Annotated in this window: 38 protein-coding genes, 4 tRNA genes and 1 pseudogene (1 of these 43 only partly in view); 12 read left to right on the top strand and 31 right to left on the bottom strand. The window is 73.0% G+C overall.

Going from position 1 to position 47,383, the window contains the following annotated elements; translation table 11 throughout:
* The 12 genes and pseudogenes from secD to pgsA form a co-directional block, all read right to left on the bottom strand.
* On the bottom strand, nucleotides 1-577 hold the beginning of the coding sequence (gene secD, locus BL253_RS13870; RefSeq protein ID WP_076817011.1) for a protein translocase subunit SecD. The gene continues 1,301 nt to the left of window position 1, outside the view; only the first 577 of its 1,878 coding nucleotides appear in the window; the start codon lies at nucleotides 575-577; its stop codon lies off the left edge, out of view.
* A 142-nt stretch (nucleotides 578-719) separates the two neighbouring features.
* Nucleotides 720-1,190 carry a preprotein translocase subunit YajC gene (gene yajC / locus BL253_RS13875; protein WP_338013713.1) on the bottom strand — a complete coding sequence of 157 codons (471 nt, stop codon included), beginning with the start codon at nucleotides 1,188-1,190 and terminating at the stop codon, nucleotides 720-722.
* A 125-nt stretch (nucleotides 1,191-1,315) separates the two neighbouring features.
* The gene (gene ruvB / locus BL253_RS13880) at nucleotides 1,316-2,389 is read right to left on the bottom strand and encodes a Holliday junction branch migration DNA helicase RuvB (protein WP_076817015.1); all 1,074 of its coding nucleotides are present in this window, start codon (nucleotides 2,387-2,389) and stop codon (nucleotides 1,316-1,318) included.
* A gap of 106 nt (nucleotides 2,390-2,495) precedes the next feature.
* Nucleotides 2,496-3,116, bottom strand: a complete 621-nt coding sequence (gene ruvA, locus BL253_RS13885) for a Holliday junction branch migration protein RuvA (RefSeq protein WP_076817017.1) — start codon at nucleotides 3,114-3,116, stop codon at nucleotides 2,496-2,498.
* Nucleotides 3,113-3,685, bottom strand: a complete 573-nt coding sequence (ruvC, locus tag BL253_RS13890; protein WP_076817018.1) for a crossover junction endodeoxyribonuclease RuvC — start codon at nucleotides 3,683-3,685, stop codon at nucleotides 3,113-3,115. Before ruvC ends, ruvA begins: the two co-directional genes overlap by 4 nt.
* Nucleotides 3,686-4,073: 388 nt before the next feature.
* A complete protein-coding gene (locus tag BL253_RS13895; protein WP_076817020.1) occupies nucleotides 4,074-4,829 on the bottom strand; it encodes a YebC/PmpR family DNA-binding transcriptional regulator in 756 nt (251 codons plus the stop codon).
* A 383-nt stretch (nucleotides 4,830-5,212) separates the two neighbouring features.
* Nucleotides 5,213-5,824: a pyridoxal 5'-phosphate synthase glutaminase subunit PdxT gene (gene pdxT, locus BL253_RS13900; RefSeq protein ID WP_076817022.1), complete on the bottom strand. Its 612-nt coding sequence runs from the start codon at nucleotides 5,822-5,824 to the stop codon at nucleotides 5,213-5,215.
* Complete coding sequence (pdxS, locus tag BL253_RS13905) at nucleotides 5,818-6,762, bottom strand: pyridoxal 5'-phosphate synthase lyase subunit PdxS (RefSeq protein WP_076817024.1); 945 nt, start codon at nucleotides 6,760-6,762, stop codon at nucleotides 5,818-5,820. The genes pdxT and pdxS overlap by 7 nt, the downstream gene beginning before the upstream one ends.
* Before the next feature lie 385 nt (nucleotides 6,763-7,147).
* A complete protein-coding gene (locus BL253_RS13910; RefSeq protein WP_241834773.1) occupies nucleotides 7,148-7,729 on the bottom strand; it encodes a hypothetical protein in 582 nt (193 codons plus the stop codon).
* A gap of 78 nt (nucleotides 7,730-7,807) precedes the next feature.
* Entirely contained in the window at nucleotides 7,808-8,947 is a 1,140-nt protein-coding gene (locus BL253_RS13915; protein ID WP_076817026.1) for a glycosyltransferase family 4 protein, read from the bottom strand.
* Between the two features lie 191 nt (nucleotides 8,948-9,138).
* Nucleotides 9,139-9,954, bottom strand: a pseudogene (locus BL253_RS13920) (phosphatidylinositol mannoside acyltransferase); the annotation flags it as partial.
* A gap of 58 nt (nucleotides 9,955-10,012) precedes the next feature.
* Entirely contained in the window at nucleotides 10,013-10,846 is an 834-nt protein-coding gene (pgsA, locus tag BL253_RS13925) for a phosphatidylinositol phosphate synthase (RefSeq protein ID WP_420801659.1), read from the bottom strand.
* A 466-nt stretch (nucleotides 10,847-11,312) separates the two neighbouring features.
* Here pgsA and BL253_RS13930 point away from each other — a divergent pair, with 466 nt between their 5' ends.
* On the top strand, nucleotides 11,313-13,430 hold the full coding sequence (locus BL253_RS13930) for an elongation factor G-like protein EF-G2 (protein ID WP_076817028.1): 2,118 nt from the start codon (nucleotides 11,313-11,315) through the stop codon (nucleotides 13,428-13,430).
* A 62-nt stretch (nucleotides 13,431-13,492) separates the two neighbouring features.
* Here the strand turns inward: BL253_RS13930 and BL253_RS13935 are convergent, their stop codons facing one another.
* Both BL253_RS13935 and BL253_RS13940 read right to left on the bottom strand, forming a co-directional pair.
* Nucleotides 13,493-14,062 (bottom strand): HIT family protein, encoded by a 570-nt coding sequence (locus tag BL253_RS13935; RefSeq protein ID WP_076817029.1) that lies wholly within the window; start codon nucleotides 14,060-14,062, stop codon nucleotides 13,493-13,495.
* 898 nt (nucleotides 14,063-14,960) lie between these two features.
* Nucleotides 14,961-15,032: transfer RNA gene (locus BL253_RS13940), tRNA-Val, on the bottom strand.
* A 604-nt stretch (nucleotides 15,033-15,636) separates the two neighbouring features.
* Here BL253_RS13940 and BL253_RS13945 point away from each other — a divergent pair.
* Nucleotides 15,637-16,068 carry an SsgA family sporulation/cell division regulator gene (locus BL253_RS13945; protein ID WP_007520135.1) on the top strand — a complete coding sequence of 144 codons (432 nt, stop codon included), beginning with the start codon at nucleotides 15,637-15,639 and terminating at the stop codon, nucleotides 16,066-16,068.
* Nucleotides 16,069-16,761: 693 nt separating this feature from the next.
* On the opposite strand, the gene BL253_RS13950 is transcribed toward BL253_RS13945, so the two are convergent.
* The 5 genes from BL253_RS13950 to BL253_RS13970 form a co-directional block, all read right to left on the bottom strand.
* Nucleotides 16,762-16,833 (bottom strand) — tRNA-Val (locus BL253_RS13950).
* A gap of 29 nt (nucleotides 16,834-16,862) precedes the next feature.
* Nucleotides 16,863-16,934: transfer RNA gene (locus BL253_RS13955), tRNA-Cys, on the bottom strand.
* A 44-nt stretch (nucleotides 16,935-16,978) separates the two neighbouring features.
* Nucleotides 16,979-17,051, bottom strand: a tRNA-Gly gene (locus tag BL253_RS13960).
* 386 nt (nucleotides 17,052-17,437) lie between these two features.
* On the bottom strand, nucleotides 17,438-18,352 hold the full coding sequence (locus BL253_RS13965) for an N-acetylmuramoyl-L-alanine amidase (RefSeq protein ID WP_241834774.1): 915 nt from the start codon (nucleotides 18,350-18,352) through the stop codon (nucleotides 17,438-17,440).
* A gap of 229 nt (nucleotides 18,353-18,581) precedes the next feature.
* The gene (locus tag BL253_RS13970) at nucleotides 18,582-19,394 is read right to left on the bottom strand and encodes a DUF3097 domain-containing protein (RefSeq protein WP_076817033.1); all 813 of its coding nucleotides are present in this window, start codon (nucleotides 19,392-19,394) and stop codon (nucleotides 18,582-18,584) included.
* A 72-nt stretch (nucleotides 19,395-19,466) separates the two neighbouring features.
* On the opposite strand from BL253_RS13970, the gene BL253_RS13975 reads away from it, so the two are divergent.
* Complete coding sequence (locus BL253_RS13975) at nucleotides 19,467-20,084, top strand: isochorismatase family protein (protein WP_076817035.1); 618 nt, start codon at nucleotides 19,467-19,469, stop codon at nucleotides 20,082-20,084.
* A gap of 132 nt (nucleotides 20,085-20,216) precedes the next feature.
* Here the strand turns inward: BL253_RS13975 and BL253_RS13980 are convergent, their stop codons facing one another.
* On the bottom strand, nucleotides 20,217-20,510 hold the full coding sequence (locus tag BL253_RS13980) for a DUF4193 domain-containing protein (RefSeq protein WP_007519529.1): 294 nt from the start codon (nucleotides 20,508-20,510) through the stop codon (nucleotides 20,217-20,219).
* 379 nt (nucleotides 20,511-20,889) lie between these two features.
* Entirely contained in the window at nucleotides 20,890-21,420 is a 531-nt protein-coding gene (locus BL253_RS13985; RefSeq protein ID WP_076817084.1) for a DUF3145 domain-containing protein, read from the bottom strand.
* A gap of 423 nt (nucleotides 21,421-21,843) precedes the next feature.
* Here BL253_RS13985 and glgX point away from each other — a divergent pair, with 423 nt between their 5' ends.
* Nucleotides 21,844-24,012, top strand: a complete 2,169-nt coding sequence (gene glgX / locus BL253_RS13990; protein WP_076817036.1) for a glycogen debranching protein GlgX — start codon at nucleotides 21,844-21,846, stop codon at nucleotides 24,010-24,012.
* Between the two features lie 200 nt (nucleotides 24,013-24,212).
* Entirely contained in the window at nucleotides 24,213-26,759 is a 2,547-nt protein-coding gene (gene treY, locus BL253_RS13995; protein ID WP_081438294.1) for a malto-oligosyltrehalose synthase, read from the top strand.
* Between the two features lie 69 nt (nucleotides 26,760-26,828).
* On the opposite strand, the gene BL253_RS14000 is transcribed toward treY, so the two are convergent.
* The gene (locus BL253_RS14000; RefSeq protein ID WP_116438855.1) at nucleotides 26,829-27,821 is read right to left on the bottom strand and encodes a helix-turn-helix domain-containing protein; all 993 of its coding nucleotides are present in this window, start codon (nucleotides 27,819-27,821) and stop codon (nucleotides 26,829-26,831) included.
* Nucleotides 27,822-28,192: 371 nt separating this feature from the next.
* Between BL253_RS14000 and treZ the strand changes: the two genes are divergently transcribed.
* A complete protein-coding gene (treZ, locus tag BL253_RS14005) occupies nucleotides 28,193-30,106 on the top strand; it encodes a malto-oligosyltrehalose trehalohydrolase (RefSeq protein ID WP_076817086.1) in 1,914 nt (637 codons plus the stop codon).
* A gap of 405 nt (nucleotides 30,107-30,511) precedes the next feature.
* Here the strand turns inward: treZ and BL253_RS14010 are convergent, their stop codons facing one another.
* The 3 genes from BL253_RS14010 to BL253_RS14020 form a co-directional block, all read right to left on the bottom strand.
* A complete protein-coding gene (locus BL253_RS14010) occupies nucleotides 30,512-31,024 on the bottom strand; it encodes a DUF2231 domain-containing protein (RefSeq protein WP_076817042.1) in 513 nt (170 codons plus the stop codon).
* 226 nt (nucleotides 31,025-31,250) lie between these two features.
* Nucleotides 31,251-32,309, bottom strand: coding sequence for an SPFH domain-containing protein (locus BL253_RS14015; protein WP_076817044.1), 1,059 nt, complete (start codon nucleotides 32,307-32,309; stop codon nucleotides 31,251-31,253).
* Complete coding sequence (locus tag BL253_RS14020; protein ID WP_076817088.1) at nucleotides 32,306-32,773, bottom strand: NfeD family protein; 468 nt, start codon at nucleotides 32,771-32,773, stop codon at nucleotides 32,306-32,308. The genes BL253_RS14015 and BL253_RS14020 overlap by 4 nt, the downstream gene beginning before the upstream one ends.
* Before the next feature lie 317 nt (nucleotides 32,774-33,090).
* Between BL253_RS14020 and BL253_RS14025 the strand changes: the two genes are divergently transcribed.
* The 4 genes from BL253_RS14025 to BL253_RS14040 all read left to right on the top strand — a co-directional run bounded on the left by BL253_RS14025 (nucleotide 33,091) and on the right by BL253_RS14040 (nucleotide 37,745).
* Entirely contained in the window at nucleotides 33,091-33,975 is an 885-nt protein-coding gene (locus tag BL253_RS14025; RefSeq protein ID WP_076817090.1) for a prephenate dehydratase, read from the top strand.
* A gap of 77 nt (nucleotides 33,976-34,052) precedes the next feature.
* Nucleotides 34,053-34,850 carry a pyrimidine reductase family protein gene (locus tag BL253_RS14030; RefSeq protein ID WP_076817045.1) on the top strand — a complete coding sequence of 266 codons (798 nt, stop codon included), beginning with the start codon at nucleotides 34,053-34,055 and terminating at the stop codon, nucleotides 34,848-34,850.
* A gap of 156 nt (nucleotides 34,851-35,006) precedes the next feature.
* Nucleotides 35,007-35,414, top strand: a complete 408-nt coding sequence (locus tag BL253_RS14035; protein WP_131831492.1) for a hypothetical protein — start codon at nucleotides 35,007-35,009, stop codon at nucleotides 35,412-35,414.
* 6 nt (nucleotides 35,415-35,420) lie between these two features.
* Entirely contained in the window at nucleotides 35,421-37,745 is a 2,325-nt protein-coding gene (locus BL253_RS14040; RefSeq protein ID WP_076817049.1) for a hypothetical protein, read from the top strand.
* A gap of 109 nt (nucleotides 37,746-37,854) precedes the next feature.
* On the opposite strand, the gene BL253_RS14045 is transcribed toward BL253_RS14040, so the two are convergent.
* Nucleotides 37,855-38,916 (bottom strand): ATP-dependent DNA ligase, encoded by a 1,062-nt coding sequence (locus tag BL253_RS14045; RefSeq protein ID WP_241834776.1) that lies wholly within the window; start codon nucleotides 38,914-38,916, stop codon nucleotides 37,855-37,857.
* Nucleotides 38,917-39,027: 111 nt separating this feature from the next.
* Nucleotides 39,028-40,668: an MFS transporter gene (locus BL253_RS14050; RefSeq protein ID WP_241834777.1), complete on the bottom strand. Its 1,641-nt coding sequence runs from the start codon at nucleotides 40,666-40,668 to the stop codon at nucleotides 39,028-39,030.
* A gap of 78 nt (nucleotides 40,669-40,746) precedes the next feature.
* Here BL253_RS14050 and BL253_RS14055 point away from each other — a divergent pair, with 78 nt between their 5' ends.
* Nucleotides 40,747-41,379 carry a TetR/AcrR family transcriptional regulator gene (locus BL253_RS14055; protein WP_241834778.1) on the top strand — a complete coding sequence of 211 codons (633 nt, stop codon included), beginning with the start codon at nucleotides 40,747-40,749 and terminating at the stop codon, nucleotides 41,377-41,379.
* An 84-nt stretch (nucleotides 41,380-41,463) separates the two neighbouring features.
* Here the strand turns inward: BL253_RS14055 and BL253_RS14060 are convergent, their stop codons facing one another.
* Nucleotides 41,464-42,234 carry a 3'(2'),5'-bisphosphate nucleotidase CysQ gene (locus BL253_RS14060; protein ID WP_198946261.1) on the bottom strand — a complete coding sequence of 257 codons (771 nt, stop codon included), beginning with the start codon at nucleotides 42,232-42,234 and terminating at the stop codon, nucleotides 41,464-41,466.
* Between the two features lie 297 nt (nucleotides 42,235-42,531).
* Between BL253_RS14060 and cysC the strand changes: the two genes are divergently transcribed.
* Complete coding sequence (cysC, locus tag BL253_RS14065; protein WP_420801662.1) at nucleotides 42,532-44,238, top strand: adenylyl-sulfate kinase; 1,707 nt, start codon at nucleotides 42,532-42,534, stop codon at nucleotides 44,236-44,238.
* A 72-nt stretch (nucleotides 44,239-44,310) separates the two neighbouring features.
* Here cysC and katG read toward each other — a convergent pair whose 3' ends face one another.
* From katG to BL253_RS14080, 3 genes are all read right to left on the bottom strand, one after another.
* On the bottom strand, nucleotides 44,311-46,533 hold the full coding sequence (katG, locus tag BL253_RS14070) for a catalase/peroxidase HPI (protein ID WP_076817056.1): 2,223 nt from the start codon (nucleotides 46,531-46,533) through the stop codon (nucleotides 44,311-44,313).
* Between the two features lie 25 nt (nucleotides 46,534-46,558).
* On the bottom strand, nucleotides 46,559-46,999 hold the full coding sequence (locus BL253_RS14075) for a Fur family transcriptional regulator (RefSeq protein ID WP_096335997.1): 441 nt from the start codon (nucleotides 46,997-46,999) through the stop codon (nucleotides 46,559-46,561).
* A gap of 84 nt (nucleotides 47,000-47,083) precedes the next feature.
* Nucleotides 47,084-47,383: sugar transferase (locus tag BL253_RS14080; RefSeq protein ID WP_131831493.1), on the bottom strand; the 300-nt coding region annotated here is incomplete at its 5' end.

Genomic DNA, 47,383 nt, shown 5'->3' on the forward strand with positions numbered 1-47,383 from the left:
TGGGCGATGGCGGCGCCGTCGCGGTCGGTGACGACGCGGCGGCGGGGCTCACCGATGACGTCGGCGACGCGGTGGTGCCGGCGGTCGGCTGCCCGCTCGCCGGCGCCAGCGTGGAACCGGCCGACGGCGACGCCGAGGCGGTCGCGCCGGCGCTCGGGGTGGCCGTCGGGCTGGGCGCGGGCGCCGCGGCACCGGAGGTGGACACCTCGCGGAACCGGAGCTCGGCGGTCTGGCCTACGAGGTTGACCACGTCGGACCGGCCGCGGCCGGGCACCGAGATCTCGATCTGGTTGCCACTGCGCTTGACCTCGGACTCGGCGACGCCGAGGCCGTCGACTCGCTGACGGATGATGTCGACCGCCTTGTCGACGGCGCCGCTGTTGACCTTCTGGCCCGCCTGCGTCGACTTCGGCGTGAGAATGACGCTCGTCCCGCCCTGCAGGTCCAGGCCGAGGCGGGGCGTGAGCGTCCCGGTCAGGGCCATGATCCCGTACAGCACCGCGAGCACGCCGCCGAGAAGACCCAGCCGGACCCAGAACGGCCGCGTCTCGCGCGATCGCGTCGACCGACGTGCCAACGGATTTCCCTTCTGCCCGCCGGGTCAACGATGATCCCGGCCGGAGCCAAACGTATCCGACGGGCGGCGGGATGAGGACGTTAGCCACCCAGCCTGCGTCGAATGCGTCGGATGCGTCTTTCTTCTTACGACGCGCGGACGCCTACAGTTCCTTCTTCGGCGCCTTGCTCGCGTCGTCGGCCGCGGGACGCTCCTCGCTCGTCGTCTCGCCCGTCTCGTCCGTGGACGTTCCGGTCGGCACGGAGTCGGCGGTCGACGCCTCGTCATCCGGCGTCTCCGTCGTGTCCTCGTCGACACCGGTCGCCGGCGTGCTCACGATCCGGCCGATCGCGCCCCGGCTGAACCGGCACACGACATCCGGCGCGACCTCCAGGAGAACGTCCTGGCCGTCGACCTCGACGACCGTCCCGTACAGCCCGCCGCGGGTGATGATGAGACTGCCTGGGCCGAGCTTCGACTGTTCCTGCTGGTTGGCCCGCGATCGGCGGCGTTGGATGGTGAAGAAGTACACCCCAACGAGAATGATCAGAATCGGCAGCAGCCAGCTGCCGGCGCCGCCACCGCCCTTGTCGTCGGCTGCGATGTCGCCGGCCGCGATCGCGGCGGTTGCCATTACGTGCACGTCCTGCTCCTCCTAGGTGTCGCGGCCGATGTTACGTACCGTCGGCGGTGACACGACGGGAGGCCCCTGCGTCGGGCGGCACCCACAGGGCCAACCGAGTGTGGCATTCCGGGTCTTCAGGCGGTACCGGCCTCGAAGCCCGGCTCGAAGAGGGGCGTGGGGAGGGTCTGGGAGCGGCCCAGTGGGTCGGCCGGAGGGTCGTAGCCGAGGTGCGTGAAGGCGGCCGGGGTGGCGACGCGGCCGCGGGCTGTCCTGGCGAGCAGACCGGCACGCAGCAGGAACGGCTCGGCCACGTCCTCCACGGTGTCCGGCTCCTCGCCCACGGCGACCGCGAGCGTGGTGAGCCCGACGGGGCCGCCGCCGAACCGCTTGACCAGCGCGGTGAGCACCGCCCGGTCGAGCCGGTCAAGCCCGAGCGGATCGACGTCGTACACCCGCAGAGCCGCCCTCGCGACCTCCAGAGTGATGATCCCGTCGGCGCGCACCTCGGCGTAGTCGCGGACCCGGCGCAGCAGCCGGTTGGCGATCCGGGGGGTGCCGCGGGAACGCCCCGCCACCTCGACCGCCCCCTCCGGCCGGAGCTCCAACCCGAGCAGCCGGGCGGAGCGGGTGAGCACGGCCGTCAACTCGTCGGTGTCGTAGAAGTCGAGATGGGCGGTGAAGCCGAAACGGTCGCGCAGCGGCCCGGTCAGCAGGCCCGCCCTCGTGGTGGCCCCGACCAGGGTGAACGGGGCGACGTCGAGCGGGATCGCGGTCGCGCCCGGGCCCTTGCCGAGCACCACGTCGACGCGGAAGTCCTCCATCGCGGAGTAGAGGAGTTCCTCGGCCGGGCGGGCGATCCGGTGGATCTCATCGATGAAGAGCACCTCGCCCGGGGCGAGCGCGGTGAGGACGGCGACCAGGTCACCGGCCCGCTCGATCGCCGGGCCGCTGGTGAGCCGCAGCGGCACCGCCATCTCCTGCGCGATGATCATCGCGAGGCTGGTCTTGCCGAGGCCGGGCGGCCCGGAGAACAGCACGTGGTCCGGCGGGTGCCCCCGGCCGCGGGCGCCGGCCATCATGATCGACAGCTGTTCCCGCGCCTTGCGCTGCCCGACGAACTCCGCCAGCGTCCTCGGCCGCAGCCCCGCCTCGAACGCGCGTTCCTCGGCGTCGGCGGCGGCCGTGACAAGCCCTTCCTCGCCTCCCATGCCCCCCACTGTCCCGTTCACTCCCTACCGCCCGGCCACCGGGCCCGCGTGACGCGGGCCCGGTACCCAGCCTCGACGAGCGCGGCCATGGTCCACAAGGAGCCGCCTACCGCGGCCGCAGGACGGCGAGCGCGGCGCGCAGCAGGGCGGAGACGTCGCCCTCCGCGCCGTCGCCCGTCGCCTCCACGGCCTCCGCCGCCTCGCGGTTCGAGTACCCAAGGCCGACCAGCGCGTCCGTCACCTGCTCGGCGGCGGTCCGCGGCGTGGGCATGATCCGTCCCGAGGCGCCGGCGCCGAGGCCGGCACGCGGCGCCGCACCGCCCGCCGGCGGGCCGAGCTTGCCCTTGAGGTCCAGCACGATCCGCTGGGCGCCCTTGCGACCGATGCCAGGCACCTTCGTGAGCACCGCCAGGTCCTCCTCGGCGACGGCGCGGCGCACGTCGTCCGGCGACAGCACACCGAGGACGGCCTGCGCGAGCTTCGGGCCGACGCCGCCGGCGGCCTGGAGGATCTCGAAGACCTCCCGCTCGTCCGCGTCCGCGAACCCGTACAGCGTCAGCTCGGTCTCGCGGACCACCAGCGCGGTCGCGAGCCGCGCCGGCTCGCCGGCCGCCAGCCCGGCCAGCGTCGCCGGGGTGCACTGCACCAGGAGCCCCACCCCGCCGACCTCGACCACGGCCGCCGTCGGCGACACCGACAGCACCGTGCCGGCGACCGACGCGATCACGCCGGTCCCCCGGCCGGCCGCGGCGCGGCGCCGCCGACGCGGGCGGCGCGGGCGGCGTTCGCGCCGGCCGCCGCGGCGCGCACCCGGGCGAGCGCGGGCCCGCGCCAGACATGGCACAGCGCGAGCGCGAGCGCGTCGGCGGCGTCCGCCGGCCTGGGCGGCGCCGCGAGGTCGAGCAGCTTCGTGATCATGAATGTGACCTGGCTCTTGTCCGCCCGGCCGCTGCCGGTGACGGCGGCCTTGACCTCGCTCGGGGTGTACAGGGCGACCGGCAGGCCGCGCCGCGCCGCGAGCACGATCGCGACCGCGCCGACCTGCGCGGTGCCCATCACGGTGCGCACGTTCGCCTGGGCGAACACCCGCTCCACCGCGACCGCGTCCGGACGGTGCCGGTCCAGCCAGGAGTCGATCTCCAGCGAGATGTCCCGCAGCCGGATCGCCACGTCCTCATCCGCCGGCGTCCGCGCGACCCCCACCTCGACCAGCGTCGCCCGCTGCCCCGCACCCCTACCGTCCACAACCCCAAGCCCACACCGCGTCAGCCCGGGATCGACACCGAGCACCCGCACCCGTCGAACCTCCACCCAGGACGACGGCATTCACCGAGATGGCGAACGCCTGTTCGGATCCTAGTACGGGACGGGTCGGACATCGTCAGACACGCTGTGTCTTTGGTTCGCTCCGTCCGGGCGGCGCGCTCCAGCCCCTTACTCGCTTCGCTCCCCAGAGACCTCCGCGCGCCGTCCTCCTACACTCACGGGCGCTACGGCGACCTCGCTGCGGCCCGACCCCGTTCGCTTCGCTCCGGGGCCGGGCCTCCGCGAGGCGCGCCTCCGCGCCCAGCACGGTCACCCGCCGCTGAACGTCACCAGACCGAGGGCGCAGCACCCGCGGGGCCACCACGTCGCTTCGCTCGTGGCCCGTCCTACGCGGGTCCGCGCGTCGACAGGCGGTCGGTCAACCGGCTACCAGCTCCATGACCTCGTCGGAGATGTCGGCGTTGAACCAGACGTACTGGACGTCGTCCAGGTCCTCGAGGGCATCGACGATCTTGAGCACCTTGCGGGCGGGCTCGGCCTCGAGCGGCACGCTGACGCTCGGGAGCCAGGAGATCTCGGCGGATTCCACCGTCAGGCCCGCGTCCGTCGCCGCGACCCGCACCGTGTGCAGGTCGGTGGCCTCGGCGACCACCTCGAAGGCCTCGCCGAGGTCGTTGACCTCGTCGGCGCCGGCGTCGAGAACCGCCATCAGCACGTCGTCCTCGGTCAGCCCCGCGGTCTTGGTGACCAGCACGACGCCCTTGCGGTTGAACAGGTAGGAGACCGAGCCCGGGTCGGCGATCGTGCCGCCGTTGCGGGTGACGGCCACCCGGACGTCGGAGGCGGCGCGGTTGCGGTTGTCGGTGAGGCACTCGACCATCACCGMGACCCCGCTCGGGCCGTAGGCCTCGTAGGTGATCGACTCGTAGGTCACGCCGCCGGCCAGCTCGCCGGAGCCACGCTTGACCGCCCGCTCGATGTTGTCGTTCGGCACCGACTGTGACTTCGCCTTCGCGATCGCGTCGGCGAGGGTGGGGTTACCGGCCGGGTCCCCACCGCCGGTCTTCGCGGCCACCTCGACCGTCTTGATCAGCTTGGCGAACAGCTTGCCACGACGGGCGTCGATGACCGCCTTCTTGTGCTTCGTGGTCGCCCACTTGGAGTGACCGCTCATGCCTGCCCCTCTGTTGACCCAACGCCTCCGGCGACGCGACGACGCAGCACGGTCGCGCCTCCTTCGGCCAGTCCGTCGGCCCGGCCGTTCCCGGCACGGGAAACTTCATGATCCCACAAGGCCGGTGAGTGCGCGAGAATGGCGGAGCCTCGCGCATCGAAGGCCAAGTTCTGGCTGTCACGCCGGGCGGGCGCCGTAGCCGGCCGACCGGGTGAACGTAGTGTTTCCTCCTACCATCTTCGCAACGACCTCGGGGCGCCCAGCCCCTCGGGTCGAGCGAGGCTCGACGACCGGGACGGCCCGCGGAGCGCCGTCGCCGGCGTCCGAGGAGCCGGCCGGAGCGCCGCATCCACGGCTAGCTGGTGAACCCGCGCCGGTCGCCGTCAGCCCCGCGCGAGCCGGCGGGCCACCAGGTCGACGAACAGCTCGTGCATCCGGATGTCCCCCGTCAGCTCCGGGTGGAACGACGTCGCCAGCAGGTGGCCCTGCCGGACCGCCACCGGGTGTTCCCCGACCCTGGCGAGGACCGTCACCCCATCTCCGGCCTTCTCCACCCATGGCGCGCGGATGAACACGGCATGCAGCGGCGGACCGGTCAGGCCCTCCACCTCCAGGTCGGCCTCGAACGAGTCGACCTGCCGGCCGAAGGCGTTGCGCCGCACGACGACGTCGAGCCCACCGATCAGCGGCTGGTCCGGGCGGCCGTCCAGCACGTCCTGAGCGAGCAGGATCATCCCGGCGCACGAGCCGTACACCGGCAGGCCGTCGCCGACCGCGGCACGCAGCGGATCGAGCAGCCCGAAGATCCGCAACAGTCGCCCGATCGTCGTCGACTCCCCGCCCGGCAGGACGAGCCCGTCGACGGCGGCGAGCTCCTCGGGCCGCCGCACCTCGACGGCCTCAGCCCCGGCCGCCGCCAGCGCCCGGGCATGCTCCCGCACGTCCCCCTGCAGCGCCAGCACCCCGATGCGAGCGGTCTCCTCCGAGCTCACCACCCGCGGTCGGCGTAGCGGGCCGCCGCGGGCAGCTCACCCACGTTGATGCCGACCATGGCCTCGCCGAGGCCGCGAGAGACCTTGGCGATCACGCCCGGGTCGTTGTACATCGTCGTCGCCTCGACGATCGCCCGCGCGCGCTTGGCCGGGTCGCCGGACTTGAAGATGCCGGAACCGACGAACACGCCTTCGGCGCCGAGCTGCATCATCAGAGCCGCGTCCGCCGGGGTGGCGATACCGCCGGCGGTGAACAGCACGACCGGCAGCTTGCCGAGCCGGGCCACCTCCGCGACCAGGTCATACGGCGCGCGCAGCTCCTTGGCGGCGGAGTAGAGCTCCTCGGCGGGCAGCGCCGAGAGCCGGGCGATCTCCGCGCGGATGGTGCGCATGTGCACGACGGCGTTGGACACCTCGCCGGTGCCCGCCTCGCCCTTCGAGCGGATCATCGCGGCGCCCTCGGAGATCCGCCGCAGCGCCTCGCCCAGGTTCGTCGCCCCGCAGACGAACGGGACCGTGAACGCCCACTTGTCGATGTGGTGGTGCGGGTCGGCCGGGGTGAGCACCTCGGACTCGTCGACGTAGTCGACACCCAGCGCCTGCAGCACCTGCGCCTCGACGAAGTGCCCGATCCGGGCCTTCGCCATGACCGGGATGGAGACGGCCTCGACGATGCCCTGGATCATGTCGGGATCGCTCATCCGGGCGACGCCGCCCTGGGCGCGGATGTYGGCCGGGACCCGCTCGAGCGCCATCACGGCGACGGCACCGGCGTCCTCGGCGATCTTGGCCTGCTCAGGTGTGACCACGTCCATGATCACACCCCCCTTGAGCATCTCGGCCATACCGCGCTTGACGGGCACGGTGCCGGCCTGCCTCGCCGGCCCGGCGGGCGCGGGGACTCCGGCGGGGTTTCCAGCTGGCGTGGCTCCGGCAGGCATGGCGATCCATCTCTCTCGGGTGTCCTCGACACGGTCAGGTACTCCGGTCATGTCCGGCGCCGGTGGCCCTCGGCCGTGCGGCCGCGCGGCTCCCGCCGTCCCGATGGACCACAGAACCCGCGCGTCGGGGCCGGACAGGGCAGGTCTTGGAAGGCGGTTCGGGGCTGTGCCCAGCCCTCGGCCGGCCTACCCGACCGGCCTCAGGTGATCCCCGGCCGGCCGTCACGGCCAGCCCTCACCGCGCCCCGGGCGGACATACCACCACCATGGTACGGCCGGACGCCGCGCCCATCCCTCACCACGACACGTCCCGCTGATCACCCTCGGCTGCTGGCGCTCCCGGCGGCCGGCACCTCCGGCCACTCCGCGGTCCCCGCCACCAGCGCTATATGGCTCCGCCTGGAACCACCCGGGCCGGGCGCCCCATGCCCGGCGAGGAGGCGCCCAGCGGCCCGCCTCGCGCCGGCAGGGCGTCGTCGATCTCGAAGTAGGCCGGCAGCGGGCGCCGGCTGCCCAGGCGCGTCATCCGCACCAGGCGCCGGCCGCGCAGCGCCCGCAGGTCGCGCACCGCGTCGTTGTGCAGCTGGCGCGCGAGTGCCACCCGGGCCGCGGCCGAGTCGACGGCGTGCAGCAGCTCCGGGGCGCCCTGGCCGGCGCTGCCCACCTCGGGCGCGCGCAGCGCACGGCTGAGCTCGTTCTCCGTGTCCTCGACGCCGTTGTCCAGCGACGCGCCGGCCCGCAGCGCCGCATGCCCGGCCAGCGCCTGCTCGGCCGCCGCGGCCAGCGAGACGAGCCCGCGGCTCTCGGCCAGCGCGACCGCCGCCTGGGCGCGGGCGGCGAGCTGGGCGACCAGCCCGGCCCGGGCCGCGTCCACCCGTACGCCGAGTCGGTCAAGCCGACGGGCGATCCAGGTGAGGTAGGTCGCGATCGCCACCACGACGGCGACCACGGCCACGACGACTGTCATTCCGGGCAGCGTAGACGACCAGGTGACCGCCAGGTCCGAGACGTCCCAAGCATCACAGAACCTTCCGCCCAGGACGGTTCAGGCGTCCACGGCGGAGGCCAGGGAGACGGGGTCCGCACCGGCGGTGACCATCCGGTAGATGTCGACGATCGACTCGACGATCACCGGCCAGTCGTAGCCGGCGACGAGGTCCCGGCCGCGCCGGGCGAGCGCGGCGCGCGCCCCGTCGTCGCCGAGCAGGTCGGCGAGCCCCGCGGCGAGCTGGGCCGGCTCGCCGACGTCGAACAGCCGCCCCGCGTGGCCGTCGTCCAGCACCCGGCGGAACGCGTCGAGGTTGCTGGCCATGACGGGGGTTCCCGCGGCCATCGCCTCCAGCAGCACGATGCCGAAGCTTTCCTGGCCGGTGTTCGGCGCGCAGTACACGTCGGCGGAGGCGAACACCCGGGCCTTGTCCTCCCCCGACACGAGGCCGACGAGGTCCACCCGGTCACGCAGCGGCGGGTCGAGCCGGGATCGCACCGCGGCCACGTCACCCGGCCCGGCGACGAGCAGACGCACGCCCGGCACCCTGCGGGCGAGCTCCGGGAGCGCGGCGAGCAGCACGTCCAGCCCCTTGCGCGGCTCGTCGATGCGCCCGAGGAAGCACACGGTGTGCCGCGGCGGCTCGTAGCCGGGCAGCGGGCGGGCGCCCGCGAACGCGGCGACGCGCACCCCGTTCGGGATCAGCACCGCGCTGGTGCCGAGATGCTCGACGATCGTGCGCCTGGCCGCCTCGGAGACGGCGATCCGGGCGCGCAGCTTCTCCAGCGACGGCTGGAGGGCGCCCTGGGCGGCGGTGAGGATCTTCGAACGCGGGTTGGCCGTGTGGAAGGTGCCGACGATCGGGCCGTCGGCGAGCATGCAGGCGAGCAGGCCGACACTCGGAGCGGTCGGCTCGTGGACGTGCAGCACGTCGAAGTCGTACTCACGCAGCCAGCGGCGCACCCGCGTCGCCGAGACCGGGCCCATCAGCACCCGGGACACCGAGCCGTTGTACGGCACCGGCAGCGCGCGGCCGGCGTCGACGGCATAGGGCGGCAGCGCGTCCGCGTCGTCGACCGGAGTGATCACCGAGACCTCGTGCCCGGCCGCGATCAGCGTCTCGGCCAGGTCCCGGACGTGGACCTGCACCCCGCCCGGGACGTCCCAGGTGTAAGGACAGGCCAGCCCGACCCTCACCGCGCTCCCGGCCCCGCCGGGCCGCCGGTCCCGCCGGTCCCGGCGTCACCGTTACCCCCGGCCTCGGTATCGCCGTCAGCGCCGGCCTCGGCGTCGCCGTCACCGCCGGGCGCGATGTCGCGGTTCCCCCCGACCGCGCCACCAGGCGCCGCCTGGCCGGCGGCCCGCTCCGGCACCGCCCCGGCCGGCTCGTCCTCCAGCCAGACACGCTGCAGCATGTGCCAGTCGGCCGGGTGCTCGGCGATCACCGCCGCGAACGCGTCGGCCATCGCCTGGGTCATCGTCGCCACGTCGGTGTGCTCGACGGGCGGGAAGATCCGGCCGCTCCACCCGTTTCCGTCGAACCAGAGCGTGGTCGGCAGCAACACGGCGCCGGTGCGCAGCGCGAGCGCCGCCGGCCCCGCCGCCATCCGCGCCCGCGCGCCGAAGAAGTCGACGGGCACGCCGCGCGCGGACAGGTCCCGGTCGGCCAGCAGACAGAGGCAGCCGCCGGCCAGGAGCCGCTCGGTGAGCAGCGCCGACGGCGGCTCGGCGCCGCCGGTGAGCGGGATGACCTCCATCCCGAGCGACTCGCGGAACGCGACGAACCGGTCGAACAGCGACTCGGGCCTCAACCGCTCGGCGACGGTGGTGAAGGGCACGCCGGTGCCCGCGAGCCAGGCGCCGGCCTGCTCCCAGTTCCCCATGTGCGGCAGGGCAAGGATCATGCCCTTGCCGGCGGCGTAGGCATCGCGCAGATAGTGCTCGTCGTGGATGAACATGTCCCCGATGCAGCGCTCGGGCGGCATGTCCTGGAGCCGGAAGACCTCCAGCCAGTAACGCGCGTACGACCGCATCGCGGCCTTCGTCAGCGCGTCCAGATCGGTCCCTTCGGGCGCGACCCTGGCGAGGTTCGACCGCAGCCGCCGCACTCCCTTGCCACCGCGACGGCTGGCCCAGTCGGCCCCGGCGTCGAAGCCGCGCGCGGCGATCCGCTCGGGCAGCGCGCGCACGACGCGCCAGCCCATGGCATAGGAGAGGTCGGTGAACCGTCCGGAGGAGGGCACGGGACGCGCGGCCCCCGGGTCAGCCGGCCGAGGTGACCGGACCGGCCGCCTCGACGCCGACGACCGCGCCGACCACGGCCCTCGAGCCCACCGGGCCGGCGGTCCGATCGGCCGGAGCCCCGTGGGCGGGCGCCCCGTCGGCCGCCGCCCCGTTGGCCGAGGGCGGGGCAGCCGAAGGCTCGCCAGCCGGCGGGGCGGCGGCGCCCGCTGCCGCCGGGACCGCCGCGGCGGCGCCCGCGCCGCCGGAACGCTGGAACTGCCGGTACACGTGCCAGATCCGCTGGATGACCGTGACGACGGTCGCCGCGGCGAGCACCCACAGCGCGATCGGCAGCAGGTACGGCACGCCCAGGCCGTAGAGACCAGAGGCGACGAGCAGGACGAGCAGCCGCTCGCCACGCTCGGCGAGGCCGACGTCGCAGGTGAAACCGAGGCTTTCCGCCCGCGCCTTGACATAGGACGTCACGGCGGCCGCGACCAGGCTGATCAGCGCCGCCCCGGCCAGCGGCAGCGAGTCGCCGTCGCCCGCGTACCAGAGCACCAGGGAGCCGAAGACCGCGCCGTCGCCCAGCCGGTCGGAGGTGGAGTCGAGGAAGGCGCCCCACTTCGACGAGATCCCGCGGGCCCGCGCGATCGTGCCGTCGATGAGATCCGAGAACACGAACAGCGTGATCACGATGGTGCCGAGGAAGAACACGCCCCGGGTAAAGAAGCCGAGCGCGCCGCCGACCACTCCGACCGTGCCGATGATCGTCACCAGGTCCGGGGAGAGAGACGTCCTGGCCGCCCATCGGCTGAACGGCTCCAGCAGCCGGTTGATCTGCGGCCGCGCCTTGCTAGCGAGCATGTCCATCCCGTCGTGTCCGGCGCCGTGTCATTCGCGCGAGTTCACCCTACGGCGGTCGCCGGTCTGGGCAAGGAGTGCCCGGACTGGTACGGCTTGGCCGGGTCCGGGCCGACGGGCGGCACCTGAGGTGACCATGGTCCCGCGTACGGGACGCCAGCACTTGGTGCCACACGGGGTGTTGCGGGGAACTAACTTGGAGTTCACCTGGTCTTGTGCTTTAGGTCACATGAGCGCAGGCTGGGCGACGACGTCAGCACCCGTCCGAGCGCAGGAGGCCAAAGGAGGCGCGAACGAACATGCTCTTTCCTTCCGCGCGCGGCGGCCCCCGCCCCCTGGAACCCAGACCCCCGGAACATCGGCTCTTGGCGCGATAAGAAGGCCAAAGGGCGCGCGATCATGGCGTAGCCGCGCGCGTGGAGGCCCCGGCCGTCAGAAAACCAGGGGCGTTCGGCTGGACCGAACGGAGGCCGAGATGCCGTCTGCCGCGGCTAATGTCCGCAACGTCGTCCTCGTAGGACACACTGGCGCGGGAAAGACCGCGCTGGTCGAGGACCTGCTCACCGTGACCGGCGCCCCGAGCGCCGGGCAGAGCCGCGAGCAGGCCCGCCACGGGGACGGCGAGCACCGTTCGACCCGCGGGATCAGCCTCACGCTGTCCGCGTTGCGCCACCGGAACATGACGATCAACCTGCTGGACACCCCCGGCTATCCCGACTTCGTCGGCGAGCTGCGCGCCGGGCTGCGCGCCGCCGACGCCGCGCTGTTCATCGTCAGCGCGGTCGACGGCATCGACGGCGCCACCAGGGCGCTGTGGGCCGAGTGCTCGGACGTGAACATGCCGCGCGCCGTCGTCGTCACCCGCCTCGACCACCCGAGGGCCGACTTCACCGCCGCCGTCGCCGCCTGCCAGGACGCCTTCGGCACCGGCGTCCTGCCCGTCTTCCTGCCCGACGGCGCCCCCCAGGCCGGTGCGGAGGCCCGCCTGGTCGGGCTGCTCACCGGCCGCGTCGTCGAGTACGGCCGCGGTGGCCGGCACGAGATCGACGAACCCAGCGGGCTCAACGGCGCCTTCGAGGCGGCCCGGGGCGCGCTGATCGAGGGCATCATCGCCGAGAGCGAGGACGAGGGCCTGCTCGACCGCTACCTCGGCGGTGAGGAGCTCGACCCCAAGATGCTGCTCGACGACGCCGAGACCGCGATCGCGCACGGCGCCTTCCACCCGGTGCTTCCGTTCGCGCGCGCCACGAACGGCGCCGGCCCGCCCGTCGGCTCGGTCGAGCTGCTCGACATGATGGTCGACGCGTTCCCCTCCCCCGCCGAACACCCGATGCCGCCGCTCACCCGCTGCGACGGATCGGACTGCCCGGGGATCTCCGCCGACCCGGACGGGCCGCTGCTCGCCGAGGTCGTGCGCACCACCACCGACCCCTACGTCGGGCGGATGTCGGTCGTGCGGGTCTTCTCCGGCACGCTGCGCCCCGACGCCACGGTGCACGTCTCGGGCCACGGCCGCGCCGCCGCCGGCCACCCCGACCACGACGTCGACGAGAAGATCGGCGGGCTGTCGCTGCCCGAGGGCACCGCGCTGCACCCGGTCGACGCCTGCCCGGCCGGCGGCATCTGCGTGGTCACGAAGCTGGGCACCGCCGAGACCGGTGACACCCTCTCCGACCGGGACGACCCTCGCCTGCTGGCGCCGTGGTCGATGCCGGAGCCGCTGCTGCCGATCGCGATCGAGGCGCGTACCAAGTCCGACGAGGACAAGCTGCCGGGGGCGCTCGCGCGCCTGGCGGCCGAGGACCCGACGGTGACCGTTCGGACCGACACCGAGACCGGGCAGTTGCTGCTGTGGTGCATGGGCGAGGCGCACGTCGACGTGCTGCTCGACCGGCTCGCGAGCCGGTACGGCGTCGACGTCGACCGCGGCGAGCCGAAGATCGCGCTGCGCGAGTCCCTGCGTGGCGCGGCGCACGGCCTCGGCCGGCACGTCAAGCAGTCCGGCGGGCACGGCCAGTACGCGATCTGCCAGATCGAGGCGGAGCCCCTCCCCGCCGGCTCGGGCCTCCAGTTCGTAGACGAGATCGTCGGCGGCGCGGTCCCTCGCTCGTTCATCCCGTCCGTGGAGAAGGGCATCGTCGCCCAGATGGCCAGGGGTGTCGCCACCGGCTGCCCGATGGTCGACATCCGGGTCCGCCTCGTCGACGGCAAGGCGCACAGCGTCGACTCGTCCGACATGGCGTTCCAGATCGCCGGCGGCCTCGCCCTTCGCGACGCCGCCGCGAAGGCCGGGGTGGCGCTGCTCGAGCCGATCCTGGAGGTCTCCGTCCTCGTGCCCGACGAGCATGTGGGTGCGGTCATGGGTGACCTCTCCGGCCGCCGCGGCCGCGTGATCGGCATGGAGCCCCTGGGCGCGGGCGACGTCGGTCGCACCGTCATCAGGGCGGAGGTCCCCGAGCTGGAGATGATCCGCTACGCCATCGAGCTGCGTTCCCTCACCCAGGGCACCGGCACCTTCACCCGCTGCGCGGCTCGCTACGAGCCCATGCCCGACCACGTGGCGTCCACGATGATCCGCGACCGCGCCACCTAACCGTTCCGCTCCGGTCGAGGCACCCCGCCTCGACCGGAGCGGACGACGGACTCATGCCGTCGTCAGCCCTCGTCGGTGGTCTTCTCCCAGGCATCGGCGATCAGCGTCCTGGTCTCGCCCAGCAGCGCGGGCAGCACCCTGGTGCCCCCGATCACCGGCATGAAGTTCGTGTCCCCACCCCAGCGCGGCACCACGTGCTGGTGCACATGCGCCGCGATCCCCGCGCCGGCGACCGACCCGAGGTTCATCCCCGTGTTGAACCCGTGCGCCCCACTGGCCAGCCGTAGCGCGCGCAGCGCCCGCTGCATGAAGAACGCCATCTCGGTCGTCTCGTCCGGCGTGAGGTCGGCGTAGTCGGCCACGTGCCGGTACGGGACCACCATCAGATGCCCAGCGTTGTACGGGTAGAGGTTGAGCACCGCGTAGACCACCGCGCCGCGGGCCACCACGAGCCCGTCCTGGTCGGTCATCGCCGGAATCAGGCAGAACGGGCAGCCGTCGCTGTCCRACCGTCCCTCGCCCTTGATGTAGGCCATCCGGTGCGGCGTGTACAGCCGCCGGAACGCGTCCGGCATCCCGACGCCCGCCTGCTCATCCAGCCAGATCCCGCTCGGCGTCGAGCCGTCCGCCATCCCGCTCAACCGCCTACCTCACATCCCCTGCCATCCCGCACCGCGCTCCCGACCGTACCAGCCCCACTGGCCCCACCAGCCCGGCCCGAATCCCGTCCACCTGCCCGCCGGGCAGCCGGTCGCGCACCGCGACGACGTCCCGACGACGTACCGGCACCACTCCCGGATCCGCCCCGGCCGTCCCACCGCCCATCCAGGCCGAGCTGCCCACCCGCCGGCAGCCGCCCCCATCAGGGTGACGCCCGGCCTGCCGCCGTCCCGCCCAGGGTGACCCGCCCCCCGCTCCGCCCAGACCGGGGCATAGCGCCAGTCGATCAGTGGCCACCAACTCGGCCACCGTCCAGACTCGGACCGACACCCGACCCGAGGAGACTCATGACCCCCGGCCGCCCAAGCGCGACCAAGTCCCCGAGCAAACGGGAAGCAAAGGAAATCTCACCCCTGATTCCCTCCAAAGCCCCGCCTCACAACGCACTCACCCACCGCCGCGCAAGCCCAGAGCTCCCTCGCGACGCCCCCAAACAACGCCATACAGGTCCGGCACCCCAAGGCGACGCCCCCAAACATCGCCGTACAACGCCGGAAGCCGAAGGCGACGCACCCCACGATGACCGCGCAAGCACGAAAGCCAAGGCCTCATCCCCGGCCAGTGCCTTGAGAGACTGCGGCCAAGGCGACGCATCCCACCAGCACCACACAGGCCCGGCAGCCCACCGCGACGCGCCAACCCATGGCCCCGTAAGAAACGAGAAAGGCCGCAACGCGCGAAGCGCGAGCGGCCCGGGGGTGTCGGGGGCGGAGCCCCTGACACGGGGGTTCCAGGGGGTCGTCCCCCTGGGCAGACATTGCGGCCGGAGGCGAAGCCGCCAAAAGCGGCAAGCAGCCGAATCCCGGCTCGTGGGCGTACGTGGTTTCGAACCACGGACCTCTGCCGTGTGAAGGCAGCGCTCTACCCCTGAGCTATACGCCCGCTAGGCGCAGCCGGACTCGATCTCTGGGTGGATGGTCGGGCGATTCCGACCGGTCATCCGTCGATCAAGCACTCCGCCGATCAGTCTCTCGATCGACTGGCTGCGGGCCTCAGCTTACACAACCCGATGGGAGGGACGAAACGGCGTGCCGCATGGGCTCCGCACGGGTCGAGCTCCGCGTCCGGGGCATGTCCGTCCCATGTCTGGCTGATGTTCGGCCACTGGGGGTCCTGTGGGCGTTGGTCGGCACTCGCCGTGGTTGAGGACCGCCCCGCGGGGAACGATGTCGGGGCACGGCCACGGCAGTGGGGTCCGTGTCCGGGAGGTTCCCGGTGGGGGTTCGCAACGAGGACCGACGCCGCCTCCCGGTGGCTCGGACCGACGCCGGGCCCCCCGCGACGGGGACCTGACGGATGTGGGCGCCTCCCTCGAGATCCGCGAAGYGGATCCCTGGGATCCAGGGCTCCCCGGACGGGCAACTCGCCCGAACCGTCGTAACAGATGTTGTCTTGGCATAACCTTGTTTCCTACGAGACGCAGAGTGGGAACTATCTCGTTACACGGGTGCTCGCCCGCACCACCGCACCGCTGAGAGGCCGCCCGATGACTATTCGTCACGATTCGATCACCGCAGAACTCGCCCTCCGGCTCGTCGTGCCAGGGGGTGCCCCGGTCCCAGTCGCCGCGACAGTCCGGTATGAGCCTGACGACCCATATGCGGTCAGCATCGGGTTCCGCACCGGAGCGGACGAGGTTGTCGAGTGGACCTTCGCCCGGCAGCTCCTGAGCGACGGTGTCCGTCGCCCGGCCGGCGACGGGGACGTCCAAGTCTGGCCCGCGGCGCAGTCGGGCGGCAGGATCGTCTGCCTGTCGCTGTCGAGCCCATCAGGGCACGCCCTGTTCGAGATGCCCCGCTCAGAGGTGTTGGCGTTCCTACGCCGCACCTACGCGGCCGTCCCTCTCGGCAGTGAGAGCGACGTGATCGACCTCGACGCCGAGCTGGCTCTCCTTATCTGGGGTGGCCCCGACCGGTGATGCACCCGGGTCGGGCGCCATCAGGGCCCGACCCGCGAATTCCGGTGCGGGCACCGTCCGGCGAACGACATATCGCCAGGCCCGTCCGGTGGGACCCTCCACCGGACGGGTTTTTTCGCCCCACAGTCCGGTTGGTCACCACCCCGCGCGGACACGGCGCCGCGCCCAGGCCGCGGCCAGCGCCGCCGACCGCTCCCCCACGACCACCCGGCCAGTCGCCCCACCTCCGGCGGCATCCGGCCCGACCCACCACTTTCAGGCGCCCCACCGCCCACACATCCAGGCTCATCGAGACGCCGGGCCCCGGGCCGACAGCCCTCCCTCACCAAGCCAAACCCCGCAAGCCCCACCGACCCACCGCACCACGCCCGGCAAGCCCGGCAAGCCCGGCAGCCCACAACAGAGCGACCAAAACGCCCACCAAAGGGCCGGAACCCACCAAGGGCCGAAGCATCGTCCACAAGCCCGACAGTCCGGCACCGTACATCCCGAACAACGCAACGCAAGAAAAAGAAAGGCCGCAACGCGCGAAGCGCGAGCGGCCGGGGGTGTCGGGGGGTGAAGCCCCCTGACACGGGGGTTCCAGGGGGTCGCCCCCCTGGGCAGACGTTCCAGGGGGGCGCCCCCCTGGGCAGACATCGCGGCCGGCGGCGAAGCCAACCAAAGGTTGGCAAGCAGCCGAATTCCGGCTCGTGGGCGATACTGGGATTGAACCAGTGGCCTCTACCGTGTCAAGGTAGCGCTCTCCCACTGAGCTAATCGCCCGAAAGGGTTTTTACACCCGTGTAAGTGCGAGGCGGAGGCGGGAATCGAACCCGCGTACAGGGCTTTGCAGGCCCTTGCCTAAGCCACTCGGCCACTCCGCCGGAGGAGGCCTTATGGGCGTGACCTCGTGACCTCGCTACTTCCGAGCGGACGACGGGATTCGAACCCGCGACCCTCACCTTGGCAAGGTGATGCTCTACCAACTGAGCCACGTCCGCGTGCTTGCCTACCTTACAGGATCCAGATCCTGTCGCCGTGACCGCGTCTCACGATCTCGATCGGCGGCCGGTAGGTTCGCCGCCCTCCGGAGTCTAGCAGAAGGCCCGGGTTGCCCCGGTTTGCCTGCCTTTGCCGCCCCCGTCGGGTGCAAGAGGAACTCTAGCGGACGCTGGGCCCGATCGTCGAACAGCGCGCAACCGTCGTCCAGATGTTGCGCGATACCCCGCGTCATCGGTCTGTCGTGGGTACCCGGGTGAGGCATCTTCCCCGCTCGGAGCGGCGCGCCCGCCCGTCTCCACCCGCCCTCAGGCCTCAGGCACCCAGCAAACGCGCCCCAGCCATCGGTGGTGGTGGCGCATCAGCGCTGTCCGGTCGCGGGACAGCGCTAACTCGCCGGCGCGGTGAGGTAGCGGGCGATGCCGGAGGCGATGCCGTCGGCGGCTCGCTGGCGCCAGGCGGGGTCGCTGACGCGCGCCGCGTCGGCCGGGTTGCGCATGTTGGCGCACTCGACGAACACCTTGGGGACCGTCGAGAGGTTCAGCCCGCCCAGATCGGACCGGTCGACGATGCCCTGGTGGGTGGGCAGGTAGTTGGCTGGCGCCTGGCCGGTCGAGGAGGCGAAGGCGTCGCGCAACTGGGTCGCCAGCCGCCCGGAGGCGACCAGGATGCCGGCGTTCACACTGTCGGGCGCGCGGTCCGGGGCGATGACGTGGAATCCGAAGCCGTCCGCCGGGCCGCCGTCGGCGTGGATGGAGACAGCGGCGTCGGCGTGCGCGTCGGCGCTGGCCCGGGCACGCGCGTCGACGCACGGGCCGACGCCGGTGTCGTTGTTCCTCGTCAGCACGACGGTGGCGCCGCGGCCGCGCAGCAGCTGGGCCGCCCGGTTCGCCACGTCCCACGTGAAGGCGTGCTCCGGGTAGCCCGCGTCGGTGCTCGCGCCGACGGTGTCGCACTCCTTCAGGAAGCCGCCGGCGTCGACCTTGCGGTCGATCTGCGCCGAGGCCGCGCCGTTGCCGCCGTCGTGCCCCGGGTCGAGCACGATCGCGCGCCCGCGCAGGTCGTCGCCCGGCGGCACCGCGCCTGGGGCCTCCGAGCTGGGAACCGCCGGGCTGGGGACCGCCGTCGCCGACGGGACCCCATCCGGCAGCGCCGGGGCCGGCACATCGCCGGCCCCGCTCGCGCCCGCCGCCCCGTTGACGGCGGCGTGCCCCGCCGAGGGGCCCCCGCCAGCGGCGCCGCCCACCAGCACGGCCACCAGTGCCGCCAGGAGCAGCACCACGGCCGCCGTCAGCGCCAGCACGGGCCGCGGCACTCCCCTACCCGCGAGCGGCGACCGTCCCGCGAGCGCATGACTGCGCTGGTTCCGTTGGGACAGCCCTCTCCGGCGCCCCCCGACCGCCTGCCGCGGCCGCGACCACCGCGCGGGCGCCGCGCGGGCGCCGGTCGGGCGGCGGCCGCCCGCCTGGCGGCCGCCGCCCGCGGGCGGCGGCCGGCTCGCGGACGGCGGCCGGCTCGCGGACGGGGAGGAATCAGCCGGTGGTGACAAAGTCAATGAGCTCCTCGACGGCGCGTAGCAGACCCACCTCGAGGTCGCTGTAGCTGTCCACGGACGCCAGCACGCGCCGCCACATCTCGGCGGGTTCGCGCACGCCGAGCGCGCGACACACGCCTTCCTTCCAAGGCTGCCCGCGCGGCACCTCGGGCCAGGCCTGGATGCCGACGGAGGCGGGCTTCACCGCCTGCCAGATGTCAACGTAGGGATGGCCCGTCACCAGGATGTGCTCGCCTGTGACAGATGCCGCGATCCGGCTTTCCTTTGAGCCGGCGACCAGGTGGTCGACGAGCACCCCCAGCCGGCGCCCGGCACCCGGCCGGAACGCGGCCACGATCGCCGGCAGCTCGTCCACTCCGTCGAGGGGTTCCACGACGACGCCCTCGACCCTCAGGTCGTCGCCCCAGACCCGCTCGACGAGCGCCGCGTCGTGCAGGCCCTCGACGTAGATCCGGCCGGCCCTGGCGACCCGCGCCGGCGCGTTCGGCACCGCGATCGAGCCGGACGCGGTCCGCCCGGGACCCGCGGGCACGGCCCTTCGCGGCCGGGCCAGCGTGACCCGCCGGCCCTCCAGCAGAAACGCCCCGTCCTCGAGCGGGAAGAGCCGGCGGACGCCGAACCGGTCCTCCAGCGTCACCCCGGTGGCGTCCAGGCCGACGACGGCGCCGCAGAAACCGCTCGCCGCGTCCTCGACGACGAGGTCCGGCTCGGCCTCGACAACGGGTATGGCTGCCGGCGCCTTCTTCGCGGACGGAGCCAGGACGTCCCGGCCATAGTCGCGGCTACGCATACCCGACACCCTAGGATCACAGCACGAGTGGCCCCACGCGGGCACACCGGGCGGCACGGGAGGAACACGCCGATGACGACGTATGGCCCCGGGGTGGCATTGATCGTCGTCGATCTGCAGAACGACTTCGCGACGAGGGAAGGCAGCCTCTACGTCCACGGCGGCGAGGAGATCGTCGACGCGGTGAACGCGCAGGCCGAGAGCGCGACCGCGGCCGGCTCGCCGGTCTTCTGGACGCAGGACTGGCACCCTGAGGTCACGCCGCATTTCGTGACGTCCGGAGGCGTCTGGCCGCCGCACTGCGTGGCCGGGACGGCCGGCGCCGAGTTCCACGCCGATGCGCGGGTCACCGGTGAGGTGATCCGCAAGGGTGTCGACGGTACCGACGGCTACTCGGGGTTCTCGGTGCGCGATCCCAGGTCGGGCGTGCGGACGTCGACCGTGCTTGGTGACCGGCTCATGGCGGCCGGCTGCGGCCAGGTGGTGGTCGTCGGTCTCGCCGGCGACCACTGCGTCAAGGAGACAGCCCTGGACGCCAGGCGTCTCGGGCTGGACGTCGTCGTCCCGCTCGAGCTCACCCGGTTCGTCAACCTCCAGCCAGGCGACGACGAACGCGCCGTCGCCGAGCTGCGCGCCGCGGGCGTCCGGGTGGACAGTGCCCCGCCAGCGAGGTCAGACGTCATCTCTTAGCCGGGCGCGGGTCCCGGGCCGGGGGCGTGGACCTCCCGATCGGCTTCACCGATCGGGATGGACCTCGGAGCCCCGGCGACCGGGCCTGCGCGGTATGGACGTGCGGTTTCCGTGCCTTACGGGCGGATCGTCTTACGCGGCGCAGTCCCGGCAGATCATGCGACGAGCGTCTACCAGCTGGCTGCGATGGTGAACCAGGTAGCAGCTGGTGCAGGTGAACTCGTCAGCCTGGCGAGGCAGTACCCGCAGGTTCAGCTCCTCGCCGGACAGGTCAGCTCCGGGCAGGTCGAGCTCGGTCTCGAACGGGTCGACTTCATCACCGAGGTCGGCCGCCGCGTCCGCCCGCCGCGCCTTAAGGGCCTCCAGGCTCTGCTCGGGGGCATCCTCGAGATCCGCGGTACGGGGGGTGTCGTAGTCGGTGGCCACTTGATTTCTCCCAGATGGTCAGGGTCCCTGCGAAATCGGCGAAGCCGATTCCGTAGGTTGCGCTCCTCGTGCCCAACCCACAACGCACGACTGTCTGGCAATGTGCCCAGGCTGAGCCCAGGACTTTCCTGTGGCCTTCGCCACACGATACGACCGGGTCACCGCGCAGCGTGGTCGTGCGGCCCACGGCCGCGACGCCGCCAAGCGCTCGATGGCCCCCGGTGTCAGCTGAACCTACGCCAGCACTAAGCCCGACCAGGGCAAGCTGACGTCGTTCTGGCGAGCAATGTACGCACCTCACCCACCGACCCCGACGCCGCACCGGCCCAGTCGGACGCCATGTGGCCCCGCTGTCATCCCGCCGACAACGGGGAACGCCTTAGCCGGTGCGGCGCAGCCAGGTCACGGGGGCTCCGTGGCCGCCGCGGCGCAGCGGCTCGAGCACGTCGTCCCAGTCGGTGCCGAGCAGCCGGTGCAGCCCGCGGGCGAGGGTGTCGCGGCCCTCGCCCCGCTCCAGCAGGGCGCGCAGCGCGGCCTCGCCGATGACGACGTCGCCGTTGGCGGCGATGCCGGCCCGGTGCAGGCCGAGTTCGGGGGTGTAGGAGTAGCGCTCCGCGTCACAGCCGGGTGACGGGCCCTCGACGACCTCGAAGGAGACGTGACCGAGGCGGCGCAGCCGGGTCGCGAGCCGGCCGGCGGTCGCCGGGGCACCCCGCCATTCCAGCCCGGCGTAGAGGTGGCCCGGCCGGGCAGGCTGCGGCGACCAGGTGAGTGACACCGTCGCCGACAGAGCAGCGGACACGGCGAACTCCAGGTGCGGGCACAGCGCCGGCGGGCAGGCAAGCACCGACAACATGCCCGGCACCACGTTCGATGTCGAGCTGGATGACAGCCCATGAGCTGACGACATGACCACGGAGTACCTCCGTCGACGAGGAACGCCTTCCCCTTGCGTCTCGTCAGTGGTGGCCTGTTCCGTGTACCGGACGATCGTGCCATGTCGCGGGGGTCGCGGACCACCGGTTTCGCCACCCAAACGAGTTATCTCACCCGCGATCCGGGTGACAGTCCAGGCGAGGTGTCGTCCAGGTCTCCGGCGCGTGTCCGGGCGGTGTCGCAGCGCATCAGTCCGTGGCGGGCCGGCTTCGACCCGCTTCCGCCCGGACGGCCCCGTGCGCCACGACACGCTGGTCGCCGTTGGTACCGGTCGGGTTCCCCGCCTGGGCGATCCCGCTCGCCCAGGCGGCCTCGCAGGCTTCTCCGTCCACGGAACACCAGGCGCGCGGACGGGCACCGGACCCATGAGGGGGTAGATTCCGTAGGCTTCGCGGGTATGTCGCAGGTCTGGCCTGGCCACCCTTATCCCCTGGGCGCCACATATGACGGATCCGGCACCAACTTCGCGATCTTCTCCGAAGTGGCCGAGAGGGTCGAGTTGTGCCTGTTCGACGAGGCGGGCTCCGAACGGCGGGTTGAGCTCCGCGAGAAGGACGCCTTCGTCTGGCATGGCTACCTGCCAGGAGTCGGCCCGGGACAGCGCTATGGCTACCGGGTCCACGGCCCGCACGATCCGRCCCACGGTGTGCGCTGCAACCCGAACAAGCTGCTGCTCGACCCGTACGCCAAGGCCGTCGACGGTGAGATCGACTGGGACCAGGCGTGCTTCGGCTACACCTTCGGTGAACCGGACAGCCTCAACTCCACGGACTCGGCGCCGCACGTGATGAAGTCGGTGGTGATCAGCCCGTTCTTCGACTGGAACGGCGACCGGCCGCCGCGCACCCCGTACGAGAAGACGGTCATCTACGAGGCGCACGTCCGTGGCCTGACCATGCGCCACCCCGATCTGCCCGACGGCTATCGCGGCACCTACGCCGGTGTCGCCCACCCGCTCATGATCGAGCACTACCAGAAGCTCGGCGTCACCGCCGTCGAGCTCATGCCGGTACACCAGTTCGTGYACGACGAGCACCTGGTACGCCAGGRGCTGCGCAACTACTGGGGCTACAACTCGATCGCCTTCCTCGCCCCGCACAACGCCTACTCCGCGTCCGGTGGCCTCGGCCAGCAGGTGCAGGAGTTCAAGGGCATGGTCAGGGACCTGCACAACGCCGGGATCGAGGTGATCCTCGACGTCGTCTACAACCACACCGCCGAGGGCAACCACCTCGGGCCGATGCTCTGCTTCCGCGGCATCGACAACGGGGCCTACTACCGGCTCATGGAGGACGACCCGCGGTACTACAGGGACTACACGGGCACCGGCAACACGATGYACGTCCGCCACCCGCACGTGCTCCAGCTGATCATGGACTCGCTGCGCTACTGGGCGACGGATATGCACGTCGACGGTTTCCGGTTCGACCTCGCCGCGACGCTCGCCCGCGAGTTCTACGACGTGGACCGCCTGTCGAGCTTCTTCGACCTGGTGCAGCAGGACCCGGTCGTCTCCCAGGTGAAGCTGATCGCCGAGCCGTGGGACGTCGGTGAGGGTGGCTACCAGGTCGGCAACTTCCCCCCGCTGTGGACCGAGTGGAACGGCAAGTACCGGGACACCGTCCGCGACTTCTGGCGCGGCRCCGACCACGGCATCGCCGAGTTCGCCTCCCGGCTGACCGGCTCCAGCGACCTCTACCAGTTCAACGGCCGCCGCCCGATCGCCTCGATCAACTTCGTCACCGCGCACGACGGTTTCACGCTTGCCGACCTGGTCTCCTACAACGGCAAGCACAACGACGCGAACGGCGAGGAGAACCGGGACGGCTCCGACGACAACCGGTCGTGGAACTGCGGGGTGGAAGGGCCGACGGACGACGCGGCGGTGCTCGCACTGCGCGGGTCGCAGGCCCGTAACCTGCTCACAACGCTGTTCCTGTCCCAGGGGGTGCCCATGCTCGTCGCCGGCGACGAGATGGGCCGCACCCAGGACGGCAACAACAACGGCTACTGCCAGGACAACGAGACGAGCTGGCTGGACTGGTCGCCGGCGGCCCGGGACACCGACCTGGAGCGGTTCACCGCCGAGGTGTCGCGGCTGCGCCGTGAACACCCCGTGTTCCGCCGCCGCCGGTTCTTCCACGGCGCCCCGATCCGGGGCACGGGCGAGGGCGAGTACGAGGACGGCACTGCCTCGAAGGACAGCACGGCCCAGAAGGACGACGGCGTCCCCCTGAAGGACATMGTGTGGCTGCGCCCGGACGGCGGCGAGATGTYCGACCACGACTGGGAGTCCGGCACGGCACGGTCGCTGGCCGTGTTCCTCAACGGCCACGGCATTCCCGACCCGGACGAACGCGGCGAGCCGGTCGTCGACACCTCGTTCCTGATGTTCTTCAACGCCCATCACGAGACGGTCAGTTTCCAGGCGCCACCGGCGGAGCTCGGATCCAGCTGGGAGATCGTCGTCGACACCCGCGCCGCCTCCGAGCCCCACCTGATCAAGGCCGGCGACGCGATCCCCCTCGACGCCCGCTCGACCCTCGTCCTGCGCCGTGCCGACTGAAGCCCCCCGCCGATTCGCCCGAGCCACGCGGTCGGTCATGCGCTGCCCTCTCGGGGTCGGTGTGGCGAATCGGCGGGGACCCCGGCCAACTCGGCCCCATGCCGACCGGCGCCCGGYCAGGCGCCTCGGCGGCTCACCCCACCTGACGCGGGCCCATGCCACCAGACTGGCCGCCGCGGGCGGATGGGCGGGAGGTCTCGATGAATGACGGCGCGATGGGCGACGAGCGCACCCGGGTCGTGCCGACGTCGACCTACCGGCTCCAGCTGCACCTGGAGTTCAACTTCACCGACGCCGCGGTGATCGTGCCGTACCTGGCGGCGCTCGGCGCCTCGCACCTGTACCTGTCGCCGGTCCTGGAGGCGGCGCCCGGCTCGATGCACGGCTACGACGTCGTCGAGCACGGCCGGATCAGCCCGGAGCTCGGCGGCGTCGGCGGGCTGCGCCGGCTCACCGCCGCCTGCCGGCGGGCGGGGCTGGGCCTCGTCGTCGACGTGGTGCCCAACCACATGGCCATCCCGACCCCGCAGACCGCGAACCCCGTCTGGTGGTCGGTGCTGCGCGAGGGGCCCGACTCCCCGTACGCCGGCTGGTTCGACATCGACTGGGCGTCGACGGACAACCCGGGCAAGGTGCTGATGCCGCTGCTCGGCCAGCCGCTGCACGACTGCCTCGAGGCCGGCGAGATCGCCCTGGTCAGGACCGCCGACGCCGCGGAGACCGGTGCCGGGGACCTCACCGGGTTCGGCGACGGGCGCGCCGACGACGACACCGACGGCGACGACTGGGTGATCACCTACTACGACCACGTCCTCCCGGTCGCTCCCGGCACCGCCGACCCGGACGACCTGGCCGGCACGCTCGACGCCCAGTACTACCGGCTGTGCTGGTGGCGCACCGCCGGCACGGAGCTCAACTACCGGCGGTTCTTCGACATCACGACGCTCCCGGCGCTGCGCCAGGAGGACCCCGACGTCTTCGCCGCCACCCACCGCCTCCTCATCGACCTGGTCCGCGGCGGCACCGTCGAGGGGCTGCGCATCGACCATCCCGACGGCCTCGCCGACCCGGAGGAGTACCTGCGCCGGCTCTCGGACGCGACCGGCGGGGTGTGGACGGTCGTCGAGAAGATCCTCGAGGGCGACGAGTCGCTGTCCGAGGCGTGGGCCTGTGACGGCACCACCGGCTACGAGGCGCTGAACAGGATCACCCGGCTCTTCCTCGACCCGCACGCCGCCCGCCCGCTGGCGGCGCTCTACGCCGAGGTCTCCGGCGAGGCGCCCGACTGGGCGCACACCGCGCACCAGGCCAAGCTGGACGTGCTCGACAACGTGCTGCGCCCCGAGCTGGACCGGCTGACGGCGCTCGCGCTCACCGAGGCCCGCCGGGACCGCGCCGACCTGACTCGCACCGGCCTGCGCGAGGCGCTGCGCGAGGTGCTCGCCGGCTTCGGCGTCTACCGCGCCTACGCCCGCCCCGACGGCACCCCGTCGCTGGAGGCCCGCTCACACGTCGTCCGGGCCTGCGAGGAGGCACGCCGCCGGCTCCCGCGCCGCGCCACCGAGATCGACCTGATCGAGGACCTGGCGCTCGGCGGCCCGGCGGAGTTCGTGGTCCGCTTCCAGCAGACCTGCGGCCCGGTGATGGCCAAGGGCGTCGAGGACACCGCGTTCTACCGGTTCGGCCAGCTGGTCGCGCTCAACGAGGTCGGCGGCGACCCGGGCGCCTACCCGGCCTTCCCGCCCGGCCACCCGCGCAGCGCCGTCCACGAGTTCCACGAGGCCAACGTCACGACGGCGCGGACCTGGCCGCTGACGATGACGACGCTGTCCACCCACGACACCAAGCGCTCGGAGGACGTGCGGGCGCGCCTGGCGGTGCTCTCGGAGGACCCGCGCGGCTGGGCGGACGTGGTCCGCCAGCTCGGCCGGCTCGGCTACCGGCACACCGACGCCGAGCGCGGCTGGCCGGACCYGGTCACCGTCTACCACCTGATCCAGACGCTGGTCGGCGCCTGGCCGATCTCCGCCGAGCGGGTCCGCGAGTACATGCTCAAGGCGGTCCGCGAGGCCAAGACGCACACCTCGTGGACCGACCAGGATTCGGCGTACGAGAACGCGCTCACCACCTACGTCGACGCCGCCCTCGAGGACCCGGACTTCGTCGCCGCGCTGGAGAACTACGTCTCCACGATCGTCGAGCTCGGCCGGCAGAACTCGCTGGCCGCCCGGCTGCTGCAGCTCACCGCGCCAGGCATTCCGGATGTCTACCAGGGCCAGGAGCTGTGGGACCACTCGTTGACCGATCCGGACAACCGCCGGCCGGTGAACTTCGGGGAGCGCACCAAGCTGCTCGGCGAGCTCGGCACCGACCCGCTGGTCCAGCGCCGCCCACCGGCGCTGGACGACACCGGCGCCGCCAAGCTGCTGGTGGTCTCCCGGGCGCTGCGGGTGCGCCGTGAGCACCCCGAGTGGTTCGGGCCGGGGTCGTCCTACCGGCCCCTGTGGGCGTCAGGCTCCGCGGCCGAGCACCTGGTGGCGTTCACCAGGGCCGAGTCGGTGGTGACCGTGGTGCCCCGACTGGTGCTGGGCCTGCGCCGCGGCGGTGGCTGGCGCGACACCACCCTCACCCTGCCCGACGGCCGCTGGCTCGACGTCCTCACCGGCCGCCGCCACGACGGCGGCACCGCCTACGTCCTGCGCCTCCTGCGCGACTTCCCCGTCACCATGCTCATCCGCGTCCCCTGAGCCGATCCCGGCCCCACCAGCCCCAGTCGCGGCGGTGAGCGTGCGGCGATGACCGCCGCCCGCGGATGGTCATCCGCCAGCGGTGGGCAGCGCGGGCCGCGGCTGCCTGTTCGGGGCGCCGCAGTCCGGCACCTCCTGGGTGTTGCGCGTCCGGACTCCCGGCAGCCAGCCACGGACCTCGCTGCCGGGAACCCTTACGCGGTACCAGCGATGGGACGACATCCCGACCTCGTCGGTGATCAACCGGCCGTCGGAGACCACACAGTCCGCGTCCAGCCGGTCGCCGTGCCAGACCCGGCCAGCGACATTCTGCGGACTCGACCGCTGCCAGGGATCACGGGACAGCCCGAGCGAGCACTCGAGAACGCGCTGCGAACGGCAGGCCTCCTCGATGTTGAACACCGTGATCGTGATGGTGGACCCGGATGTCGGCTCCGTGGAGGCGTTGGTCGTCGCCGGCCGCCGGTCCGTCCTGCCGCCGCGGCTGTAGAGGACAAGGAAACCGGCCACCAGCCCGGCCACGACGAGAAAGACGACCGGGACAAGCAGGACGGACCGGCGATATGGACGCCGGGGCGGGAGCACGACCGGGGCGACCGATGGCGCGGAGGATGACGGCGTCAAAGATGACGGCGTCAAGGATGGCGACGGCGTGAAGGATTCGGCCTGCTGCCCATCTTCACGGACGGGGGGCGGTGGGCCGGGCGGCGCTCCCTCACCGTCGGCCAGGTCGTCCTGCCCGTCATCGGCGGGGAAATGCTCGGCGAGCAGCAGCGACGTCCACGCCCGGAGCCATTCGGCGGACTGCTCCTCGTCACGCGCATAGAGACGTACGAGCCGTTCGACCACCTCGGGGCGTGGCTTCCGCCGCCCGCTGAGAGTGTCATACAGGGTACTGCTCGGGATGTTGGTTCGGACCTCGAGGCTCTTGTAACTGTCCCCTTCGGCGACCCGGAAGCGGGCCAGGACGGCGATGRACTCGGCCGTGCTCAGGGCGAGGCTGGGGTCGCCTCGCGAGCTACTGTTCGTGACAGCTTCGCTCGGTTGCGTGTCCACGGGCACGGACGATACCTACCGATATGTGCGCCTGCGACAGAATCGCCCTCTTTGGCATACAYCTCGGCCGCGGCTGACTTCACCGTGCGTTAAACGCCCAGGCTGAGGCGAAGTTGTCGGCTGGCAACGTGGGCGCATGATCGCGTCAGGTGGTCGTCCGGGGCGACGGGTGTGGTGGCGTAGCGTCTGGACGAGTTGGTGGGAGATCACTCATCCACTACCCGCACGGCGATGGCGAGGCCGTGTTCCGCGGCCAGGTTCCGCGACCAGYGACCCCAGTTGGTCGTCAGCTGGTCGTCGCCCACCGAGGCGGCACGCGACGTAGTTGTGACGTCTGGCGTTTAGCGGGTGGGGGTTCGGGCGGTATGACAGAGGCGATGAGCACTTTCCGGGTGTGGGCACCCCTCGCGAAGTCCGTCGTCGTCGTCACCGCCGAGCCTGGCGATCCGCCCGAGGCCGGCACCGCAGGCGTCAGCGCCACCGTCAGCGGCCCCAGCGGGGACGTGAGTGGTGATGGCGGCGGTGAGCCGACGGCGGACCTGGTGACCGACCTGGCGGCGGCTCCGGGGGGCTGGTGGGCTGCCGAGGTGCCGGGCACCGGGCATGGCACCGACTACGCGTTCCGGCTGGACGGCACCGCCGACGAGCTGCCCGACCCGCGCTCGGCATGGCAGCCGTACGGGGTGCACGGACGTTCCCGGGTCGTCGACCACGGGCGGTTCGCCTGGAYGGACCACAACTGGCGGGGCGTGCCGCTCGCCGGAAGCGTGCTCTACGAGCTACACGTCGGTACGTTCACTCCGGAAGGCACGTTCGACGCGGCCATCGGCCGGCTCGACCATCTCGTGGACCTCGGCGTGGACGCCGTCGAACTGCTGCCGGTGAACGCCTTTCCCGGCCAGCACGGCTGGGGCTACGACGGCGTCGGCCTCTTCGCCGTCCACGACCCGTACGGCGGGCCAGACGGCCTGCGGCGGTTCGTCGACGCCGCCCACGCCCGCGGCCTCGGCGTGGTCATGGACGTCGTCTACAACCACCTCGGACCGGATGGGAACTACCTCGGCCGGTTCGGCCCCTACTTCACCGATCGGTACGCCACCCCGTGGGGCACGGCGGTCAACCTCGACGACGCCGGCTCCGACGAGGTACGGGCCTTCATCCTCGACAACGCGCTCGGCTGGCTGCGGGACTACCACTGCGACGGGCTGCGGGTGGACGCGGTGCACGCGCTGCGCGACAGCCGGGCGATGCACATCCTTGAGGAACTCTCGACCGCGGTCCGCCGCCTCGGCGCGCACCAGCGACGGCCGCTGTTCCTCGTCGCCGAGTCCGATCTCAACGACCCGCGAATGATCGCCTCGGTCGAGACCGGCGGCCACGGGATGGACGGGCAGTGGGCCGACGACATCCACCACGCCCTGTGGACGGCGCTGTCCGGCGAGCGGCAGGGCTACTACGGCGACTTCGGCTCGCTGGCGACGCTCGCGAAGGCCTTCGAGGGCGGTTTCGTGCACGACGGGACGTACTCGACGTTCCGGGGCCGCGCCCATGGGAGGAAGATCCCGTCGTCGGTGCCGGCGTCCCGGCTGGTCACCTTCCTGCAGGACCACGACCAGGTCGGCAACCGTGCCATCGGCGACCGGGCGGCGGCKACGCTGTCCGACGGTCTGCTGCGGGTCGGCGCCGCGCTGCTGCTGGCCGGGCCGTTCACGCCGATGCTGTTCATGGGCGAGGAGTGGGGCGCGACCACCCCATGGGCCTACTTCACCGACCACGAGGCGGACTGGCTCGCCCAGGCGGTCCGCGACGGCCGGCGGGCCGAGTTCGCCACCCATGGCTGGAACCCGGCCGATGTGCCCGATCCACAGGCCGAGGCCACGTTCACCGGCTCGAAGCTGGACTGGTCACAGCCGGTGGCCGAGCCGCACCGGGGCCTGCTCGACTGGCACCGGCGCCTGATCGGGCTGCGCCGCGCGGTCGAGGACCTCGCCGACCCGTCCTGGGACGGCGTGCGCTGCGCCTACGACGAGCAGGCCCGGTGGTTCGTGCTGTACCGGGGCGGCCCGCCGGCCGAGGTCGCGGTGGTGTGCAACCTCTCGGGGACGCGGCAGTCGATCCCCGTCGACCCGACGGGTCCGGCCGGCGACGACACGGACCTGCCCGGGCCGGGCGGAGTCGTGCTCGACGTGCTGGCGGCGTCGACCCCCGGGTTCGTCTACCAGCCGGACAGCGTCGAGACCGACGGCGAGTCGGTGGTGATCGCCCGGTTGCTGCCCCGCCGGCTCGCGTGACGCTCCGCGGCCGCGAACCGGCCGCCGGCCCTGCACCGGGCCGGCGGCCCTCGGCCTAGCGCGGCCGGGTGCTCTCCTCGGGGCTCTCGGCGCGGCGGAGCACGAAGTACAGCAGCCCGAGCAGGCTCAGCGCGAACAGCAGGACCACTACCAGCAGAATCACGTACGTCGCCATGGCCCTATCGTCGCCGCCCTGCCCGCCGTCGGAAAATCCGCCCCGCCCGCCGGTTCGGCGAGGCTTCTGTCACCGTCCGTCAGGTCTGCCGGCCGGGCCGCCAAGGCCCGCGGCCTGACCGTGACCATCGTCAGACGTGCCCAGCCGGCACCGCTCCCACGCCTGCGGGCGCCCGAAAGATCCCGAGAGAGAACGCGGCCACGAGCCGCGGGCCGGCATCCGGTCAGCCGCTAGCTGGAGCCCACGCCCTGCCAGACGGCCTCCGCGCCGGCGTGGCCGATCCGGATCACCTCGACGACCGTCACCACGGCGAGAGCGATCACGATCACCGAGACGACGATCGTGACGATCCGCATCCGGGACGCGGTCGCCGTGCCTGCCCCCGAGGCGGCAGCTGGCGTCGCCCAGGCGGTGGGGCGCCAGCCGTCGGCGAACAGCAGTACCAGCGCGGCGACGAACAGCGCCGCCACCCACGGCAGCAGCTGCTCCCCCAGCTCGGCATGCCGGTTGACCAGTGGATTGTCGACGCCAAGCTGGTCCTTCAGCTTGTCCCCGGTCGACGTGGTGATCGGCACCAGGATGAGCGCGACGGCGGCCCCGATCGCGGGCAGCGGCCCGAGCGCGCGCCGCAGCCGGGGCCACAGCGCGACGAGGACGAGCAGCACCGCGGCCAGCGGCACGAGCGCGACCGTGGCGTGGATGATGAGGGCATGGGTGGGAAGCCCGGAAACGGTAGCGGGCAACGCGGCCTCCCGATGTGGCAGGGTGGACAGGAAGGTGGTGGACCGCCCGCCGCGGCGCGCCGGCCGAGACGGAGATCACCTCAGACCCTGCCCACGCCGTCTGAAGATGTCCTGAGAAACCCGCCGCCTTAGCAGCCTGCTTACTACTTCGTCCGTGCTGCCCGCCGCCGGCACGCCGCGCCACGGCTCCACAGGTCACGGGGCCGTCACGGCCCCGGGACGTCGGTTACGGGGCGGGCAGGGGGCCCGGCCCGGGGGCGGCGCCCGGCGATCCCGGGAGCTGGGTGTCGGGGCGCGGGGTGGCGTGCGGGTCGTTGACGTCGACCAGCCGCCCGATGGACCGCTGGGGCGCCGCCGTAGCCGGGCCTTCGGGCGCCGCCGGGCCTGGCGGCGGCGCGGGTGGCGACGGCCTGCCGAGCAGGCCGCTCAGCTCGCCGAAGCCGTTGCCGAGCGCGGTGGTCAGCTCGCTGGGGACGATCCACAGCTTGCTCGCCTGCCCCTGGGCGATCTCCGGGAGGGTCTGCAGGTACTTGTAGGCGAGCAGCTTCTGATCCGCGTCACCCGCGTGGATGGCGGCGAACACGGTCGCGATCGCCTTCGCCTCGCCGTCGGCCCGCAGGATCTGCGCCTGCTGGTCACCCTCGGCCCGCAGGATCGCCGCCTGCTTCTCGCCCTCGGCGCGCAGGATCTCGCTCTGCCGGATGCCCTCGGCGCCGAGGATCGCGGCGCGACGGTCCCGCTCGGCGCGCATCTGCTTCTCCATCGCCTCCTGCACGGAACGCGGCGGCTCGATGGCCTTGATCTCCACACGGTTGACCCGGATGCCCCACTTGCCGGTCGCCTCGTCGAGCACGCCGCGCAGCTGGGTGTTGATCTGATCCCGCGAGGTGAGCGCGGCCTCCAGGTGCAGGCCGCCGATGACGTTGCGCAGCGTGGTGACGGTGAGCTGCTCGATCGCCTGGATGAAGTTGGCGATCTCGTAGGTGGCGGCGCGAGGGTCGGTGACCTGGAAGTACAGGACCGTGTCGATGCCGACGACCAGGTTGTCCTCCGTGATCACCGGCTGGGGCGGGAAGGCGACGACCTGCTCGCGCAGGTCGATGCGCTCCCGGATCCGGTCGACGAACGGCAGTACCAGCGCCAGCCCCGGCACGAGAGTGCGGTTGTAACGGCCGAGCCGCTCGACGACCATCGCGCGAGCCTGCGGGACGATCTTGATCGCTCGGACGACGAAGATCAGCGCGACGAACGCCAGAACGAGCGCCGCGATCAGTCCACCGCTCATGCCAATTCCCCTCGTGGAGCCTCTGGCCCCGGGATCTCCTCCTGGTGGACGACGGCGGTCGCCCCGTCGATGCGCAGCACCCGCACCCGGCTGCCGACGACGAGCACGGCGTCCTCCGGGTAGGCCCGTGCCGACCAGACCTCGCCCCTGATCTTCACCCGGCCGTCGTCGCGGTCGACCCGCTCGAGGACGACGCCCTCGACGCCGATCAGCGCGTCCGTGCCGGTGGTGGTGAGCGGGGTGTCCATGAGGTGGCGGCGGGCGATGGGCCGCAGCCCGAACGTCAGACCGCCGGACGCGACGACGAACGCCACGACCTGCCAGGCCGTGTCGCCGCCGAGGAGCGCCACCAGCGCGGAGACGAGGGCCGCGCCCGCCAGCATGAGCAGGTAGAGACCGCCGGTGAGCAGCTCACCGACCGCGAGCGCCCCCGCGACCACGAACCAGACAACCTCGGCCGGCACCACTCCATCGTAGGCCCGATCATGCGATTTTCGGCTCGGCAATGTCGGCCGCCCGACAAACAGAGAATCAGCCGATTCGGCCTTCGCGAAAGGCCTTCACGCGGAGATCACCGGTCGGGGTCACCGCGCCCCAGGCGTGGCTCCGGCCGCTCGGGCCGGCCGACGGACCGGATTGGGTACCGTTGACCACGGGCTCTCCCCGTCACCAGGCGGTTCGCCGCCCGCCCGGCGGTCCCACGATCTGGCGGCACCCGCCGCACCCGGGGGCACGCCAGCCACCCATTCCCGACAAAGGAACTGTGACCACCGTGTCCGTGATGAAATCCCGGCAGCGCATCGCCTACCAGGGCGAGCCTGGAGCGAACTCCCATCTCGCCTGTCGGAACGTCTACCCGGACTTCGACGCGGTGCCGTTCCAGACATTCGAGGAGTGCTTCGCCGCGATCGACGACGGCACAGTGGAGCTGGCGATGATCCCGGTGGAGAACTCCACCGCGGGCCGGGTCGCCGACATCCACCACCTGCTGCCGCAGGCGACGGCGCACATCATCGGCGAGTACTTCCTGCCAGTGCACCACCAGCTCATGGYGCTGCCCGGCGCGACGCTCGACGGCCTGAAGACCGTGCACAGCCATCCGCAGGCGCTGGCCCAGTGCCGGGAGGCGCTGCGGGGGCTCGGCCTGCGGGCGGTGCCGGACGCGGACACGGCGGGGGCCGCGCGCGAGCTCGCCCAGTCCGGCGATCTGACCAGGGCCGCGATCGCCTCCGGAGTGGCCGCCGAGGTCTACGGGCTGGCGATCCTGCGCGCGGACCTGGAGGACGAGGACCACAACACCACCCGGTTCCTCATCTTCTCCGGCGAGAACCTGCGGGCCGCCGCCGGCGTGCACGAGCTGGTGACGACGTTCTTCTTCGAGGTGAAGAACCGGCCGGCCGCCCTCTACAAGGCGCTCGGCGGCTTCGCCACCAACGGCGTCAACATGACGAAGCTGGAGAGCTTCATGGTGAGCGGCAACTTCGTCGCCACCCAGTTCCTCGCCGACATCGAGGGCAGCCCGGAGGAGCTGGCCGTCGCGCGGGCGTTCGAGGAGCTGGCCTTCTTCGCCGACTACCGCATCCTCGGCGTCTACCGCGCCAGCCGGTACCGCGAGCACATCGCCGGCAGCACCGCCGCCAGCCGGCCCCGCGCCGCCGCAGGCTGACACGTCCCGGCAGGGCCGCGTCATGAGCCGCCGCACACCCGGCACATCGGCCGGGGCCGGACGCTAGGGTCGGGCCGATGCGCCGCCTGCTGCCCCCGCCCGAACCCGGCTCACCGACCCGACCGGGGCTGGCCGAGCCCGGCCTGGCCCAGGACGGCCTGGCCCAGGACGACCTGGACGCCGTCTACGCCGTGCCCGTCCTCCCGCCCGGCACGGCCCACGTCCGCTCGAACTTCGTCGCCTCGGCGGACGGCGCCGCGGAGGTGAACGGCCGCTCGGGTGCCCTCGGCGGGCCAGCGGACCGGTGGGTCTTCCGCACGCTGCGCTGGCTCGCCGACGTCGTGGTCGTCGGGGCGGGCACCGCGCGGACCGAGAACTACGGCCCGGCGATCGTTCCGCCCGAGCGGCGGGAGGCGCGGGTCGCGGCCGGGCTCGCGCCCGTCCCGCCGATCGCGGTGATCAGCGGGTCGATGGAGCTCGACCCGGCGGCGCGCCTGTTCGACGCCGAGGTCCGGCCGCTGCTGCTCACGCGGGCGAGCGCGCCGGCGGACCGGGTGGCGGCGCTCCGGGAGGTCGCCGACATCGTCGTCTGCGGCGAGGAGCGGGTGGACCTGAAGGTGGCCCTGGCCGAGCTGGTCGCGCGCGGCCTGCCGCGGGTGCTCACGGAGGGCGGCCCGGTGCTGCACGCCCAGCTGGCCGGCGACGGACTGCTCGACGAGCTGTGCCTGACAGTCGCGCCGCTGCTCGGCGGTCCGGGGCATCTGGGCATCGTCGCCGGGCTCTCCTGGCCGTCGGCACGGCCGATGGAGCTGACGCATCTCCTCGAGGAGGACGGCGCGCTGTTCCTCCGCTACCAGCTCGCCCGCGAACAGTAACGGGTCGCTACCCCACGTCATATCCACAGGTTAGCGGTCGTCCACAGCCATCGGTCGGCGTCTTCCGAGCGCGTCGCGGGCTGGCTAGCGTGCCGGCCAGTCCCGGGCGATGTGCGGGCACCGGGCAGCCGGTCGGTGGGCGAAGGGTGGGGCACCGTGGCGGGCACGTCGGTCTACGCGAGTGGGTCGGTCTACGCGAGTGGCTCGGGCGGCGCGGGCGGTCGTGGTGGCCCCGTCGCGCCGCCGCCCGCCGGGCTGGTCGCCAACGAGCGGCGCGGCACGCTGCTGGCCGCGGCCGCGGCGCTGCGCGTGGCGGACGCCGAGGTGGCGACGGCGTTCGGCCAGGTCACCACGGTGTTCGGTGGCGGCGCCTGGGAGGGCCGGGCGGCGACGGCGTGGGGTGGCGAGCTCTCCCGGGCGCGCGCCGGCGTCGCCGAGGCGCTCGCCGGGGCGGCGCTGGACTGTTCCGGTGCCGCCAGGGCCGAGCCGGAGTGGGTGCCGCGGGATGACCCGCGGGCGATCAGGCCGGTGTCGGTTCCAGGCCTCCCGCTCGACGGGCGGTGATCAGCCGTGCCAGGTCCCCGCGAACGCGTCGTTCTCGACACCACGCTCATCGGAACGCTCGTCGAGCGGCTGAAGGCGCTGCGGGACGTGCTGTGGCGCCACGCGCGGGTGATCGCGGCGCTGGTCGCTCCGCTCGGCCGGCCCGGCGATCCGGCGGCGGAGCTGCGCCGCGCCGCCGCCTGGGCCGACGACGCGCAGCGCATGCTCACCCGCCGGCTCGCGCTGGTGCGGGCCTCCGACGAGGCACGCGACGCCGCGACACCCGACGGCCGGCTGGCGGTGGTTGGCACAGGAGGTGGCACGGCGAGCGGCGGGCGGGTCGCGCTGACGCTGCCGCCTGACCCGTTCGGTGGGGATGGCGACGCCGCGCGGGCCGCCGGGACGCTGCTCGGCGTCGAGCTCGCCGGCGCCGCCCTGCGCGTGTCCCCGGACGTGGCGACGATCGCCGGCGCCGCCGCCCGGCTGGGCGTCGGCGCGAACGACCCCGACCTGGTCGCCGGCTTCGTGGACGCGGTCGGCCCCGACCGGCTCGCCGCCGTCCTGCGCCTGGTCGGGGGCGTCCGCGGCGGTGGCTATGTCATCGAGGCGACCGCGCGCGGCCCGCGGGTCCACGCCAGCCACGGCGGTCCACACACGCTCGTGGACGCGCCCAGCAGGCGCCTGCCGGCCGAGACCGCGGCTGCGCTGACGGCGGCGCTCGGCGCCGCGCTCGCCACCTTCAGCCGAGCGGGGCGGCTCACCGCCGGCTGGCTGGCCCGGTTCAACGCGCACGGCGAGGCAGGCGCGGCCGAGACGACCCTGCTCGGCCCTCTGCTCGGCCATGGCCGGTACGCCCCGGCGACGCTGCGGCTGCTCGGCGACGCGCTGTTCGCCGGCACGGACGTCGGCGGCGACCACTACCGGGTCCGCCCAGCACCGCTCGCCGGCCCGGGGACGGGTGGCGATGCCCGTGACGTCGGCCTGTTCGGCGGTGGGCCGCCGGCGGCCCGGGCGACCTACGCCGCCGCGCTGCTGCGCGCGATCGCCTCCGAGCCAGCCCTCGTCGCGCGCTTCGCCACCGACCATGTCGAGGAGATCCTGGCGGGCTCCCGGCTGGCCGCCCTGCCGCCGCCGGTCCAGACCGGTGTGCCGGAGCAGGTCGCCAGCGCCTGGGCCTGTCTGGCCAGGCGCGCCGGCGGGCCCGAGGCACGCCGGGCCGACCCGGCGGGCGCCGCGACGTTCGTCGCCAGGCTCGGCTTCGCCGTCCACCAGTACCGAGCCGCCCACCTGGACCAGACGCGCCGCTGGGATACCTCCTGGCTGCTGCCCGCCGGCCTGCGCGCCGCCATCGGCGAGGTTCTCGGCGTGTGGCGGGAGGAGATGTACGCCTCGGTGACCGGCCTGCTCCCCGCCGCCGACGCCCTGCGTGACGCCTCCGGCGGAGCCCTGGTCACCGCCTGGCCGGCCGCCGCGTCCTCTGATACCGCCGCGGACACGAGCGGGCCCTGGTCGACGCGTCTGACGGGGCCGATCGACGGGGCGCGGATCCCGGCCGAGCTGTGGGCGGACCTGCTCGGCGAAGCACTGGCCGCCGGCGGGCCGCTCGCCCGCGCCCTCGCGACCGATGCCGCACTCGTCGCGGGGCGCTGGGAGCAGGACCAGTGGGCCGCGACTCGCGGCTACCGGGGCGACGGCCGGACGGCCTACCCGGCGAGCCCGCGCGCGCTCGGGCGGCTGCGCCAGTCGGCGCTGTTCGCCTTCTTCGGCGCGACGCTCGCGCGGACCGCCGACCAGCTCACCCTGCGCGCCGAGCTCGACGCGCGGGAGGACACCAGGGACACCGCGAAGGTGATCGACGAGCTCGCCGCGATCGTCCGCGCGATCAAGCCGGCGGACCCGGTCGGCACGCTCACGGGCCTCGCGGTGAGCGTGCCGGTGGCCGGCGCGGCTGCCGACCTCAAACCATTCGGCGCGCCCATCCTGTCCTCGGACGCCCTGGCCGCGATCGACTCGGCCCGGATCGCCGTGGCGGCACTGCCCGGCTGGCAGGCGGCCTACGTGGCGTCGGCGACCGCCGTCTGGCTGCGCCGTGCCGACGACCCGATCATTCCCGTCGAGGTCACCGACGCCGCCGGCCGGCGCCGCCGTTTCACCGGCGACCCGCGCGCCGACGGCTTCATCACCGGCCCGCTCGACGACTTCCTCGACGCCGCCGGCCGCCCCCTCGCCCCGGAGCGGACGTCCCCCGCCAGGCGCGCCGCCTACCTGCGCTGGCTCGCCAGCCCCGCCCTGGTCGCCAACAACGACCGCCTCCCGATCCTCGTCTCCGTCCTCCCCCAACCCGCCGACTGAGCCGCCTTCGAAACCCGATCTTCATCGAGGCAGCCCGAATCGGGGCCGCGACCGTACTTTCCGGCCCCGTTTCACCTGCCACGACATGCCGGACCCACCCCCTGGCGGCTCAGCGCAGGATCTGGCTCAGGTCGTAGCGCACGGTCTCCTCGAGCTGGGCATAGGTGCAGCTGTCCGGGTCGCGGTCCGGGCGGAAGCGGACGAACTGGGCGGTATGGCGGAACCGGGGCCCCTCCAGCTGGTCGTAGCGGACCTCGACGACCAGCTCCGGGCGTAGCGGCACGAACGAGAGGTCCTTGCCCTTGCCCCAGCGGCTCTCCCCCGCCTCCCACGGCGTGCGGATGTCGCCCATCCGCTCCGGCGCCCACGGATGACCGGCCAGGTCCGTGACCAGCGGCGCGAGCTCCGCGGCGAGCGTCCGGCGCCGCTCCCGCGAGAACGCCGACGCCACCCCGACCGCGGCGAGCGCCGTCCCCCCGTCGGGCGCCTCCGTGTGGAGGCCGAGCAGCAGCGACCCGACGGCGGTCGGCTCGGCGGCGTACGGCCGGTAGCCGGCGACGACGCAGTCCGCCGTCCGGTCGTGCTTGACCTTGAACATGACGCGCTTGTCCTGCTGGTAGGGCACGTCCAGCGGTTTGGCGATCAGCCCGTCCAGCCCCGCGCCCTCGAACGTCTCGAACCAGCGGCCCGCCTCGTCGACGTCGGTCGTCGTCGGCGTGACGTGAACGGCCGCGACCGAGGCCGCCGTGGCGCCGACCGCGTCCTCGAGCAGCCGGCGCCGCTCGGCGAACGGCGTGTCCACCAGCGACGTGTCGCCGAGGGCGAGCAGGTCGAAGGCGACGAACGACGCCGGCGTCTCCTCGGCGAGCAGCCTGATCCGGCTGGCCGCGGGATGCACCCGCTGCCCGAGCGCGGCCCAGTCCAGCCGGTCCCCCATCGGCACGACGATCTCCCCGTCGAGCACGCACCGCTCCGGCAGCCCCGCCAGGAAGGCCTCGGCCAGCTCCGGGAAGTATCTCTTGATCGACTTCGTGTTCCGCGACCCGATCTCGATCTCGTCCCCGTCCCGGAAGACGATCGACCGGAACCCGTCCCACTTCGGCTCGTAGCTCATCCCCGCGGGGATCTTCGCCACGGCCCTGGCCAGCATCGGCTTCACGGGAGGCAACACAGGAAGGTCCACCCACCCATGATCGCCCACCGACAAGCGGGCGGCGCACGACGGTCACACAATCCGGCAACACCGTCACACGCCCCGCCGCGAAGACTCACGAAGCTCTGGTCAAGTCACTGGTTCGGTGGGGCGACCGGGTAGGCGGCGGCTGAGGACCAGCATCGCCAGCGCCGCGGCGGTCATGAGGGCGAACAGCCAGGTGAGCCAGTCGTCGCCCGCCCTGGCCTGCAACAGGCCGAGCACGGTGATACCGAGCGACGCCGACAGCTGTACGGACATGAACAGCGCGGTCGTCCCCTGCGGCTGCTCGGCGGGTGGCAGGGTTCGGTAGACGCTGGCGAACGTCGGCGAGGYCGTCATGCCGAAGCCGAGCCCGATGGCGACGAACAGGGCGAACACGGCCGCGAGGGGCAGCCGGTCGTGGGTGAGCGCGAAGGTCACCAGCCCGGCGGCGGTGGCCACGCTTCCCACCCGCACCAGCGGGCGCGGCCCGGTCCGGTCGCTGACCCTGCCGCCCAAGGACATCGAGACGAACAGCCCGAGCCCCAGCGCGCACACGAGCAGGCCCTGGCCGATGCCGTGCAGGTGGTGGCGGTCGGCCCCGAAGATCGGCAGCGCCGACTGCTGTCCGTACATGAGCAGCCCGACGCAGCTCATCACCGCGAGGCTGGCGCCGAACCCCGGACGGCGCAGCAGGCGCAGGTCGAAGGCCGGCGCGGTGGGCGTTGTCAGGGCGTGCCGGGCGTAGCCGGTGAGCAGCGCCACCCCCGCGGCGGCGATCAGGGCCACGACCAGGCCCGCCCCGGACTGGCCCGCCCTGGTCAGCGCGAGCAGGACCACCACGTAGCCGGACGTCAGCAGCACGAGCCCACGCACGTCAGCCGTCGGCGTGGGGCCACCGGCCCCTGTGCCCTGATCCGGCGCGCCACCACGGGCCGGGCGGTCGGCCGGGATGAACACGAGCGTGACGGCGAGCAGGACCAGGCACAGCGGGACGTTCACCACGAAGATCCACTGCCAGTGCCCGGTGGCCAGGAGCAGGCCGCCGACGATCGGACCGAGCGCGGGCGCGACGTTAATGATCATCGAGATCGTGCCGAGGACCCGGCCGACCCGGTCCTGGCCGGCGAGCCGGGCGGCGAGCAGGAGCGCCGTCGGCTCCAGCAGGCCACCCCCGAGGCCCTGGACCACCCGGAAGGCGATCAGCGCCTCGGCCGACCAGGCGAGCGACGCGAGCGCCGAGCCGAGCCCGAACAGCCCCAGGCCGGCGAGGAACACGGCCCGCCCGCCGAACCGGCCGGTGACCCAGCCGAGCAGCGGCAGCATCGTCGCCGCCGCGAGCAGGTAGCCGACGGTCGTCCACACCACGGTGGTGAGCGGAGCGTCGAAGTCGGTGGCGAGCGTGCGCAGCGCGACCGAGACCACGGTGCCGTCCAGCACCGCCACCAGCGCGGCGAGGCCGAGCACCACCAGTGCGCCCGTCGGCGCCCCGGCCGGAGCGGCCGGCCGTTCAGGCGCCGTCCGCCGCTCACCCCCCGCCTCGTCCCGCCGCGCGGTCGGCGGTCCGTCCGGCTGCCCGCCGGCCCGTGTGGCCGGCGGCGCCAGCGTCCCGGGTTCCGGGGCCGCCTCGGCGCGAGGCGACGGGGGCCGCCGGTCGGAGTCCAGCTCGCCCGGGGACGCCGGGCGGGGGACGGCGGGCGCCCGCCTACTGGTCGTCGGGTCGCCGGTCGGGTCTGCGCTTACTTCCATGGCGCAAAACTAAACCAAACCGTTTAGTGTGGCAACCTCCGAGATCCGTCAACATCGCGTTACACTCGGGCGGTGACGGTGACGGACGCACGGCGGGTGGCCCGACGCGACAAGCGACGGGTGATCCTGGACGCGGCGGCGCCGATCTTCGGCGACGAGGGCTACGAACGGGCGAGCATCGACGCGATCGCCACGGCGGCCGGCGTCTCCAAACCGACGATCTACAGCTACTTCGGCGGCAAGGAGCAGCTGTTTCGCGAGTCGGTCGCCGACTCGGCCGTCCAGCAGAACGCCCAGGTCCTGGAGGTGATCCAGCGCCTGGACCTCTCGGCGCAGGGGTGGCTCGCGAGCCTGCGGGACCTGGCCATGAAGCTCACCGAGTGCCAGCGCACACCGTGCGCCGTCTTCCTCGCCCGCATGATCGCCGCCGAGACGGCGCGCGACCCCGAGGTCTACCGGGTGGTGCGGGTCAAGGCGGCGACCCCGATCCTGGAGGCGCTGGCCGGCCGGCTCGCGATGCTCGGCAACGCCGGCCACCTCATCGTGCCCGACCCGGCCCTGGCCGCCCGCCAGTTCCTCGCCCTCATCAGCGCGGAGATCGCCGAGCTCACCGAGCACGGCACCCGACCGGTCTCCGACGAGCGCGTCCGCGCCGCCGTCAGCGCCGGCGTCGACACGTTCCTACGCGCCCACGCCCAGGCGTCCAGGTAGCCCAGCCCGCATCTCAGCCGAGGTCCGCACCTCGAACGGCGCCGACACCTGTGGTCCGCCCGGCGGACCAGGCCGCCCGCCGGACTAACCGGTGGCGGACCCCCCGATCGCCGCGAGGACCGCGTCGGCGAGGCCGGGGCGGCAGATCAGGAGGTCGGGCAGGAGCGGGTCGGGCTGGTTGTAGCGCAGCGGCGAGCCGTCGATGCGGGTGGCGTGCAGGCCGGCCGCCAGCGCCACCGCGACCGGGGCCGCCGAGTCCCACTCGTACTGGCCGCCGGCGTGCAGGTAGACATCCGCCTCGCCGCGGATCACCGCCGCGGCCTTGGCGCCGGCCGAGCCCATCGGGACGACGACGCCGCCGATCCGCTCGGCGACGTCGGTGACCAGTCTGGGAGCGCGGGTCCGGCTCGCGACCAGGCGCGGCGGCCCGGCCTCGGCCGGGGCTGGTGGTGTGATGGTCTCGCTCGACAGCGTCACCCCGAGCACGGGCAGCGCGACGGCGCCGACGGTGAGGGCGCCCCGCTGCCAGAGGGCGACGTGGACCGCCCAGTCGGCGCGGCCGGACTCGGAGAACTCTCGGGTGCCGTCGAGCGGGTCGATGATCCAGACTCTGTCGGCGGCGAGCCGGGCCCGGTCGTCGACGGCCYCCTCCGAGAGCACGGCGTCGGCCGGCCGGTGGTGCGCGAGGGCGGCCGCGAGCAGCTTCTGGGAGCCGGCGTCGCCGGCGTCGCGCAGCCCGGCGCCGTCCGCGAAGCCCAGCTCGTCGCGGATCTCCAGAAGCCGGCGGCCCGCGTCGGTGGCGAGCCGGCTCGCGAGCGCGGCGTCGGTCAGCTCGGTGGTGCTGTCGATGCTCATCACCCTCAAATTCTATGGCAGATGGCTGCCATCAATCATCCGTCGTGCGCCGTGGAAACAGGCACGAGTGGGCGGTAGGACCGGCCACGGACGGTGTTCGTCGATTCTGTACCGACCGTCCGGCTGTGCCGACCGTCCCTCCCCGGAGAGCACGACAAGGGACGGCGCGACGGGCACCGATCGCGCTCCGTATGTCGCCACAACCGCTACGGTCGCGGGGTGCCCGCCACCACTCGCCCGCCCGACGGACCGCCGGGTCCCCTGGCGCTCGTCGACGCGGACCGTGCCACCGAGCTGATGACCGCGTCCACGGCCTGGCGATCGCTCACGCTCACCCTCGCCCAGCTCGCCGACCTGGAGCTACTGCTGCTGGGCGTCTTCGGCCCGGTGCCCGGGTACGCGGAGACGACGTCGCGCGACGGCCTGCGGATGCCAGCGCTCGTCGTCCCGGCCGAGGCCGCCGCGGGCGTCGCCCCGGGCGACACGGTGGCGCTGCGCGATCCCGAGGGGGTGATGATCGCCGCACTGCACGTCGGCCTGGTCCGCCCGTCCAGCGAGAGCGGCGAGAGCGGCGAGAGCGGCGAGAGCGGCGAGAGCGGCGAGAGCGGCGAGACCGGCGAGACCGGCGCGCGGGACGACGATGCCGACGCCGTGGGGCCGGGGCAGGCACGGCTCGCGGGCCGGGTGGAAGGGCTGCGGCCGCCGTCCCATCCCGACTACCCGGGGCTGCGGCCGCGGCCCGGCGAGCTGCGCGCGCTGCTGCGCGAGCGCGGCTGGTTCGAGCCCGGCGGGCGGGCGCCCTGGGCGGTCTGGGCCGACGGCCTGCTGCACACGGCCGACATCGCCCGCATCCGGGCGCTGACCCGGCAGGGCAAGCGGTGCGTGGTGCTCGCGCCCGTGGGAGGGACCGACCCGACCGACCCGCGTCACCACCTGCGGGTCCGCGCCCTGCGCGCGGCGCTCGACGCGCTCGACGAGCCGATCCGCCCGACGGAGGCGACGCTCGCGGGCGAGGCGATCGCCGCCGAGGCCACCCGCGCCTCGGCGGCCGTGTCGTTCTACCCGCCGGGTCCCGCCGCGCCCCCCGCGGGCGCCGAGACCGCGGCGGGCCGGACCACGCGCCCCTCCGACGCGCAGCCGGCGAAGGCGCTGCTCGTGCTGGTCCCGGTCGTCCCGAGCGCGGAGCTCGCCGCCCCGCGCGAGCCCGGGATCACAGCCACCTCGCCGTTCGGCGCGCCCACCGGCGATCCCGGCGAGCCCGACCGCCTGGCCGAGCTCGTGACCCTGCGCGCGCACGTCGCCGAGTTCTACGGCCTGGGCGGCAGCATCACCGGGCCGGCGTTGGGCGCGCCGGGGCGCGACGAGCTCGCCGCGCTGCTCGCCGCCGGCAGGCCGATCCCGGCGGAGCTCACCCCGCCGGGCGTGGCCGCCCAGCTGGCTCGCGCCTACCCGCCGCGGCGCGCCCGTGGCTTCACCGTCCTGTTCACCGGGCTGTCCGGTTCCGGCAAGTCGACGCTCGCCGCCCTTCTGGTGGTCCGGCTGCTCGAGCGCGGCGACCGGCACGTCACCCTGCTCGACGACGACGTGGTGCGCACCCAGCTTTCCAGGGGGCTGGGCTTCTCCCGCGCCGACCGGGAGGCGGGCGTGACCCGGATCGGCTTCGTCGCCGCCGAGGTCGCGGCCGCGGGCGGCATCGCCGTCTGCGCGCCGACAGCGCCGCACGCGGCGGCCCGGGCGAGGACGCGCGAGCTGGTCGGATCCAGCGGCGCCGGATTCGTGCTCGTCCACGTCTCGACCCCGCTGGAGGTCTGCGAGAACCGCGACCGCGAGGGCCTCTACGCCAGGGCCCGCGCCGGCCTGATCCCGGAGTTCACCGGCGTCTCCGCCCCGTACGAGGAACCCACCGACGCCGATGTCACCGTCGACACCGCGCGGGTCACCCCCGACGCCGCCGTCGACGCGGTGCTCGCCTATCTGCGCACCGAAGGCTGGCTCCCGGCCTGACCATGCCCGAACGCCGTCCGGGCCGGTGGCACGTGCCACCGGCCCGGACGACGGGAGACCAGGCGATCGGGATCAGGCCAGGTCGAACCGGTCGAGGTTCATGACCTTGACCCAGGCGGCGACGAAGTCGTCCACGAACTTCTTCTTCGCGTCGTCGCTGCCGTAGACCTCCGCCAGCGCCCGTAGCTCGGAGTTCGAGCCGAAGACCAGGTCGACGCGGCTGCCGGTCCACCTGACCTCGCCGGTGGCGTCGTCGCGGCCCTCGAACGTGCTCGCGTCCTCGGACGTCGGCGTCCACGTGACACCCAGGTCGAGCAGGTTGACGAAGAAGTCGTTCGTCAGCACCCCGGGGGTCGTGGTGAACGCGCCGAGCGGCGACTGCTGGTAGTTCGCGCCCAGGACGCGCAGGCCGCCGACGAGGACGGTCGTCTCCGGGGCGGAGAGGGTCAGCAGGTTCGCCCGGTCGACCAGCAGGAACTCGGCCGGCAGGGCCGGGGCCTTGCCGAGGTAGTTGCGGAAGCCGTCCGCCTTCGGCTCCAGCGGGACGAACGACTCGACGTCGGTCTGCTCCTGCGAGGCGTCGGTGCGCCCCGGCGCGAACGGGACCTCGACGTCGTAGCCGGCGTTCCTCGCCGCCTGCTCGACGCCGACGCCACCGGCGAGCACGATCAGGTCGGCGAGCGAGACCTGCCGGCCCCCGGCCACGTTGAACGTCTCCTGGATCCCGGTCAGGGTACGCAGGACGACGGCCAGCTGGTCGGGCTCGTTGACCTCCCACCCGTTCTGCGGCTCCAGGCGGACGCGGGCGCCGTTCGCGCCGCCGCGCTTGTCGCCGCCCCGGAAGGTCGAGGCGGACGCCCAGGCGGTGGAGACCAGCTGGGAGACCGTCAGGCCGGACGCGAGGATCTGGCTCTTGAGGACGGCCACGTCCGCGGCGTCGACGAGCTCACCCGTCACCGGCGGTACCGGGTCCTGCCAGATCAGCGCCTCGGCCGGGACCTCCGGGCCGAGGTAGCGCACGGCCGGCCCCATGTCGCGGTGCGTCAGCTTGTACCAGGCCCGGGCGAACGCGTCGGCGAACGCGTCCGGGTCGTCCTTGAAGCGCCGCGAGATCGTCTCGTAGACCGGGTCGAAGCGCAGCGCGAGGTCGGTCGTCAGCATCGTCGGCGCGTGCGTCTTCGACGCGTCGTGGGCGTCCGGGACGGTGCCGACGCCGGCGCCGCCCTTCGGCCGCCACTGGTTGGCGCCCGCCGGGCTCTGGAACAGCTCCCACTCGTAGCCGAACAGGATCTCGAAGAAGCTGTTGTCCCAGGTCGTCGGCGTGTTGGTCCAGATGCCCTCGAGGCCGCTGGTGATCGCGTCGCCGCCCTTGCCGCTGCCGTGCGAGCTCTTCCAGCCGAGGCCCTGCTGCTCGATCGGGGCGCCCTCGGGCTCGGGGCCGACGCTCTCCGCCGGACCGGCGCCATGCGTCTTGCCGAAGGTGTGGCCGCCGGCGATCAGGGCGACCGTCTCCTCGTCGTTCATCGCCATCCGGCGGAACGTCTCGCGGATGTCGCGGGCCGAGGCGAGCGGGTCCGGGTTGCCGTTCGGGCCCTCCGGGTTGACGTAGATGAGGCCCATCTGGACCGCGCCGAGCGGGCTCTCGAGCTCCCGGTCGCCGGTGTAGCGCTCGTCGCCGAGCCAGGTCGACTCGGGGCCCCAGTAGACGTCCTCGTCCGGCTCCCAGACGTCCGGGCGTCCGCCGGCGAAGCCGAACGTCTCGAAGCCCATCGACTCCAGGGCGACGTTGCCGGCGAGGATCATCAGGTCGGCCCAGGAGATCTTCTGTCCGTACTTCTTCTTGACCGGCCACAGCAGGCGGCGGGCCTTGTCGAGGTTGCCGTTGTCCGGCCAGCTGTTGAGCGGCGCGAACCGCTGCTGGCCGCTGCCGGCGCCCCCGCGGCCGTCGTCGATGCGGTAGGTACCCGCGGAGTGCCACGCCATCCGGATCATGAACGGGCCGTAGTGGCCGAAGTCGGCCGGCCACCAGTCCTGCGAGGTCGTCAGCACCTCGGCGATGTCGCTCTTCACGGCGGCGAGGTCGAGGGAGGTGAACGCCGCGGCATAGTCGAACCGCTCGCCGAGGGGATTGGCCACGGCGGGGTTCTTGGCGAGAAGGTGCAGGTTGAGCTGGTTCGGCCACCAGCCACGGTTGCCGCCACCCTGTGTCGGGTGCGGGGCACGCGGGTGCGCGACCGGGCACCCCACGCTGTTCGCTTCGTTGACGTTGGGCGCGGTGTCGCGGGTCTCGGACATGGGATTCCTCCCGAGCCTAGATGGGTCAGGCACGATCGGGCACGGGCCCGGCCGAGCAGGCCGGGCACAGGCCCCAGTAGTTGACCTCGGCCTCGTCGATCGAGTAGCCACGGTCGTCGGACGCGGTCAGGCACGGCGCCTCACCGACGGCGCAGTCGACGTCGGCGATGTCGCCGCATGACCGGCACACGACGTGATGGTGGTTGTCCCCGACTCTCGACTCGTAGCGGGCCACGGAGCCGGCCGGCTGGATGCGCCGGACCAGCCGCGCGGCCGTCAGCGCGTGCAGCGAGTCGTACACGGCCTGGTGCGACACCTCGGGGAGCTCCCGGCGAACGACGCCGATGATCGAGTCCGTGTCGGCGTGTGCGTGGGCGAACACTGCGCCCAGCACGGCCATCCGAGGACGGGTCACACGCAGACCGGCCCCTCGCAGCATCTGCTGGAAGTCCAGGGCGGCGGCCATGGCCGCCACTCTCCCCCGTTTTCTTGAACCTGTCAAGAAAACACTGGAACCTGTTCCAGTGTTGCCGGCGCCGCTGGCGAACGGCTAGTAGGCGCCCTCGCGGCGCAGAACGGCGAAGACGGTGCGCCAGAGGATCACGAAGTCCATGGCCAGCGTCCAGTTCTCGACGTAGCGCAGGTCGAGGCGGACCGACTCGTCCCAGGCGAGGTCGGAGCGGCCGCTGATCTGCCACAGGCCGGTCAGGCCCGGCTTGACCATCAGCCGGCGGTGCACGTCGCCCTCGTACTCGGCGACCTCCCGCGGCAGCGGCGGGCGCGGGCCGACCAGCGACATCGTGCCGTTCAGGACGTTGAACAGCTGCGGCAGCTCGTCGAGCGACCACTT

Source organism: Pseudofrankia asymbiotica (assembly GCF_001983105.1).
Classification (GTDB): domain Bacteria; phylum Actinomycetota; class Actinomycetes; order Frankiales; family Frankiaceae; genus Pseudofrankia; species Pseudofrankia asymbiotica.

What these genes read in the sequence shown, in the direction of transcription:
- BL253_RS13945 (WP_007520135.1), top strand. Translation starts at nt 15,637, where the DNA reads ATGACTATTCGTCACGATTCGATCACCGCAGAACTCGCCCTCCGGCTC.
- BL253_RS13910 (WP_241834773.1), bottom strand. Translation starts at nt 7,729, where the DNA reads ATGACAGTCGTCGTGGCCGTGGTCGCCGTCGTGGTGGCGATCGCGACC.
- BL253_RS13930 (WP_076817028.1), top strand. Translation starts at nt 11,313, where the DNA reads ATGCCGTCTGCCGCGGCTAATGTCCGCAACGTCGTCCTCGTAGGACAC.
- cysC (WP_420801662.1), top strand. Translation starts at nt 42,532, where the DNA reads ATGACCGCGTCCACGGCCTGGCGATCGCTCACGCTCACCCTCGCCCAG.
- BL253_RS13985 (WP_076817084.1), bottom strand. Translation starts at nt 21,420, where the DNA reads ATGTCGTCAGCTCATGGGCTGTCATCCAGCTCGACATCGAACGTGGTG.
- pgsA (WP_420801659.1), bottom strand. Translation starts at nt 10,846, where the DNA reads ATGGACATGCTCGCTAGCAAGGCGCGGCCGCAGATCAACCGGCTGCTG.
- BL253_RS13975 (WP_076817035.1), top strand. Translation starts at nt 19,467, where the DNA reads ATGACGACGTATGGCCCCGGGGTGGCATTGATCGTCGTCGATCTGCAG.
- katG (WP_076817056.1), bottom strand. Translation starts at nt 46,533, where the DNA reads ATGTCCGAGACCCGCGACACCGCGCCCAACGTCAACGAAGCGAACAGC.
- BL253_RS14030 (WP_076817045.1), top strand. Translation starts at nt 34,053, where the DNA reads ATGCGCCGCCTGCTGCCCCCGCCCGAACCCGGCTCACCGACCCGACCG.
- BL253_RS14015 (WP_076817044.1), bottom strand. Translation starts at nt 32,309, where the DNA reads ATGAGCGGTGGACTGATCGCGGCGCTCGTTCTGGCGTTCGTCGCGCTG.
- ruvB (WP_076817015.1), bottom strand. Translation starts at nt 2,389, where the DNA reads ATGGGAGGCGAGGAAGGGCTTGTCACGGCCGCCGCCGACGCCGAGGAA.
- BL253_RS14075 (WP_096335997.1), bottom strand. Translation starts at nt 46,999, where the DNA reads ATGGCCGCCGCCCTGGACTTCCAGCAGATGCTGCGAGGGGCCGGTCTG.
- yajC (WP_338013713.1), bottom strand. Translation starts at nt 1,190, where the DNA reads ATGGCAACCGCCGCGATCGCGGCCGGCGACATCGCAGCCGACGACAAG.
- BL253_RS13970 (WP_076817033.1), bottom strand. Translation starts at nt 19,394, where the DNA reads ATGCGTAGCCGCGACTATGGCCGGGACGTCCTGGCTCCGTCCGCGAAG.